The following is a 56,496-nucleotide window of genomic DNA, read 5'->3' on the forward strand; positions in this document are numbered from 1 at the left end:
TCACAGGTTCAAATCCTGTCCCCGCATCCCATAAACCCCCAGCACTCACCGTGTCTGGGGGTTTTTCGCGTCCGATGTAAAACTGCGGTTATCAGTCTGAGAGGACGGTTATCGCCTCTTCTGCACCAGCAGCGGCCTGCTCTTCCAACACGCGCCAGACACCGCCGACCAGCACCTCGCTCGGCCGGAAGCGGCTTTTGTACGACATCTTTTGGCTCTCAGGTACCCAGTAGCCCAAATAGACGAAGGGCAGGCTGAGCGCTTGCGCCCGTGTCACGAGCCAGAGGATAGCCCAGCTACCGAGTGAGCGACGGTTAGCCGCCGGGTCGTAAAAGGAATAGACGGCGGAGAGCCCGTCAGACAACCAATCGGTCAGGCAGGCACCAACCAGCCGGTCCTTCGAGTCGCGAAACTCCACCATCCCTGTCGTGATCGGCGTGTCCTCAACCATCGCGCGGTAGTCGTAGAAGCCCATTGCGGCCATGTCGCCCTCGCCATGGCGCGCTTGCTGGTAGCGTTGGAAAAGGGCGAATTGCTCCGCCGTGGCCCGTGCTGGCATCTCGAAGCCGGCAATGTCAGCGTTGATCTTTTGCAGCTTGCGCTGGGCTCGATTGGGTTCGAACTGCTCAGCGAGGATGCGGATCGGAACACAGGCCGAGCATCCTGGACAGACCGGCGAGTAGGCGATGTTGTGGCTGCGGCGGAAGCCGGCACGGGAAAGGCGGTCATGCAGCGCCTCTGCATCCGGACCGGTCAATTCGGTCACGATCTTCCGTTCCGTCCGGCCTGCCAGATAGGGGCAGGGAAGCGGCGCGGTCGTGTAGAAGAATTGCGGACGTCGGTTGGGGCGGTGCAGCATCGCTGCCGCCAGTGTCGGCGCGTGCAGCGCAGGAATCAACCGCAAGCCTTCGGGATTTCCAATACGATTTGTCAGGGTAACAGTCGAAGCCGCAACGGAGCCTCTGAAGCCGCCTTCCCAAGCGCGATCATACGGCCCTCACGCCAGTTCGGCAGAAGGTTGCTCCAATTCGGCGAAAGCGGATGGCCAGACTGCCCGGTAGCAGTGATGGCCAGCGTCGAATCGGGATCCGCCAAATCGGCGACGAGCCGAAGGCCGGCGCCATGGACGTGTTGCCAGGCTTCGATCCCACGTCCACCGCGCAGCCCGCCGCGGGACACCGTCCATTCGTCCCCGCCGCTCGTTGCTTCCAGTCTCACCAGCCGGCCGAGGCCTGGAATGGCACGAAGCAAGGGGTGTTCGAATATGGCTTGGTGGACAGTGCCCCAGCGCCAATGCGTTGGATTTTCGCCCAGACTGGTACGCAGTTCGGCGACCGAGACGGCAAGGGCTCGTGCAGCCAAGACCCGGCAATCGCCGCCGCACCAGGCCGCGCCTTGGCCGCCGGGGGAGAGAACGAAGCTCAGGAAGGCGGCAGGTGCTCCGGAAGCGCCTTCCGGCACTCCGCCCGCTGCCAGTGCCAAGCGCCCGACCTGTTTCAGCCAGGCATTGAAAATCAGCGGCTCCGGCCGACTGGCGGCAACATCGCCATCCCAATCGAGCAGCAGCGCCTGCGCCTGACCCACGGCGCCGTCGGCCATGGGTAGGCTGCGCAGCAGCGACTCGGGACCGGTCAATGAAAGGGCGAAAGGCGAAACCGTATCGCGCTGCATGCCGGCGAAACCCGCCGCGTCGTGCTGCGGCCGTGCCGCAAGCAGCATGCCGATCCGCCGGAAGCGCCAATCAGCGATCCATTCCGCGCCAAGGAAAACCGGATGCTCGGGTGGCGCCACACGGTTGTTGGCATTGGCCAGCATTCCGCTCGGTGGGTCCAGCACATGCGGCAGCGTGTCGAACGGCGCCCAGCCGAGCCAGTCATGTCCCCCATCCCAGCCGGGGATGGGCACTGTGCCATCCCCTGCCTTCCGCAGCGGCGTCCGCCCGGTGAGCAGCATGCCGATGCCACCGCCCGCATCCGCAGCCATCAGGTTCTGCGAGGGGCTCGTGATGACCGCCGCCGCTCCACGCGCCTCGGCGACCGAGCCGGCGCGGTTCAACGCATGTAGCCCGGTTGCCGCGGTATCACCGGAGGCAAGGTTGGCGGCAGCGAGGGCGAGGACCGTACCATCGCCGCGTGGCGTCTCGTCGAGGTCCGAGATGACCGGACCGTGCCGCGTCTCCCGCACCCGCAAAATCTCCGGCGCAGCGCCGCGCACGGCGATGCGCTCCTCGATGACGCTGAAGGGGAGGGGCCCGGCCGGCGTCTCATAGGCATCCGGACCGGCGAGGCGCTCGATGAAGAGGTCCTGGGTATCGGAATGGGTGGTAGTGAAGCCCCAGGCCAGCCGCGCATTGCGCCCGATCACCAGGAAGGGGACGCCTGGCGAGGTGGCACCGGCCAGCATCTGCCCATCTGCGAGGTCGATCCGCGCCAGATACCAGAGAATCGGCGCCTGGAAGCCGAGATGCGGGTCGGACGCCAGAAGCGGCGCGCCTGAGACTGAATGGCGGCCGGCGACCGTCCAGGCATTGCTGGCCGAGCTAGGGAGGGTGCCTGGCTCCGGGAAGCGAGGCAGGACGGTGGCAAGGCGACTGAGCCAGGTGGGATCGAGTGCGGCCCGCAGCTCATCCGGCCGCCCGGCGCTCGCCTCATCGGGGAAGAGCTCGCGCAGCCGCTCCGGCGGGAGAAGGCCAGCCAGCCGCGCCCGCTCCAGCTCGCTCCTCCAGTTGCCCGAGAGCCAAAGGCCCATCACCTTGCCCCACAGCAAGCTATGCTCCGGGCGCCAGGGCTCCGGCGCGCCGAGGGCGAGGAATTCCGGCGCGGCAAAGCGGCCGCGGGCGGCGATCCAAGCATTTACCCCGGCGGCATAGGCCTCCAGCACCACTCGCGTCTCGGGGGATTGGGCGGCGAGGTCGGCCTCGGCGCGACGGGCGAGGCCGAGGGTGCGGGTGAAGCGGTCGAGCCTGAGCGCCGGCGAGCCGAGCAACTCCGCGAGGCGACCGGCGGCTCCGCGGCGCATCAGCTCCATCTGGAACATCCGGTCGCGCGCGTGCAGCCAGCCAAGGGCCATCGCCGCATCCTGCTCGTCCGCTGCGACAATGCGGGGAATGCCGCGTGTATCGAGCGTCACCTCTACCGGGCCACCGAGGCCGGCCAGGCGCAAGTCGCCTTCCGTGGGCGGAAGGCTCCACCAAAGGGCGCCGGCAAGGCCCCCGAAGCTCGCCAGCACCAGGGCAAGCAGCAGGAAGCCCAGGCGGCGGAGCCAGCGGAAGCGGGGTAGGGGGCGGCGCAACATGGTCGGGGGTATCGCCCGAATGGCCATTGCTCGTCCATGCGGCGGGAATCCGAGCATCGAGCCTTGGAAAGCGCCATGGCCTGCGCTACACGCCCCAATCCGGCGCCGTCCTGGCTTCTCTCCGGCCTTGGGCGGGCGTGGTGGAATTGGCAGACACGCCGGATTTAGGTTCCGGTGGCGCAAGCCTTGGGGGTTCAAATCCCTCCGCCCGCACCATCGGCGCCGCTGACAGCGTTTTGGGAAGAAAGTGACGACGATGCAGGTGACCGAGGTCGCGAACGACGGGCTGAAGCGGGCCTATACGGTATCGGTCCCGGCGGCCGATATCGCGGCCGAGCGCACGCGCCGGCTCGATGAGCTGGGCCGCGAGCTGCGCCTGCCCGGCTTCCGCCCCGGCAAGATCCCGGCGAGCGTGGTGAAGGCCCGCTACGGCCAGGCGGTGATGAGCGAAGTGCTCGAGCAGTCGGTCAACAAGGCGACGCAGCAGGTCGTGACCGATCGCGGCCTCCGCCCGGCGCTGCAGCCGAAGATCGAGCTGGTGAACTTCGCCGATGGCGCCGATCTGGAATTCAAGGTCGAGCTGGAGCTGCTGCCGGAGATCCCGATGCCCGACTTCGCCGGGATCGAGGTCGAGCGGCTGAAGGCTGAGCCCTCCGACGAGCAGGTGAATACGACGATCGAGACGATCGCCGCCCGCAACCGCAAGCTTGAGGACCTGACCGAGGATCGCGGCGCGGCCAAGGGCGAGATCGCCGTCTGCGACTTCACCGGCACGCTGGACGGCGAGAGCGAGCCCTTCCCAGGCGGCAGCGCGACCGACATGCAGATCGAGGTGGCTGGTGCCGGCTTCATCCCCAGCTTCACCGAGCAGCTTGAGGGCATCAAGCCCGGCGAGACGCGGACCATTAATGTCAGCTTCCCCGAGGAGTACGGAGCCAAGGAGCTGGCCGGCAAGGCAGCCGCCTTCACCGTGACCTGCAAGGGCCTGAAAGTGCCGATGAACTCCCCGGTCGACGACGAGCTCGCCAAGAGCATGGGCTTCGAGGACCTGACCAAGCTGCAGGAGGCCGTCCGCGGCTCGCTTCAGCAGGAATACGATAACCTCTCGCGCCTCAAGGTGAAGCGCTCGCTGCTCGACGGCCTCGCCGAGCGGGCCAGCTTCCCCGTACCGGAGGGCATGGTAGAGGCCGAGTTCGCCCAGATCTGGCAGCGGGTCGAGGCCGACATGAAGGCTGACCGGCTGGATGAGGACGACAAGGGCAAGGACGAGGAGGTGCTGAAGTCCGACTACCGGGCCATTGCCGAGCGCCGCATCCGCCTCGGCCTGCTGCTGTCCGAGATCGGCCGGACCAACAACATCTCGGTCAGCGCCGACGAACTGTCCCGGGCGATGCGGCAGGAAGCCGCCCGCTACCCCGGCCAGGAGCAACAGGTGATGGAGTTTTTCCGCAAGAACCCGCAGGCGGCCGAGAACCTGCGCTCGCCGATCTTCGAGGAAAAGGTGGTCGACTTCATGCTGGAGCTGGCCAAGGTCAGCGAGCGGAATGTGGCGCCGGACGAGCTTTCCGCTGCCGCGGCCGCGTGAATCTGATATACGAGTTTCACGGGACCGGATCGTGACCGGGCCGGACCCCCGCCATTCGGCGGGGCCTTCCGGCGCGGCCCTGGTTGCACCACATTAAGGGTTGCGAGCTAGGCTGGGCTCGCCTGCTTCCTGTCTGAAAGGCGTCATCATGCGGGACCGTGATCCTGTCGAGATCTACAATAATACCTTGGTCCCAATGGTCGTTGAGCAATCGGCCCGCGGCGAGCGTGCCTGGGACATCTATTCGCGCCTGTTGAAGGAGCGGATCATCTTTCTCACCGGCCCGGTCTTCGATCAGGTCTCGTCCTCGATCTGCGCCCAGCTCCTTTTCCTTGAGAGCGAAAATCCGAACAAGGACATCGCCTTCTACATCAACAGCCCGGGTGGCGTCGTCTCCGCCGGCCTTGCGATGTATGACACCATGCAGTATATCCGCGCCCCGGTCAGTACGGTCTGCATCGGCCAAGCGGCCTCCATGGGTTCGCTGCTGCTGACGGCCGGCGCCAAGGACAAGCGCTTCGCCCTGCCGAACAGCCGCATCATGGTCCACCAGCCCTCCGGCGGCGCCCAGGGCCAGGCAACCGACATCGAGATCCAGGCGCGCGAGATCCTGAAGCTGCGCCAGCGGCTCAACGAGATCTATGTGAAGCACACCGGCCAGCCGATCGAGGCGATCGAGCGGAAGCTGGAGCGCGACACATACATGTCCGCCGAGGAAGCGCGTGATTTCGGCCTGGTCGACCAGGTGGTCGAGGTCCGGCCGGCAGCGCCTGGCGCCCCTGAGGCGCCCAAGAGCTGAGGCAGGCGCGTTCCAGCACGGGGCGGCAAGGATCGATCCGCCTGCGGCGATCGGTCCTGCCGCCGCCCAGTGTGACGCCACAAAGCTTTTCCCCCGATGACAGGGGGGCTACAATCCTATGGAAAGCCCCCGCTTCGGCCCGGGAGAGGGGGCGCGGCCAGCCGGTGGCCCGCGCAACGCGGGGGTTCCCCAGCCGGCCCTTTCAGGCGGAGTGCCCATGAGCAAGTCCGGCGACTCGAAGAATACACTCTACTGTTCGTTCTGCGGCAAGTCCCAGCACGAGGTCCGCAAGCTTATCGCCGGGCCCACTGTCTTCATCTGCGACGAATGCGTCGAACTCTGCATGGATATCATCCGTGAGGAGCACAAGACGCATCTGGTGAAGTCGCGGGACGGGGTGCCGACGCCCAAGGAGATCTGCAAGGTCCTCGATGATTACGTTATCGGTCAGGACCACGCGAAGAAGGTGCTCTCCGTTGCGGTGCACAACCACTACAAGCGGTTGGCGCATGGCGCGAAGAACAACGATGTCGAGATCGCCAAGTCGAACATCCTGCTGCTCGGCCCGACCGGTTCGGGCAAGACGCTGCTGGCCCAGACTCTCGCTCGGATCCTCGACGTCCCCTTCACCATGGCGGATGCGACGACCCTGACCGAGGCCGGCTATGTTGGCGAGGATGTCGAGAACATCATCCTCAAGCTGCTCCAGGCCGCCGACTACAACGTCGAGCGGGCGCAGCGCGGCATCGTCTATATCGACGAGGTCGACAAGATCAGCCGCAAGTCGGACAACCCTTCCATCACCCGGGACGTCTCGGGGGAGGGTGTCCAGCAAGCGCTCTTGAAGATCATGGAGGGTACGGTTGCCTCCGTGCCGCCGCAGGGCGGCAGGAAGCATCCGCAGCAGGAATTCCTCCAGGTCGACACCGCGAACATCCTCTTCATCTGCGGCGGCGCCTTCGCCGGGCTGGAGCGGATCATCGGGGCGAGGGGCAAGGGCTCGGGCATTGGCTTCGGTGCCGAGGTCCGCTCGCCGGATGACCGCCGTACCGGCGCCGTTCTGCGCGAGGTGGAGCCGGAGGACCTGTTGAAGTTCGGGTTGATCCCGGAGTTCATCGGTCGCCTGCCGGTGATCGCAACGCTTGAGGATCTCGACGAGAAGGCTCTGATCGAGATCCTGACCAAGCCGAAAAACGCAATCGTCAAGCAGTACCAGCGCCTGTTCGAGATGGAGGGGACCAAGCTCACCTTCACCGAGGATGCACTGCGTTCGGTGGCGACGCGGGCGATTCAGCGGAAAACAGGTGCGCGCGGTCTGCGCTCGATCATGGAGCAGATTCTGCTGACTACCATGTTCGACCTGCCCGGCCTCGACGATGTCGACGAGGTGGTAGTGAACCGGGAAGTCGCGGAGAGCCGTGCCAGCCCACTCTTCATCTATGGCGAGCGGGCCGCCGAGCAAAGCTCGGCCTGAGGCCCGGCGCCGGTCGGAGGCGGGAGCACATCCCCGCCATCCGGCCTATCGGGCTTGCGGTGGGGTGTCCGGCGGACCATTTGCATGACATCCCCGTGGCGCCGCGGGTCACGCCGCCAACCAGCCGATGCTGGGGGTGACCCGTGGGCCGACTGTCCTTCAGTGAGGTCCATAATGGCGGATAAGTCCCCAGAATTGTTGCGCGGCGAATTGCTGCCTGTCCTGCCTCTGCGGGACATCGTGGTGTTCCCACATATGATCGTGCCGCTGTTCGTCGGCCGCGAGAAATCCGTCCGCGCGCTGGAAGCAGTGATGCGGGAGGACAAGCAGATCCTTCTCGTTGCGCAGAAGAATGCTGCGCAGGACGATCCGGAGGCCGAAGATCTCTACAATGTTGGCACCGTCTCGACGGTGCTGCAGCTCCTGAAGCTGCCGGACGGCACGGTGAAGGTGCTGGTCGAGGGGGGCAAGCGCGCCCAGATCACCGGCTTCAAGGAAACAAAGACCCATTTCGAGGCTTATGCCGCGCCGCTTGCCGACTCTCCGGCTGAGCCGCCGGAGACCGAGGCGCTGGCCCGCACCGTGGTCGGGCAGTTCGAGCAGTACATCAAGCTCAACAAGAAGATTGCGCCCGAGGTCCTGGTCTCGATCAACCAGATCGACGATCCGGCGAAGCTTGCCGATACCGTCGCTAGCCATCTTTCGCTGAAGATCCCCGAGAAGCAGGAACTGCTCGAGACCGCCGGGACTTCCGCGCGGCTGGAGCGGGTCTTCGCCCATATGGAATCCGAGATCGGCGTCCTGCAGGTGGAAAAGCGCATCCGGAACCGCGTCAAGCGGCAGATGGAGAAGACTCAGCGCGAATACTATCTGAATGAGCAGCTGAAGGCGATCCAGAAGGAGCTGGGCGAGGGCGAGGACGGCAAGGACGAGGTCGCCGAGCTCGAGGCCCGCATCAAGGCCACTGCCTTCACCAAAGAAGCACGCGAGAAGGCGATGGCGGAGCTCAAGAAGCTCCGCACCATGTCGGCGATGAGCGCCGAGGCGACGGTGGTGCGCAACTACCTCGACTGGATGCTCTCGATCCCCTGGAAGAAGAAGTCCCGGGTGCGGCGCGACATCGTCGCAGCCGAGAAGGTGCTCGATGCCGATCACTACGGGCTCGAGAAGGTGAAGGAGCGGATCATCGAGTATCTGGCGGTGCAGTCGCGCTCGCCGAAGATTCGCGGTCCGATTCTATGCCTCGTCGGTCCGCCCGGCGTCGGCAAGACCTCGCTCGGCAAGTCGATCGCCAAGGCCACCGGCCGGAACTTCGTGCGCATGTCGCTCGGCGGCGTGCGGGACGAGGCGGAGGTGCGCGGTCACCGGCGGACTTATATCGGCTCCATGCCGGGCAAGGTTGTCCAGGGCATGAAGAAGGCGAAGACCTCCAACCCGCTCTTCCTGCTCGATGAGATCGACAAGCTCGGCGCCGACTGGCGTGGCGACCCGTCCTCGGCGCTGCTCGAGGTGCTGGACCCGGAGCAGAATTCGACCTTCGCCGACCATTACCTGGAGGTCGACTACGATCTGTCGGACGTGATGTTCGTGACGACTGCCAACAGCCTGCGTATGCCGCAGCCGTTGATGGACCGCATGGAGATCATCCGCATCCCTGGCTACACCGAGGATGAGAAGGTCGAGATCGCCCGTCGCCACCTGATCCCGAAGCAGTCCGAGGCGAATGGGCTGAAACCGGGCGAATGGTCCGTCTCCGACGAGGCACTGCGCGACCTCGTGCGCTATTACACGCGCGAGGCAGGCGTGCGGAACCTTGAACGCGAGGTGGGCGGGCTGGCCCGAAAGGCGGTGAAGGAGATTGTCTCGAAGAAGGCGAAGAAGGTCGCCGTTACTGCGAAGAACCTCGATAAATTCGCGGGCGTGCGGAAGTTCCGCTACGGCGAGGCCGAGTCCGAGGACATGGTGGGCGTTGTCACCGGCCTTGCCTGGACTGAGGTGGGTGGTGAGATCCTGACGATCGAGTCGGTCACTGTTCCAGGCAAGGGCAAGGTGCAGACCACCGGCAAGCTCGGCGACGTCATGCAGGAAAGCGTCTCAGCAGCCATGTCCTATGTCCGGTCGCGGGCGACCAGCTTCGGGCTGAAGCCGACGCTGTTCGACCGCCGCGACATCCACGTGCACGTGCCCGAGGGTGCGACGCCGAAGGATGGGCCGAGCGCAGGCATCGCCATGGCGACGAGCATTGTCTCCGTCCTAACCGGCATCCCCGTCCGCAAGGACGTGGCGATGACGGGGGAGATCACGCTGCGCGGCCGGGTGTTGCCGATCGGTGGTCTGAAGGAGAAACTGCTGGCGGCGCTGCGTGCCGGGATCACGCATGTCTTTATCCCGAAGGATAATGAGAAGGACCTTGCCGACATCCCTGACAATGTGAAGAAGGGCTTGACCATCAAAGCCGTCTCGCATGTCGACGAGGTAATCTCGACCGCGCTCGTGCGGAAGCCCGAGGCAATTTCTTGGGAAGAGCCGGCGGAGCCGCCGCCGCGCGGCTCGGAGACGGATGGCAGCGTTCCTGCGCTGCCGCATTGAGAATGGGACGGCGCGGAAGGAGGGGTGACTCGCCTTCCGCGCCATCCCCGCCACGAAGTGCAGAAAACGGCGGGCTTCGGCCCTGCGTCTTGCACGCTTTGATTGACGCGTCAGAATCGAGCCCCCTACAGTCCCGTCGAGTTGCGGTCGGAATCGTCCGGGCCAGCAAAGGCATGCCGCCTTGCAGGGGGGTTGGTGTATGAATAAGCAGGATCTCATCTCGATCGTAGCCGAGGTCGGTGATCTCCCCAAGGCCAAGGCGGGCGATGTCCTGGATGCGGTTTTCGAAGCCATCGCCGAATCCTTGACCAAGCAGACGGATGTGCGGCTGGTGGGCTTCGGGACCTTCTCCATTTCCAAGCGCAAGGCCGGCACGGGCCGCAACCCGCGCACCGGCGAAGAAATCAAGATCCCCGCCAGCACGACCGTGCGCTTCAAGGCTGGTAAGGGATTGAAGGACGCGTTGAACTGAGTCTCGGCTTCAGGCAGATCAGGCAGGCTTCGGTTGGAGCCTGCCTTAGGGGCGCTTAGCTCAGCGGTAGAGCGCCTGTCTTACACACAGGTGGCCGGCGGTTCGATCCCGTCAGCGCCCATTCTCCAACCGGGCGTGAGTTTTATTACATTCATCGCTCGTGTAGAATTCCGCGGTAAAAACGTCCAATCCAGGTTGGCGTCATCCCGGCGGAGGTTCGCTTGCGGCAGAGTGTTCTCACTATTGGTTTCGTGGCTTATGCGGCGATTGCGCTCGGCGGGTGCGTCCAACAGGGCGGCGCCAGTGGCCCGGTGACGGGTGGCGCCGGCGGCGGCACCAGCGTCGGCGCCGCCTCCAACCTGCAGCGTTGCGCGGAGCCGCTCGGCACCGTCGCCATCGATGATGGCCGCGAGCAAAGCTGGTGGGGGCCTTTCGCCGCCAGGACCCAGATCACCACGATCGAGCCGATGGTGCGCCTCGTCGTGCAGCAGTCCAATTGCTTCGTCATCACCGCCATGGGCAACAATCGGCTTGAGAGTCGGATGCGCGGCATGATCGGCGACATGCGGAACAGCGGCGAATTCCGTGCTGGGTCCAACATGCAGCGCGGTCAGCGCGTCGCGGCCGATCTCTTCATCGAGCCGGCGATTCTCTTCTCCAACCAGGATATCGGCGGTCTGGGTGGTGGCGTCGGCGGCTGGGGCGGCGTGGCGCTCGGCCTCGCGGGCGCCGCGATGTCGACCTCGGCGACCTCGGTCACGCTCTCCGTCTTCGACATGCGAAGCGGCGTGCAGGTCGCGGCTTCCGAAGGCTCCTCGACGGCGACGAATTTCGGGGCGCTGGTCGGTGGCTTCGGAGCGACGGCGGGCGGCGTGCTCGGCGGCTACCAGCGGACGCCAGCAGGTCAGGCAACGGTCGCTGCCTTCGTCGACGCCTATAACAAGCTGGTCGTCGCCGTGCGCAATTACCGTGCGCAGGATGTGCGCGGCGGGCTGGGGACCGGCGGCGGTGCGTTGCGCTCCCGCTAGCGCGGCAGGGCTTGCGGCCCTCGCGCTGCTGCTCGCCGGTTGCCAGCCGCGCATGGGCAGCCGCAGCGGCTTCGGCCCTGCTGTCCAGGTCTGCGACGAGGCCGGCTGCCGCGTGCAGCCGCGTGACGCACAAACTCTCGTTGTCGGTGAGGATGAGCGGCTGCAGCGCCAGACCGATCCGGACCTCTACCGTGGCGAGCCAATCACCGAACTGCGCTCCGCCGCGGCCGGTGGCGACCCTGGCGCGGCCTACCGGCTTGGCCAAGCCTATGAGTTCGGCGCGGGCGGCCTGCCGCGCAGCGCAGGACAAGCGGCGCGGCAATATGAGGTCGCGGCCAATGCCGGCATGCCCTTCGCCATGTTCCGCCTTGGGCGCCTGTTGGAGCAGGGGGCGACGTCAGGAGGCCGGGCGCGAGCCATCCAGTTCTACACCGGTGCGGCACAAGGCGGCGTGGCCCAGGCGGCGCACAATCTCGGTTTCCTCTCCCTCGAGGGGAGGGGTGTGCCGCGCGACATGCCAGAGGCGGCCCGCTGGTTTTCCCAGGCCGCCGAGCGGGGCGTCCCTGAGAGCCAATACAACCTCGGCCTGATGTATTTCCGCGGCGAGGGCGTCTCGCGCCGACCCTACGAGGCGTTGCAGTGGATGCGGCGCGCTGCGCAGAACGGCTTCCTGCCCGCGCAAAAGGCTGTCGGCCGGGTCTACATGACCGGGCTTGAGGAGATGGGCCAGGATCTCGGCGAGGCGAAGAGCTGGCTGGCGCTCGCGGCCAGCCGTGGCGATGCCGAATCGCGGCGCTGGCTGCAACTGGTCGACCAGGCGGAGCGCGCCGAACGCGACTACCAGCAGCGCCTGGCGATGCAGGCGCAGCAGACCCAGGCGCTCTGGGCCTCGGTTGCGCTGGCGGCCGCGCTGTCTCCGCCACCGGTCACGGTGGTCATGTACTGAGGGCGCTTGACACGGGAGGCGTGGGGCCATACACCCCGCCTCCTGTCGCGGGCGGGTGTAGCTCAGTTGGTTAGAGCGCCGGCCTGTCACGCCGGAGGTCGCGGGTTCGAGCCCCGTCACTCGCGCCATGCGACGGATTGCAACGACGGCGCCGCTCCTGATGGGGCGGCGCCGTTGCCGCATTTAGGCCCCTTTTCGTTCCGGGTCGCCGTCGCCAAATCTGCCGTAGAGAAGAGCGTTCCCCCTATGGCGGAGCGGGCGGGGCAGGGCTAATGTCCGGCCGCGCTGCGCTGCGGCAAGGCGGGACCGAGCCTCGATCCTGACCCTGAAAGGCTGCCCCGGCGCGTCTGTGGGCGGAGCAAACATGACCCAGCCGCTGCTGGCCGAATATTTTCCGATCCTGGTCTTCCTGGCCATCGCGGGGGCCATCGCCGTCGCCATGGTGGGCGGCAGCCTCCTCGTCGCGCGGCAGAAGCCGAACCCGGAGAAGCTCTCCGCCTATGAATGCGGCTTCGAGCCCTTCGACGACACGCGTCGTCGCTTCGATGTCCGCTTCTACTTGGTGGCCATCCTCTTCATCATCTTCGACCTGGAAGTGGCCTTCCTATTTCCTTGGGCGGTAGCGCTGGGTGGCATCGGCTGGTTCGGCTTCCTGTCAATGGTTGCCTTCCTTGGCGTCTTGACGGTCGGCTTTGTCTACGAATGGCGCAAGGGCGCGCTGGACTGGGAGTGACGGCATGCCGTCCCCACCGGAGACCCGCATGAACGAGAACACGGACACCATCGCCTGGAACCGCGATCACTTGGCGCCTGGCGCGGCGCAAGATGCCGTGGTGAAGGGCATCACCGGCGAGATCGAGGATAAGGGCTTCGTCGTCGCCAACCTCGACAAGGTGGTGAACTGGGCCCGCACCGGTAGCCTCTGGCCGATGACCTTCGGCCTGGCCTGCTGCGCGGTGCCGATGATCCACGCCTACATGGCCCGCTACGACCTCGACCGGCTCGGCATCATCCCGCGTGGCTCGCCGCGGCAGTCGGACGTGATGATCGTCGCTGGCACGCTGACCAATAAGATGGCCCCCGCGCTGCGCAAGGTCTACGACCAGATGAGCGAACCGCGCTGGGTCATCAGCATGGGCAGCTGTGCCAATGGCGGCGGCTACTACCATTACAGCTACAGCGTGGTGCGGGGCTGCGACCGAATCGTGCCGGTCGATGTCTATGTGCCCGGCTGCCCGCCGACGGCCGAGGGGCTGATCTACGGCATCCTGCAGCTGCAGAAGAAGATCAGGCGCTCGGGGACGATCCTTCGTGGTTGAGAACGCAATCCTGGCCGAGCTCGGCGAGACCGTGCAGGCCGCGCTGCCCGGCAGCCGCACCACCATCGAGCGCGGTGCCGAGCTGGTGCTGACCCTGCCGCGCGAAGGGCTGGTCGCGGCCATGCGCCGCCTGCGTGACGAATTCCATTTTGAGCAGCTCATGGATCTCTGCGGGACGGACTGGCCGAACCGGCCGCTCCGCTTCGAGGTCGTCTACAACCTGCTCAGCCTCACGCAGAACCGCCGCATCCGTGTCGTCGTCGCCACCGATGCGGCAACGCCGGTTCCGAGCATCGTCTCCGTCTGGCCCTGCGCTACCTGGTACGAGCGCGAGGCGTGGGACATGTACGGCGTTGTCTTCGAAGGGCAGACCGACCTGCGTCGCCTGCTGACCGACTACGGCTTCGAGGGCCATCCGCTGCGCAAGGATTTCCCGCTTACCGGGCATGTCGAGGTGCGCTGGGACGAGGAGCGCAAGCAGGTGGTCTACGAGCCGGTGAAGCTCCAGCAGGACTGGCGGAATTTCGACTTCTTGTCGCCTTGGGAAGGCATGACCACGCTGCCTGGCGACGAGAAGGTGCATCTCAACCGCATCGAGGGAGGCAAGGCATGAGCGGCAGTTCCGCCATGGCCTCGGAGGCGGGGCCGCTGACCTCCGCCGCTGATCCGGCAACCATGCCGTCCGCGACCGGCCTCTCCAACGAGGCGAGAACGGTCGAGGTCGACAGCCATACGATCAATTTCGGCCCGCAGCATCCGGCGGCGCATGGCGTGCTCCGCCTCATCCTCGAGATGAAGGGTGAGATGGTTGAGCGCGCCGACCCGCATATCGGCTTGCTGCATCGCGGCACCGAAAAGCTGATCGAATACAAGACCTATCTCCAGGCGATGCCCTATATGGACCGCCTGGATTACGTCAGCCCGATGTGCATGGAGCACAGCTGGGTGCTGGCGGTGGAGCGGCTGCTGCATATCGATAACGAGGTGCCGGAGCGCGCCCGCGTCATCCGCACCATGTTCGCCGAGCTGACGCGCATCCTGAACCACCTGCTGAACGTCACCACCTATGCGCTCGACTGCGGCGCCATCACGCCGGCACTCTGGGGCTTCGAGCAGCGCGAGCACCTGTTGGAATTCTACGAGGCGGCGGGCGGCAGCCACTATCACGTCAACTACTTCCGCCCAGGCGGCGTCTCGCGCGACCTGCCGGCGGGGCTGACGGAACGGATCGCCGGCTGGTGCGACCAGTTCCCGAAATTCCTCGACGATCTCGAGGGGCTGCTGACCAACAACCGCATCTTCAAGCAGCGCACCGTCGATATCGGCATCATGACGGCCGAGATGGCGATGGAATGGGGTTTCTCCGGTCCCTGTCTCCGCGCCTCCGGCGTGCCCTGGGACCTGCGTAAGTCGCAGCCCTACGAGATCTACGACCAACTCGATTTCGAGATCCCGGTCGGCCGCCAGGGCGACTGCTACGACCGCTACCTCGTTCGCATGATGGAGATGCGGCAGAGCCTCAGCATGGTGAAGCAGTGCCTCGGGCGGCTGAAGCCGGGGCCGATCAAGATCCTCGACAACAAGATCGTCCCGCCGAAACGCGGCGAGATGAAGCGGTCGATGGAATCGCTGATCCACCACTTCAAGCTCTACACCGAGGGCTTCCACGTGCCGGAAGGCGCGACCTACACCGTGACCGAGGCGCCCAAGGGCGAGTTCGGCATGTATCTCGTCGCCGACGGCACCAACAAGCCCTACCGCTGTAAGGTGCGCGCGCCGGGCTTCGCCCATCTGCAGGCCATGGAAGTGCTCTCCAAGGGGCACATGCTGGCCGATGCGGTGGCGATCATCGGCTCACTCGACATCGTCTTCGGGGAGATCGATCGCTGATGGACGCTGAACTCTCCACCGCCACCGAGATCCCGCAGCCTGAGAGCTTCTCCTTCGACGAGGAGAGCCTGAAGGCCATTGATGTCATTGTGAAGCGCTACCCGCCCGGCAGGCAGGCGAGTGCGGTCATCCCGCTGCTCTATGTCGTGCAGCGGCAGATGAGGCGCAGCACCGGCAGCGCCTGGGTGCCGAACAAGGGCATGGATGCGGTCGCGGAGCGGCTCGGTATGGCGCCCATACGCGTCTACGAGGTGGCCACCTTCTACTTCATGTTTAACATGAAGCCGATCGGGAGGCATCACCTCCAGGTCTGCGCCACGACGCCCTGCTGGCTGCGCGGCTCGGACGAGGTGTCCCGCGCCTGCCGCGATGCCGGCAAGCTTGGCGGCTGGGGCCAGACCAGCGAGGACGGCATGTTCACCTTGTCCGAGGTGGAATGCCTCGGCGGCTGCGTGAACGCGCCGATCCTCCAAGTCGACGACGACTACTACGAAGACATGGATTACGAGAGCACCGTCAAGCTGATCGAGGCGCTGCGGCGCGGCGAGCGGCCAGCGCCCGGCTCGGTCATCGGCCGCCAGACGAGCGCGCCGGAGGGCGGGCCGCAGACGCTGCTGGACGTGCCGGGGGAATGACGCCATGGCGCTGAGCGACAAGGACCGCATCTTCACCAACCTCTACGGGTTGCAGGACTGGCGCCTCCCGGCCGCGCGCAAACGTGGCCAGTGGGACGGCACCAAGGCGCTCATCGAGAAGGGGCGCGATTGGATCATCGAGGAGGTCAAGAATTCCGGCCTCCGCGGGCGAGGCGGGGCGGGATTCCCGACCGGCCTCAAATGGTCCTTCATGCCGAAGCAGCCGGGCGACCGGCCGCATTACCTCGTAGTGAATGCCGACGAATCCGAGCCCGGCACCTGCAAGGACCGGGACATCCTGCGGCATGACCCGCACACGCTGATCGAGGGTTGCCTGATCGCCGGCGTTGCCATGGGCGCGCATGCTGGCTACATCTATGTCCGCGGTGAGTACTACAACGAGCACCTCGTCCTGCAGGCGGCGATCGACGAGGCCTATGCGGCTGGGCTGCTCGGGCCGAATGCCTGCGGTGCGGGCTGGGACTTCGACCTTTACGTTCATCGCGGTGCCGGCGCCTATATCTGCGGCGAGGAGACGGCGCTTATCGAGAGTCTCGAGGGCAAGAAGGGAATGCCGCGGCTGAAGCCGCCCTTCCCGGCGGCCGTCGGGCTTTATGGCTGCCCCTCGACGGTGAACAATGTCGAGACCATCGCCGTGGTGCCGACGATCCTTCGCCGCGGGGCGCCGTGGTTCGCCGGGTTCGGCCGGCCGAAGAACAGCGGCACCAAGATCTTCTGCATCCAGGGCCATGTGAACAAGCCCTGCAACGTTGAGGAGGAGATGAGCATCCCGCTGCGGGAGCTCATCGAGAAGCATGCCGGCGGCGTGCGCGGCGGCTGGGACAACCTGCTCGCCGTCATCCCGGGCGGCAGCTCCACGCCGATGATCCCGAAGGCCGTCTGCGACGACGTGCTGATGGATTTCGACGCGCTGCGCGAGCACAAGACCGGCCTCGGCACGGCGGGCGTCATCGTGATGGACAAGTCCACCGACCTCATCAAGGCGATCGCCCGGCTCTCGACCTTCTACAAGCATGAGAGCTGCGGCCAGTGCACGCCCTGCCGCGAGGGCATGGGCTGGGTGAAGCGCATGATGGACCGCATGGTCGAGGGCCGCGCCGAGGTGACGGAGATCGACGTGCTGGAACAGGTGACGCGGCAGATCGAGGGGCACACGATCTGTGCGCTCGCCGATGGCGGCGTCTGGCCGGTGCAGGGGTTGATCCGGCACTTCCGGCCGATGATGGAAGAGCGTATTGCCGCCTACAAGGCGGGCAAGGCCGCGCCGATGGCGCTGGCGGCGGAGTAGGCACCCATGGCGAAGGTCACCGTCGACGGGATCGAGGTGGAGGTGCCGAACGGCGTCTCCGTCCTCCAGGCCTGCGAGGCAGCGGGCAAGGAAATCCCGCGCTTCTGCTACCATGAGCGGCTAAGCGTCGCCGGCAACTGCCGGATGTGCCTGGTCGAGGTCGAGAAGGCGCCGAAGCCCATCGCCTCCTGCGCCTATCCGGTCGCGGACGGGATGAAGGTCTTCACCGACAGCCCGATGGTCCGCAATGGCCGCCGCGGCGTCATGGAATTCCTGCTGATCAACCACCCGCTGGACTGCCCGATCTGCGACCAGGGCGGCGAGTGCGACCTGCAGGACCAGGCCGTCGCCTTTGGCGGCGATGCCAGCCGCTACCGCGAAGAGAAGCGCGCGGTGAAGGACAAGTATCTCGGTCCGCTGGTCAAGACGATCATGAACCGGTGCATCCAGTGCACCCGCTGCGTGCGCTTCGCCACCGAGGTCGCTGGCGTGCCGGAACTCGGTGCCACGAACCGCGGCGAGAACATGGAGATCGGCACCTATGTCGAGAAGGCGCTGACGACCGAGCTCAGCGGTAACCTGATCGATATCTGCCCGGTCGGCGCGCTCACCTCGCGTCCCTATGCCTATGTCAGCCGGCCCTGGGAGCTGCGGAAGACCGACAGCGTCGACGTGCTGGACGCGACCGGCACCAATATTCGCGTCGATGCCCGCGCCGGGGAGGTGCTGCGCATCCTGCCGCGCACCAATGACGACGTGAACGAGGAATGGATGGCCGATCGCGGCCGCTTCGCCTTCGACGGGCTGAAGCGCCGCCGACTGGACCGGCCCTGGGTGCGGCAGGGTGGCAAGCTGAAGCCGGCAGGCTGGGCCGAGGCCTTCACCGCCATCGCCGCCGGGATCAAGGGGCGGAAGATAGGCGCCGTGGCCGGTGAGCTGGCGGAGGCCGAGGCGACCGTCGCGCTGCGCGACCTGATGGCGGCGCTCGGCAGCAACCACCTCGAATGCCGGACCGACGGCGCGGCGATCGATGCCTCGCGGCGCGATTTCTACACCTTCAACACCGGCATCGCCGGGATCGAGGAGGCGGATGCGCTGCTGATCATCGGCAGCAACCCGCGGCTTGAGGCGCCGGTGATCAATGCGCGCATCCGCAAGCGCGTGGCGACAGGCGGCATCCCGGTCGGCTTCATCGGCCCGCGCGGACTGAACCTGACCTATGCGCAGGATTGGCTGGGGGAGGGGGGGGCGACCCTTTCTGCCCTGGTTGGCGGCCAGCATCGCTTCAACGAGGTGCTGCGGGCGGCGAAGCGGCCCATGCTGATCCTCGGCCGCGGCGCGCTGGCGCGGCCGGATGGCGCGGCGGTGCTGGCGGCGGCCTGGCAGGTGGCGGCGCAGAACGGTATGCTCCAGACCCACTGGCACGGCTTCAACCTGCTGCACCAGTTTGGTGGGCAGGTGGCGCCGCTCGACCTCGGCTTCACCACCGGCATTCCGGCGCATGTCGAGGCGCTGTGGCTGCTCGGCGCCGAGGTGCCGGCGGCGGTGCCGGAGGGTGCCTTCGTTGTCTATCAGGGCCATCACGGCGAGGCTGGCGCGGCGCGGGCGGATGTCATTCTCCCCGGCGCGGCCTATACCGAGAAGGACGCGACCTGGGTCAACACCGAGGGCCGGGTACAGCGCGGGCGGCTTGCGGTCTATCCGCCGGGCGAGGCTCGGGAGGATTGGAAGATCCTGCGCGCTGCCAGCGAGGTGCTTGGCCTGCGGCTGCCGTATGACTCGCTCGATGGCGTGCGGGCGCGGCTGGCCGAGGTGAACCCGGTCTTCGGCGGGCCCGGTTTCGCCGCGCACGGTTGCACCGACCTCGCCGGGCCGGCGGGCGATGCCGGCGGCGTTGCCGAGGCCGTCTTCGCCTCCTCCATCCACAATTATTGGCAGGCGGACGTGATCAGCCGCGCATCCGCCACCATGGCGGAATGCGCGCGCACCTACCTGCCCCAGGCGGCGGAGTAAGCGGGCATGGACGGCTTCCTCGCCTCGCCCATCGGCATCCTCGCCATCACCGTGGCGCAGACGCTGGCGCTGTTGGTGCCGGTGCTGATCGCTGTCGCCTACCTGACGCTCGCCGAGCGAAAGGTACTGGCGGCGATGCAGCTGCGCCGCGGGCCGAATGTGGTTGGCCCCTTCGGCCTGCTGCAGCCCTTCGCCGATGCGCTGAAGATGCTGATGAAGGAGACGATCATCCCCTCCGGGGCCAATCGCTTCCTCTTCATCCTGGCACCGATCCTGCTCTTCATGCTGGCGATGATCGCCTGGGCGGTGATCCCGGTGCAGGACGGTTGGGCGATCGCCGACATCAATGTCGGCATCCTCTACCTCTTCGCGGTCAGCTCGCTCGGCGTCTACGGCGTCATCATCGCGGGTTGGGCGAGTAACTCGAAATACGCCTTCCTCGGCGCGCTGCGCTCGGCGGCGCAGATGGTGAGTTACGAGGTCTCGATCGGCTTCGTCATCGTGACCGTGCTGCTCTGCGTCGGTTCGTTGAATCTGACCGATGTGGTGCGGGCGCAGGAGCGGGTGTGGTTCTTCATCCCGCTCTTCCCGATGTTCATCATCTTCTTCATCAGCGCGCTGGCCGAAACCAACCGTGCGCCCTTCGACCTGCCGGAGGGCGAGAGCGAGCTGGTGGCCGGCTTCTTCGTCGAATACAGCAGCATGTCCTTCGCGCTGTTCTTCCTCGGCGAATACGCGAACATGATCCTGATGTCGGCGCTCACCACCATCCTCTTCCTGGGTGGCTGGCATCCGCCGATGCACATGGTGCCGTTCACCTGGATCCCGGGCTTCGTTTGGTTCGCGCTGAAGATCGCGCTCCTGCTTTTCGTCTTCATCTGGGTGCGGGCGACCTTTCCGCGCTACCGCTATGACCAGCTGATGCGGCTGGGCTGGAAGGTCTTCCTGCCTTTCAGCCTGGTCTGGCTGGTGCTGACGGCGGCGGTGCTGAAGCTTGCCGGCTGGCTCCCGGCCTAAGGATACCCACATGGCAAGCCTCGACCGTGCCGCCCGCAGCCTGCTGCTCTCCGAGCTGGTCTCGGGCATGGCGCTGACCTTGAAGTACTTCTTCAAGCCTAAGGTCACCATCAACTACCCCTACGAGAAAGGCCCTCTCAGCCCTCGCTTCAAGGGCGAGCACGCGCTGCGCCGTTATCCGAATGGCGAGGAACGCTGCATCGCCTGCAAGCTCTGCGAGGCGGTCTGCCCGGCCCTCGCCATCACCATCGAAGCCGAGCCGCGTGAGGATGGCAGCCGCCGCACCACACGCTACGACATCGACATGACCAAGTGTATCTATTGCGGCATGTGCGAGGAAGCCTGCCCGGTGGATGCCATCGTCGAGGGGCCAAATTTCGAGTTCAGCGTCGAGACCCGCGAGGAGCTCATGTACGACAAGGCCCGGCTGCTGGCGAATGGCGACCGGTGGGAGCCGGAGCTAGCCAAGCGGCTCGAACTCGACGCCCCCTATCGCTGAAGCGGAAGCCCCGATGATCGCCGCGCTCGCCTTCTACCTCTTCGCGGCCATCCTGATCGCTTCCGCGGTCATGGTGGTCACGGCACGCAATCCAGTCCACAGCGTGCTCTTCCTGATCCTCGCCTTTTTCAACGCGGCAGCGCTGTTCCTCATCGCTGGGGCCGAGTTCCTGGCGATGATCCTCGTCATCGTCTATGTCGGCGCGGTCGCCGTGCTGTTCCTCTTTGTGGTGATGATGCTGGACATCGACTTCGCCCGCCTGCGCGAGGGCTTCCAGCGCTACGCGCCGATCGGCGCGATCATCGGCGGCATCCTCTTCCTTGAGCTGGTCTTCGTCGTCGGGAGCTGGGGCTTCTCTAGCCAGGCGAACGAGCTGCGCCTTGCGCCAAACCCGGGCGCCGGTGTCACCAACGCCGAGGCGATCGGGCGCATTCTCTATACGGACTATGTCTATCTCTTCCAGGCCTCGGGCCTCGTGCTGCTGGTGGCGATGATCGGTGCCATCGTGCTGACTCACCGCCAGCGCGAGGGCACGAGGCGGCAGAACATTGCCTCCCAGGTATATCGCAGCGGTTCCGTCCTGCTGGAGAAGGTGCCGAGCGGCGCCGGCATTGCGACGCTCGGCATCCGCCGCCCGCCGGAGCCTGAGCCCGAGGCGCCGAAGGTCACGCATGAGGCCGGGCATGGCCATGGGGGGCACCACTGAGATGACCATCGGCGTCGCCCACTACCTGACTGTCAGCGCCATCCTGCTGGTGCTCGGCATCTTCGGCATCTTCCTGAACCGGAAGAACGTCATCGTCATCCTGATGAGCGTGGAGCTGATCCTGCTCTCGGTGAACCTCAACTTCGTTGCCTTCTCCGCCTCGTTGCAGGACCTGAACGGGCAGATCTTCGCCATGTTCGTCCTCACCGTTGCGGCGGCGGAAGCAGCCATCGGGCTCGCCATCGTCGTCATCTACTTCCGCAACCGCGGCAGCATCGAGGTCGAGGGTATCTCGACGCTGAAGGGCTGAACCCATGTTCGTCGGCGCGATCTTCTTTCCCCTGCTGGGGTCCTGCCTCAGCGGTTTCCTCGGCCGCTGGCTCGGCGACAAGCCGGCGCAATGGGCGACGGTCATCTGCATGGCGCTCGCTGCCATCTGCGGCAGCCTTGCCTTCGGCCAGGTGGCATTCGACAGCCAGCCGGCCACCGTCCCGCTGCTGACCTGGATGGATGTCGGCGGGCTCGAGATCTCCTGGGCTCTGCGGTACGATACGCTGAGCGTGGTGATGGTGGCGATGGTCACCTTCATCTCGACGCTGATCCATCTCTACTCGGTCGGCTACATGTCGCACGATGCGACGCCGACGCGCTTCTTCGCCTATCTCAGCCTCTTTACCTTCATGATGCTGATGCTGGTGACGGCGGACAACCTGGCGCAGCTCTTCTTCGGTTGGGAGGGCGTGGGCCTCGCCTCCTATCTGCTGATCGGCTACTGGTACGACCGCGAAAGCGCGAACCGCGCAGCGATGAAGGCCTTCATCGTCAACCGGGTCGGCGACGTATTCTTCATGCTCGGCTTGGCGCTGACCTTCTATACCTTCGGCAGCATCGAGTTCGACACGATCTTCTCCTCGGTTGCGGCGCATGCGAATGACCGCTTCGGCGGCCTGCCTTCGATCGAGCTCATCGGCGTGCTGCTCTTCCTCGGCGCCTGCGGTAAGTCGGCGCAGCTCGGCCTGCACACCTGGCTGCCGGATGCGATGGAGGGGCCGACGCCCGTTTCTGCCCTCATCCATGCGGCCACCATGGTGACGGCCGGCGTCTTCCTCATGGCGCGCATGTCGCCGGTGATGGAATACGCTCCGACGGCCCTCGCCATCGTCACCGTGGTCGGAGCCTCGACCGCGCTCTTCGCCGCCACGATCGGCTGCGTGCAGAACGACATCAAGCGCATCATCGCCTATTCGACCTGCTCGCAGCTGGGCTACATGTTCTTCGCGGCCGGCGTGGGCGCCTATCAGGTGTCGGTCTTCCACCTTTTCACCCACGCCTTCTTCAAGGCCCTGCTCTTCCTCGGCGCCGGCAGCGTGATCCATGCCATGTCCGATGAGCAGGACATCCGCCGGATGGGCGGCATCTGGACCAAGATCCCTGTCACCTATGCGGTGATGTGGATCGGCAATCTGGCGCTGGCTGGCATCCCCTTCTTCGCCGGCTATTATTCGAAGGATGCCATCCTCGAGGCGGCCTACGCGGCTCATAGTGGAGTCGGCATCTATGCCTTCGTTTGTGGCATGCTGGCCGCCTTCCTCACCGCCTTCTACTCCTGGCGCCTGCTGATCCTGACCTTCCACGGCAAGCCGCGGGCGGATCGCCACACCATGGAGCATGTGCATGAGAGCCCGGCGGTGATGCTGATCCCACTGCTGGTGCTCGCGGCCGGTGCCGTGTTGACGGGCGCCATCTTCGCGCCGTTCTTCATCGGCGAGCACGAGCACGCCTTCTGGCACGGCGCGATTTTCAACGGCGAGCACAACCATATCCTGCACGCCATGCATGAGGTGCCGGAATGGGTGCCGCTCGCGCCGACCGTCATGGGCATCGGTGGCATCGCTCTGGCCTACCTGATGTACATGGCGATGCCGGGCCTCCCGACGCGGCTGGCGCAGATGTTCAGCGCCCGGCCGCAGCTCGTCCGCCGCCTGCCGCTCATCCCGCAGGAAGGCGCGGAGCAGCAGACCGAACCCAATCCGGGCGGCCTCTACGGCTTCCTGCTGAAAAAGTGGTACTTCGACGAGCTCTACGACTTCCTCTTCGTCCGTCCGGCGCGCAGCCTGGCGATGCGGCTTTGGAAGACCGGCGATGCCCAGATCATCGACGGCATGCCGAACGGAGCGGCGAGCCTCGCCCTCGCTGGGTCGCGCGGCGCGGTCCGCATTCAGACCGGGCGGGTGGCGAACTACGCCTTCGCCATGATCATCGGCCTCGTCCTCTTCGTCACCCTCTTCCTGATCGGGCGCTGAGAATGAACGCCGCCGGCTTTCCGCTGCTCTCGTTGCTGACCTTCCTGCCGCTGGCGGGTGCGGCCATCATCATGTCAGTGCGCGGCGATGACGAGGTCATCGCCCGCAACGCCCGCTGGACCGCGCTTTGGACCAGCCTGATCGTCTTCCTGCTTAGCCTGATACTTTGGGCCCGCTTCGATACCAGCTCCGCTGCCTTCCAGTTCGAGGAGAAGCTGGAATGGCTGCCCGAATTCGGCGTCGGCTATCATATGGGTGTCGACGGCATCTCGGTGCTATTCGTCCTGCTCTCGACGGCGCTGACGCCGCTCTGCATCCTGGCCTCCTGGGAGTCGGTGACGTCTCGCGTGCGCGAGTACATGGTCGCCTTCCTCGTCCTCGAGACGATGATGGTCGGCATGTTCTGCGCCCTCGACTTCATTGTCTTCTACGTCTTCTTCGAGGCCGTGCTGATCCCGATGTTCCTCATCATCGGCGTCTGGGGCGGGGCGCGGCGCGTCTATGCGGCCTTCAAGTTCTTCCTCTACACGCTGCTCGGCAGCGTGCTGATGCTGCTGGCCATCCTGTATCTCTGGTACAATGCCGGCACGACCGACATTCCGGCGCTGTTCCAGTACCAGGTGCCGCACGCGGCCCAGGCCTGGATCTTCTTCGCCTTCTTCGCCAGCTTCGCGGTGAAGGTGCCGATGTGGCCGGTGCACACCTGGCTGCCTGACGCGCATGTGGAGGCGCCGACCGCAGGTTCCGTCATCCTGGCTGGTGTGCTTCTGAAGATGGGTGCCTATGGCTTCCTCCGCTTCACCCTGCCACTGCTGCCGGAGGCGAGCGCGACGTTCGCACCATTGATCTTCGCCCTTTCCGTCATCGCCGTGGTCTACACCTCGCTCGTGGCGCTGGCGCAGGAGGACATGAAGAAGCTGATCGCCTATAGCTCTGTGGCCCATATGGGCATCGTCACGATCGGCATCTTCACCTTCAACCAGCAGGGGCTGTCCGGCGCGCTCTTCACCATGCTGGCGCATGGCGTCGTCTCCGGCGCGCTCTTCCTTTGCGTCGGCGTGCTCTACGACCGTGTCCATAGCCGCGAGATCCTGCGCTATGGGGGTGTCGCCAAGATCATGCCGGCCTATGCGCTGGTCTTTATGCTATTCACCATGGCCTCGATCGGCCTGCCAGGACTGGCCAATTTCGTCGGCGAGTTCCTGGTGATCGTCGGAGCTTGGCGGGTGAACCCTTGGGTCGCCTTCGGTGCGGCGCTCGGCATGATTCTTGGTGCTGGCTACATGCTCTACCTCTATCGCCGGGTCTCCTTCGGCAAGATCACGCGGGAGGATCTCAGGGCGCTGCTCGATCTCAGCCCGCGCGAATACGTGGTCTTCGCTCCGCTGATCGTGCTCACGCTCTGGATGGGCATTTATCCGCAGCCCTTCCTTTCCTTCTTCGAGGCCAGCGTCGCGGCGCTGGTTGCGCGGCATGAGGCCGCGCTGAACCTCAGCCGCCTGGCGGGAATGTAAGTCGATGTCCTGGATCCTTGCCCTGCCGGAACTCGCGCTCGGCTGCAGCGGCCTCGTGCTGCTGCTGGCTGGTGTGATCCCGAAGACCGAAACCTTCTTTCCCATCACCATGGGCGCCATCGGCGCGCTGCTTCTCACCGCCGTCCTGGTGCTCGGCCAGGGTGAGGGGACTGCGCTCGGTGGTCATTATGTTGCCGACAGCTTCAGCGGCTTTATGAAGATCCTCTCGCTCGGTGCCGCGGCCATCGCCCTCCTGGTGTCGTTGGATTTCAACGAGAAGGAAGGACTGGCCCGCTTCGAGTTTCCGGTGCTCGTCGTCTTCGCCAGCCTCGGCGCCATGCTGATGATTTCGGCGAATGACCTCATGTCGCTCTATCTGGGGCTCGAGCTGCTCTCGCTGCCGCTCTACGTCATCGCCGCCTTCAACCGCGACAATGCACGCTCGGCGGAGGCCGGCCTCAAATACTTCGTCCTCGGCGCGCTCGCCTCGGGCCTGCTGCTCTACGGCAGCTCGCTGGTCTACGGCTTTGCCGGCACCACGAATTTCGACCGGCTGGCGGATGCTTTCTCGACCTCGCAGGACGCCTCGCCCGGTGTCGTGGTCGGCGTGGTGTTCGTGATCGCCGGCCTGGCCTTCAAGGTCTCGGCCGTGCCCTTCCATATGTGGACGCCCGACGTCTATGAGGGCGCGCCGACGCCGGTGACGGCCTATTTCGCCTCCGCGCCCAAGGTCGCCGCCATCGCGCTGCTGGCCCGCGTGCTGCTCGGCCCCTTTGGCGACCTCGCGGCGCAGTGGCAGCAGGTGATCCTGCTGGTGTCCATAGGCTCGATGATCCTCGGCAGCTTCGCCGCCATCGGCCAGACCAACCTGAAGCGGCTCATGGCTTATTCCTCCATCGGCCACGTCGGCTATGCGCTGATGGGCCTCGCGGTCAGCAGTGATATCGGGCTGCGTGGGTTGCTGGTCTACATGGCCATTTATGTCTTCATGAACATGGGTAGCTTCGCTGTGCTCGTCGCCATGCGGCGGCAGGGCAGGGCGGTGGAGCGCATCGAGGATCTCGCCGGCCTCGGCCGGACCGACCCGACCATGGCGCTCTGGATGGCGGTCTTCATGTTCTCCATGGCCGGCATTCCGCCGCTCGCCGGCTTCTTCGGCAAGCTCTACGTCTTCCTTGCCGCCGTGCAGGGAGGGTACTGGACGCTTGCCGTCGTCGGTGTGCTGACCAGCGTGGTCTCGGCCTACTATTACCTCCGCATCGTGAAGGTGATGTATTTCGACCAGGCGGTGGGCGCACTGGATCGGGCGCCGGCCAGCCTCACCATCGTCATGGCAGGCACCGGCCTCTTCACCCTGTTCTTCTGCCTCTGGCCCGCACCGATGCTCGCTGCGGCTCAGGCTGCGGCCGCCGCGCTGCTGGGGTGACGCTGCCTCCTGGCTGGCGGCTTGAGCTGCATGAGGCAATGCCGAGCACCTCTGACCGCATCGCTGCGGCTGCAGAGGCAGGCGAACCGGCGGGCCTGGCAGTGCTGGCGCTGCAACAGACCGCCGGGCGGGGCCGGTCCGGCCGGGCCTGGGCCTCGCCGATCGGAAATCTCTACTGCTCGATGCTACTGCGGCCTGCCGGACCGGCGCGGGAGGCGGCGCAATGGTCGCTCCTCGCCGGTGTCGCGCTGGCGGAAGCGGCGGCAGAGATCGACCCGGAACCTGCCGCCCTTTGTCTCAAATGGCCGAACGATCTGTTGCGAAATGGTTCGAAATGTGCCGGCATTCTGGCCGAATCCGCGCTCGATCCTGATGGCCGCTTGGCTTGGCTCAGCCTCGGCATTGGGGTGAATCTGACCCATGCCCCGGTCCTGCCGGACCGCCCGACCACCTGCCTCGGTTCCGCTGAGCCGCCGGAAGCCTTCGCCGCCAGGCTGATCGCCCGGCTGGATCGCTGGGCCCGTCGGCATGCATCGGAGGGGTTCGCCCCGGTCCGTACCGCCTGGCTGGCATTCGGCCCGCCGCCTGGTATGCCCATTACCGTACGGGAAGGGCCGGTAGAGGGTGGGCTCTTCGCCGGTCTCGCCGAGGATGGCGCCCTGCTGCTGGAGCGGGCGGGGACGCTCCACGCCGTTCGCAGCGGTGAAATCCACCGGCTTGGCTGAATGCCCTGCGGCTCCCATCTCTCCCGCTCAGATCCGCATCCGTCCGGGATTGGCCAGGGGGTCGCCCACGGGGTCACGATGGCATGAAAGGTAGGGGCGCGCGTCGCAGGGCGCATTGCCCTAGAAGGTGGTGATGAACGATTTCAAGGCTTCGGCCCTTCCCGACGCAAACGACGACTTCGCCTTCATCCCGCTGGGTGGCACCGGCGAGATCGGTATGAACCTCAACGTCTATCGCTGCGACGGGCGGCTGCTGGCGATCGATTGCGGCATCGGCTTCGGCGGGCCGGAGATGCCGGAGGTGGAGGTCATGGTCCCCGACCCCGCCTGGCTGGCGGAACGGCGGGATCGCCTGGTCGGCCTCGTCATCACCCATGCGCATGAGGACCATATCGGGGCTGTCGCCCATCTTTGGCCGATGCTGCGCTGCCCGCTCTATGCCGGCCCCTTCGCTTCGGCCGTGCTGCGGCGAAAGCTGAACGAGGCCGGGCTCGGCAGCGAGGCGCGGGTCACTACCCTGCCGCTCAGCGGCCGCATCGAGCTGAAGCCCTTCGACCTCGAATTCCTACGCGTCGCCCATTCCGTACCCGAGTCCCAGGCTGTCGCCATTCGCACCCGGCATGGCCTCGTCCTCCATACCGGCGACTGGAAACTGGACCCGGAGCCGCTGCTCGGGCCGCCGACCGACGAGGCCGCCTTCGCCCGCATCGGCGAGGAGGGCGTGCTCGCCATGGTCTGCGATTCGACCAATGCCCTGGTCGAGGGGCATAGCGGGTCCGAGGCCGAAGTGCGGCGGACGATGAAGGCACTGATTCGCGGGCTGCGCGGCCGTGTCGCCGTCACCTGCTTCGCTACCAACCTGGCGCGCGTCGAGAGCATCGCACTCGCTGCCCAGGCGGCCGGACGGCAGGTCGCGCTGTTCGGCCGGTCGCTCCGCAATGCCGAGGCGGCGGCACGGGAATGCGGCTACCTGAAGACGGTCGAGCCCTTCGTGCCGGAGGACGAGGCCGGCTACATTCCGGACGACAACCTCCTCATTATCTGCACCGGCAGCCAGGGCGAGCCGCGCTCGGCCCTCGCCAAGATCGGCGCCGACACCCATCCATCGATTGCACTGGGGGAGGGGGATACGGTGATCTTCTCCTCCCGCATGATTCCCGGCAATGAGCGGGGGATCCTACAGATGCAGGACCAGCTGGCGCGCCGCGGCTGCCGCGTGATGACGGCAGACGACCACATGGTGCATGTCTCCGGCCATCCGGCGCGGGACGAGTTGCGGCGCCTCTACGGCCTGGTGAAGCCGAAATACGCCGTGCCGGTCCATGGCGAATGGCGCCACCTCTCAGAGCATGCCGCGCTGGCGCGGGACCTCGGCGCCGAGTCCATCCTGGTCGAGGACGGTGACGTCCTCCGCCTCGGCCCCGGCCGTCCGGATGTCGTGGAAGGTGTGCCGACCGGCCGCCTCGCCATCGACAATGGTCGCCTGTTGCCGCTCTCCGGCGGCGTGCTCGCGGCGCGGAAGCGGATGCTGTTCAACGGCGTCGTAGTCGCCTCGCTGGCCGTTGATGGCGGCGGGCGGGTGGTCGGTTCGCCACAGGTCTCCGCCCCGGGCCTTTTCGAGAGCGGTGAGCAGGAGGCGGTACAGATTGCCGCAGAGCTGGCCCGAGCGGTGACGGACCTGCCGTTTCAGCTCAAGCGCGAGGACGATGCCCTGCGCGAGGCCGCCCGTAGCGCGCTCCGCAAGGCGATAGGCCGGCGGGTGCGCAAGCGGCCGAACGTCGAGGTACACCTGTTGCGCGTGTAATGTCCCGCTCTCGAAGCCCGAAAGACTTCGAGAGCGCGGCGCCAACCACTGTTTTTTGGTAGCCTGCCAAAACTTGTGTCCGTGGGGAAAAACCCACGAACGCCAGAGGTGGGGTCTCATCTGTTGTTTCGCTGCGTGATTCACGCCCCGGCTGGTTCAGTCGCTGGCGATCACGCTCCAAGGGAGCCGAACCCATGAGCTGGGTCAGCGGGATCGCAGTCTATTTCCTTATCTGGTGGGTGGTGCTGTTTGCGATCCTTCCCATCGGAACCCAGCCGGTCGCGGAAGGTGACCCAGACAGTGGCTGGCGCGGTGCGCCATCGAATCCGCGGCTGTGGCGCAAGATGTTGATCACGACGCTGGTGGCGACCGTCCTCTGGTTCGGCGCCTATGCACTGATCACCAGCGACTATATGAGCTTTCGCAGCGGCTGGTGGGCGATGCCAGAAAAATAGGCGACTTTCGGCCGATTAGGCCGTTGTCGCTTCTTTTTTTTGCAATCCATGTCTAGGAGCCACTTTTTTCAGCTTTCACGGCATCGATTGGCATTGTGCCGCGTTGGTCCCCCGCGCCAACATACTGACAGGAAGAGGGTTGGTCCTCTTCCTGCCGTGTGACTGGCGTTTCCTCCCTAAACTCGGGCCGTACCCAATGGGTGCGGCCCTTTTTTTCGTCTACAGCAGCGCTAGCGGCTCCGCAAGATGAAACCAACTCTAGAACGTAAAAATCTTTATGGATTGTTCGTGTCGCACCGCAACATCGAAAGAAAATTGCTGCGCAATGGCATGAACCTGGAGCACTGGCGGAGCGGACCCCGCCCCACTAGTCTCCGCCGCCCGATCAGCCCCTGGAGCCCGCCTTGCGCCTCTCCCGCGCCTTCCTGCCGACCCTCAAGGAAACCCCCGCCGATGCCCAGATCGCCTCGCACCGGCTGATGCTGCGTGCAGGCATGGTCCGGCAGACCAGCGCCGGCATTTATGCCTGGCTGCCGCTCGGCTGGCGGGTACTGCAGAAGGTGGAGCAGATCGTCCGCGAGGAGCAGGACCGCGCCGGCGCACAGGAGATCCTGATGCCGACCATCCAGACCGCCGAGCTCTGGCGCCAGTCCGGCCGCTACGACGCCTATGGGCCGGAGATGCTGCGCCTCAAGGACCGGCACGACCGCGAGATGCTCTACGGCCCGACCAACGAGGAGATGGTGACGGACATCTTCCGCACCTATGCGAAGAGCTACCGCGACCTTCCGCGCAACCTTTACCACATCCAATGGAAGTTCCGGGACGAGGTGCGCCCCCGCTTTGGCGTCATGCGCGGCCGCGAGTTCCTGATGAAGGACGCCTACAGCTTCGACCTCGATTATACCGGGGCACAGAAGAGCTACCGGCAGATGTTCGTCGCTTATCTGCGGACCTTTGCCCGGATGGGGCTGAAGGCCATTCCGATGCAGGCCGATACCGGCCCGATCGGCGGCAACCTCAGCCATGAATTCCTGATCCTGGCCGAGACCGGGGAGAGCCAGGTCTATCTCCACCGCGACCTGCTGGATTTCGACGTGCTCGGCCAGGCACCGGACTACCATGGCGACCTCTCGCCCATCGTCGACTTCTGGACCAGCCGCTACGCCGCCACCGACGAGAAGCATGACGAGGCGGCCTGGAACGCCATCCCGGCCGGGCGCCAGGTCTCGGCGCGCGGCATCGAGATCGGTCACATTTTCTATTTCGGCACCAAGTACAGCGCCTCGATGGGCCTGCAGGTCCAGGGCCCGGACGGCAAGGCGGTGACGCCCGAGATGGGCAGCTACGGCATCGGCGTCTCACGCCTCGTCGGCGCCATCATCGAGGCGAGCCATGACGAGGCCGGCATCATCTGGCCTGATGCGGTGGCGCCTTTCCGCCTCGCCGTGCTGAATCTCAAGCAAGGCGATGCCGCGACGGATACCTTCTGCGACCAGCTCTACGCCGCCTTCGCCTCCGATGCCGTCTATGACGACCGGCCGGAGCGCGCCGGGGTGAAATTCGCCGATGCCGACCTCATGGGCTATCCCTGGCAGGCGATCGTTGGCCCACGCGGCGCCGCCGCCAGCAAGGTCGAGCTGAAGCGACGCGCAACCGGCGAGCGCCTCGAATTGTCGCTCGAGGATGCCATCGCTCGCATCAAGGGCGTCTGAGCCCCATCATGTTCGATGCCTTCGAGCGCGCCGTCGCCTTCCGCTACCTGCGCGCCCGGAAGGGCGAGCGCTTCGTCTCCGTCATCGCCATTTTCTCGCTCGTCGGCATCGCCCTCGGCGTCGCCACGCTGATCATCGTGATGAGCGTGATGAACGGCTTCCGCCAGGAACTGCTTGGCCGCATCCTCGGCCTCAACGGCCATATGGGCGTCTACGCGGCCGATGGCGGCAACCTGCGCAACTACGACCCGCTGGCGGAGGCCATCCGGCGTGTCCAGGGCGTCACCGCCGCGACGCCGATCATCGAGGGCCAGGTGCTGCTGACGAGCGAGCAGGGCGGCGCCTCGGGCGGGCTCGCGCGGGGCATCACGCCGGAGGACATGCAGGCGAAGGCGATCATCGCCAACAACATCCGCCGCGGATCGCTGGCGGAATTTGGTGGCGAGGACAGCATCGTCATCGGCACCGGCCTCGCCAGCAAACTCCGCGTCGGCCTCGGCGACCGGGTGACCCTGGTCTCGCCCCAGGGCCGCACCACCGTGCTCGGCACCCTGCCGCGGGTCCGCGCCTACCGGGTGGTGGCGCTCTTCAACATCGGCATGAACGAGTACGACACCAGCTTCGTCTACCTGCCGATGCAGGCTGCTCAGCTCTTCTTCCAGACAGGCGACGCGGCGACCCAGGTCGAGGTCTTCGTAAACGATCCGACGCGTGTCCGGGCCGTCAACCTCGAGATCCGCCGCGCGCTCGGTCAGGACCGGCCCGTCCGCATCGTCGACTGGCAGGATGCGAACAGCAGCTTCTTCAACGCGGTACAGGTCGAGCGGAACGTGATGTTCCTCATCCTGACGCTCATCATCATCGTCGCCGCCTTCAACATCGTCAGCTCGCTCATCATGCTGGTGAAGGACAAGGGGCGGGACATCGCCATCCTCCGCACCATGGGGGCGACGAGCGGGGCCATCCTCCGCATCTTCCTGCTCTGCGGCGCCTCGGTCGGCGTCATGGGCACGTTGATCGGCTTCGGCATCGGCCTCGTCTTCTGCCTCAACATCGAGAGCATCCGCGAGGCGCTGCAATCGCTGACGGGGACGGAGCTGTTCAGCCCGGAGGTCTACTTCCTCTCCCAGCTCCCGGCCGTGGTCGATCCGAACGAGGTTGTGCAGGTGGTGCTCATGGGCCTCGGCCTCTCGCTCCTGGCGACGGTCTATCCGAGCTGGCGCGCCGCGCGGCTCGACCCGGTGGAGGCGCTGCGCAATGAGTGACGCGCCGCTCCGACTCGAAGCCGTCGCCCGTCGCTTCCGCACCGAGGCGGGCGAGCTGCCGGTGCTGACCGGGGCCGAGCTGACGCTGGCAGCGGGCGAGATCGTCGCCCTCGTCGCGCCCTCCGGCACCGGCAAATCAACGCTGCTGCACCTGGCCGGGCTGCTGGAGCGGCCCGATGCCGGCGAGGTCTTCGTCGCCGGCCGTGCCGCCGGCACGCTCTCCGATGATGCCCGCACGGCGATCCGCCGCACCGAGATCGGCTTCGTCTACCAGTTCCACCATCTGCTGCCGGAGTTCACTGCCGAGGAGAATGTGGTGCTGCCGCAGATGGCGAACCGCACCCCGCGCGCGGCGGCGCAGGAGCGCGCCCGGCAGTTGCTGGCGAGCTTCGGCCTTGCCGGGCGGGAACATCACCGCCCCGGCCGCCTGTCCGGCGGCGAGCAGCAGCGCGTCGCCATCGCCCGGGCGCTGGCCAATGCGCCGAAGATCCTGCTGGCCGACGAGCCCACCGGCAACCTGGACACCGGCACCTCGGACCTGGTCTTCGGGGAGCTGCTCGCCGCCGTCCGCGGCCAGGGCGTTGCCGCGCTGATCGCCACCCACAACCCGGCGCTGGCGGCGCGGATGGATCGGGTGGTGACGCTCCGCGACGGGTGTATCGTCCCGGGCTGATCAGCGGCGCCGCCACAGCGCGCCGCAGAGCATCCCGGCGATGACGGTCGCCATGCCCGCGACCTGCATCGGCGTGACATGCTCGCCGAGTAGCAGCCAGGCCCAGAGCACGCCGAGCGCCGGGACGAGGGGCGGCAGCAGCGCCGCCCGCGCCGGCCCCATCGCCACCACCGCCCGGCTGTAGAACACGATGGCGAGGCCGCCGGCGATCAGCCCCTGATAGCCCGCCTGCCACAACGCCTCCGCCGGATGCGCGGCGATGCCCTCGATGCCGAAGACCGCGAGGTGCACCGGCACCCAGGCCAGCGAGACGGCGCCGATGATGGCGGCGGCCCGCAGCCCGCTCACCTCCCACCGCCGCATCAACACGCCATAGAGTGCCCAGTTGAAGCCGCTCGCCAGCACCATCAGGTCGCCGATCCAGACCCGGCCGACGCCCTCGCCGAGCCCTGCGCCGCCGATCAGCAGCAAGCCAAGGGCGATCACGGGCAGCCCGACCCGCACGCCTATCTCGGGCGGCATCCGCAGCAGCCACCAGGCGAGCAGCGGGGCGAAGACCATGGTCCCCCCCGGGTTGAGGATGGAGGCATGCACCGCGGGCGCGAAGCGCAGCGCCATCGCCGTCAGCAGGAAATAGGGCGCCCCAGCGAGCGCCGCCAGCACCACGGCCCGCCACCAGGCGAGCCCTCCGAGCCCGACCCGCAGCAGGAGCAGGAGGAAGAGCGGCCCCGCCGTGCCGTAGCGGAGGAACACGAGGTCCGGCACCGACAGCCCCTCCGCCAGCGCATGGCCGGTGGCGGCAAAATTGGCGCTGAACATGAACATGGCGAGGACGCCGGCGGCGACCACGGCGCGGCTGGGCTGTTCCGGCATCGCGTGGATCATGCCGGGGAGGGTGCCGATGTGCTAGTCTCCCCGCCATGCGCGACGACTCGACGGCCGGCTTCGTCCATCTTCACGTCCATTCGAGCTATTCGCTCTCGGAAGGCGCCATCAAGGCGGAGAAGCTTGCAAGCCTCGCCAAGGACGCGGGGATGCCCGCCGTGGCGCTGACGGATACGGCGAACCTCTTCGGCGCGCTGGAATTCGCCCAAGGGTGCCAGGGCAAGGGCATCCAGCCGATCATGGGATGCCAGCTCTGGCTCTCCCGCGCCGCCTCCGACCCGCGGCCCGAGGCGGAGCGACTGCCGCCCGACCCGATCGTCGCCCTGGCGATGAATGCCCAGGGCTACGACAACCTCCAGCGCCTGTCCTCGCGCTCCTTTCTCGGCTCCGACGCTTCCGGCAAGCCCTGCCTCAGCTACACGACGCTGGAGGAGCATGCTGAGGGCATCTTCCTGCTGACCGGCGGCACGCTCGGCCCGGTCAGCCGGTTGCTCGCGGAAGGCCGGCGCGAGATGGCGGAAGCGCTGCTCCGCCGCTTCGCCGCCACCTTCCCCGACCGGCTGGCGGTCGAGCTGCACCGGCACGGCCTCGAGGTCGAGAAGGCGATCGAGCCCGCCCTGCTGGCGCTGGCCGATGAACTTGCGCTGCCCATCGTCGCCGCCAACGACGTCTATTTTGCCACGCGCACGATGCATGAGGCGCATGACGCGCTGCTCTGCATCGCCGAGAGCCGGACGCTGGCCGAGAAGGACCGCCGCCGCGTCACGCCGGAGCACTGGTTCAAGCCGGCTGCCGCCATGCGCACCCTCTTCGCCGACCTGCCGGATGCCTGCGACAACACCCTGGCCATCGCCCGTCGCTGCGCGGTGATGGCGGAGACGAAGAAGCCAGAGCTGCCGGTCTGCCCCAAGGTCCAGCCCGGCATGACCGAGGCGGAGACGGTGCGCGACATGGCTCGCCGCGGCCTGGTCGCCCGCCTCGACGCGGCAGGCATCGAGGCCGACCGCCGCGAGGTCTACACGACGCGCCTGGACTACGAGCTCGGCGTCATCGAGAGCATGGGCTTCGCCGGCTACTTCCTCATCGTCGCCGACTTCATCCAGTGGGCGAAGGCACAGGTGCCGCCCATCCCGGTAGGCCCCGGCCGCGGCTCGGGCGCCGGCTCGGTTGCCGCCTGGGCGCTGCAGATCACCGATCTCGACCCGCTGCGCTTCGGCCTGCTCTTCGAGCGCTTCCTCAACCCCGAGCGCGTCTCGATGCCGGATTTCGACATCGACTTCTGCCAGGACCGGCGCGACGAGGTCATCGCCTATGTCCGCCGCGAGTATGGCGAGGACCGGGTCGCGCAGATCATCACCTTCGGCAAGCTGCAGGCCAAGGCAGCAGTGCGCGACGTAGGCCGCGTGCTCGGCATGCCCTACGGGCAGGTCGACCGCATCGCCTCCCTCATCCCCTTCAACCCCGCGAAGCCGGTGACGCTCGCCCAGGCGATCGAGGGCGAGCCCCGCCTGCAGCAGATGCGCGACGCAGACGAGCAGGTCGCTCGTTTGCTCGAGATCGCCAACCAGCTGGAGGGCCTCTACCGCAACGCCTCGACGCATGCGGCCGGCGTCGTCATCGGCCGCAAGCCGCTGATCGACATCGTGCCACTCTACCGCGACCCGCGGAGCGATATGCTCATTACCCAGTACTCGATGAAGTATGTCGAGCAGGCAAGCCTGGTGAAGTTCGACTTCCTCGGCCTGAAGACGCTGACCGTCATCGAGCAGGCGCTCGAGATCCTGAAGGGGCAGGGGATCGAGGTCGACATCAACGCCATCCCGCTCGACGATGCCAAGACCTTCGAGATGCTGCGCAAGGGCGACGCCGCCGGGGTGTTCCAGTTCGAAGGCCAGGGCATGCGGGACTGCCTGCGGCAGATGCGTGTGGACCGCTTCGAGGACCTGGTTGCTGCCGTCTCGCTCTATCGCCCGGGCCCGATGGCCAACATCCCCGCCTATTGCCAGCGCAAGGCCGGCGAGCCCTGGGAGAGCCCGCACCCGAAGATCCACCCCATCCTGGAGGAGACCTTCGGCATCATGGTCTACCAGGAGCAGGTGATGCAGATCAGCCAGGAGCTGGCGGGCTACTCGCTCGGCGGCGCCGACCTGCTGCGCCGCGCCATGGGCAAGAAGATCGCCAAGGAGATGGAGCAGCAGCGCGCCATCTTCACGGAAGGCGCCGTGAAGAACGGCATCGAGCCGGCCAAGGCCACCGAGATCTTCGACATGATGGCGAAGTTCGCGGAATACGGCTTCAACAAGTCCCACGCGGCCGCCTACGCGCTGGTCAGCTACCAGACCGCCTGGCTCAAGGCGAACCACACCGTCGCCTTTCTCGCGGCCTCCATGACGCTCGACCTCGACAAGACCGAGAAGCTGGCGGGCCACATGCAGGAGTGCTCGCGCCTCGGCATCCCGGTGCTGCCACCCGACATCAACCGCTCCGGCGCCTTCTTCCTCGTCGAGCAGCAGGAGGACGGCAAGCCGGCCATCCGCTTCGCGCTCGCTGCGGTGAAGCGCGTCGGCGCGGCGGCGATGCAGGTGCTGGTCGCGGCGCGCGATGCGGGCCGGCCCTTTGCCTCGGTCGCCGACTTCGCCCACCGCGTCGACCCCAAGCTGCTCAACAAGATGCAGATCGAGAACCTGGCCAAGGCCGGCGCCTTTGACGCCATGGAGGGCAACCGCGCCAGGCTCGTCGCCGGCGCCGAGGTGGTGCTGCGCGCCGCGCAGGAAGCCGCCGAGCGGCGCGAGGACCCGACGGCCGACATGTTCGGCAGCGCTGGCGGCCCGGTGCCGCTGCGCCTCAAGGACATCCCCGACTGGCCGCAGCTCGAGAAGCTGGCCTATGAGGCGGAAGCGGTGGGCTTCCACCTCTCCGCCCATCCGCTCGACACCTATGGGGAGGTGCTGCGGCGCCTCGGCGCCACACCTTTCGTGGCGGTCGCCGACCGTGCCAAGGGCGGCTCCGCCAAGCTGACTCTGGCCGGTACCGTCGTCGCCACCAAGGAGCGGCCGACCCGCACCGGCAGCCGCATGTGCTGGCTGACACTTTCCGACCAGACCGGCAGCTTCGAGGTGACGCTGTTCAGCGAGGTGCTCAACCGCGTCCGCGACCTGCTGACCGAGGGCAATGCGCTGCTGGTCAAGGCCGAGGCGCGGCTCGACAACGACGCGCTCCGCCTGACCGCAAGCGAGGTGGAGAGCCTGGAGAAGGCCAGCCAGGGCGTCGGCCAGGGCATCCGCCTCTGGCTGGAGGGCCCGGCCGCAGTCGACCCGATCCGCACCCTGCTGGAGCGCGAGGGCAGGGGCCGCGGCCGCGTCGTCGTCGTCGCCCGCACCAGCGAGGGGCAGGAGGTGGAGTTGGCCCTGCCCGGCAAGTTCAACGTCTCGCCCCGGCTGATGCAGGCAATGAAGGTTCTGCCGGGCGTGGCGGAGGTGGAGGCGGTCTAGCCTTTCGCTCCCGCCCGCTCCTTCGCCAGCAGCGCCCGCTTCCGCGGCACGCCCCAGCGATAGCCGGTGAGGTCGCCATCGGCGCCCACCACGCGATGGCAGGGCACCGCCAGCGAGACGTGGTTCTGCGCGCAGGCCCGCGCGACGGCACGGATCGCCCGCGGCGCGCCAATGGCGATGGCCATCTGCCCATAGGTCCGCGTCTCGCCGAAGGGGATGGCCTGCAATGCCTCCCAGACGCGCCGCTGGAAGGCGGTGCCGCGCAGGTCGAGCGGCAGGGCGAGGGCCGCCTTCGGCTCATCCAGGAATTCCACGACCTGCCGCACCGTTTCCGCCAGCGCCTCCGGTGCAGGCTCGATCCGCGCCTTGGGGAAGCGCTGCCGCACATCGCCCTCCAGCGCGTCGAAATCCTCCGCAAAGCCGATGAAGCAGACACCGCTCTCCGTCGCCCCGACCATCAGCGGCCCGAGCACGCTGGTCGCCGTGGCGATGCGGATCGTCTCGCCCTCGCCGCCACGCCGTGCGGCGCCCGGGGTCATCCCCAGCACCCGCCCCGGCGCCCCATAGACCCGGCTCTCGCTGCCATAGCCGGCGCCGGCGACGGCCTCCGCCACCCGGTCGCCTGCCGCCAGCGAGGCCTGCAACCGCCGCGCCCGGACCGAAGCTGCATAGGAATGCGGCGTGACGCCCGTGATCTCCTTGAACAGCCGCAGGAAGTGGTGCCGCGCATAGCCGGCGTGCGCGGCCAGCGTCGCCAGCGAGGGCGCCGCCTCGCTCGCCTCGATCAGGTCGCAGGCGGCGCGGATGGCGGCGGCGTGGATGGCGGCCCGCTCGCCCTTCGGGTCGCAGCGCTTGCAGGCGCGGAAGCCCTCCGCCTCCGCCGCCGGCGCATCGGCGTAGAAACGGACATTCTGCCGGAGCGGCTGGCGCGAGGGACAGCCGGTCCGGCAATAGACCCCCTGGGTGGTGACGGCATAGAGGAAGGCGCCGCAATCGGGCGTCGGGTCGCGGGCCAGCAGGGCTTCCCAGCGCAGGGCATCTTGGTCGAGCATCGGTCGGTCCTCCTCGTCGCTGCTGGTGTCAGGATGGCGATGCGGGCCTTCGGCAGCCATCCGGGCATTGCCCCGGCATGAAGGGAAGGAAGCGATGACCGAGGCGATCACCGGCTGGCATGCCCATGTCTACTACGATCCGGTCTCCACCCGCAGCACCGCCGCGGCGCTGCGCGAGGCGATCGCCGCCCGCTTCCCGGTGGCGGTGCTCGGCCGCTGGCACGATTCCCCGGTCGGCCCGCATCCCTCCGCCATGTACCAGGTCGCCTTCGGTCCCGAATTGCTGCCCGGCCTTCTGCCCTTCCTCGCCCTGAACCGCGCCGGCCTCGCCATCCTCGTACATCCGGAGACAGGCCGCGCCCGAGCCGACCATTCCGCCCATGCGCTGTGGATGGGCGCAATGCTGCCGCTCAGGCTGGACGTCCTGCCAGCGTAGCCGGTACCGCCTCCATCGCCCGGCGCAGTCGGTCCTGCGCTCCGGGTACGGTCCGTGGCATGCGACGTGCCGAGACGCATATTCTGTGCGAGCCCAAAGGTTGCCGAAGGCGGAGAACAGTTTCTCGCGATTTCTATCGAACTCTTAGGCAATTCGTATACGAATTTGGCCCGGACGCCGCCGTATTCCCGGCGGCGCACCGAGAGGACATCTCAATGTCTCGCAAACTCGTCGCGGAATTCCTCGGCACGCTCTGGCTCGTGCTTGGGGGATGCGGAAGCGCCTTGCTCGCTGCGGCCTTTCCGGATGTTGGCATCGGATTGCTCGGGGTCTCGCTCGCCTTTGGGCTGACCGTGCTGACCATGGCCTTCGCAATCGGCCATATCTCCGGCTGCCACCTGAACCCCGCCGTCACCTGCGGCCTGGTCGCCGCCGGCCGCTTCCAGGCCTCGGAGGCGCTGCCCTATATCGGCGCGCAGGTGATCGGCGGCGTGGCAGGCGCCTTCCTGCTCTATGCCATCGCCTCCGGCCAGCCGGGCTTCGACCTTGCGATGAAGGGGCTGGCGGCGAACGGCTTCGGCGAGGCTTCGCCCGGGAAGTTCGACATGGTCTCGGGCTTCGTCACCGAGGCAGTGATGACCTTCTTCTTCCTCGTCGTCATCCTCGGCGCCACCTCGATGCGTGCGCCGCCAGGCTTCGCTCCCATCGCCATCGGCCTCTGCCTGACGCTGATCCACCTGATCAGCATCCCGGTCACCAACACCAGCGTGAACCCGGCCCGCAGCACCGGCCCCGCTTTCGTGCTCGGCGGCCTCGCCTTGCAGCAGCTCTGGCTGTTCTGGGTGGCGCCCATCCTCGGCGGGGTCGCCGGTGGTCTGCTGCATCGCTGGCTGAGCACGGAGGAAACCGCCGATGCCATCGACCGCGCCGTGGCGGCAGCCGAGGCGCTGACCGCCGAGCCGGAAGCCCTCGCCCCCATGCCGGCGCGCCAGCCGCGCTGACCCGGGCTCAGCCCCGCGCCGTCACCAGCCAGATGGCCGCCGCGGGCATCACCACCCCGCCGGGCCCTTCCATGGCCTGGTAGAAGGCGAGGAGGCGGTGCCGCACAGCCTCCCGCACCTCCTCAGGCGCCCCTTGCAGCGCCCGACTGACCTGGCCGAGCGTCATGGCGAAATCCGCCGCCTCGGCTGCATCGGCACCGAGCCGCATCGGCACGTCCTCCGGCGCCAGCGCCACCTCGCCGAAGCCCGCGTCGCGCAGGATGCGCTCCACCCGCGCCGGATCGGCAAAGGCGAACTGCCCCGGCTCCTCCGGACCGGAGGGCGGCGGGAGCGGGATCAGGTCCCGCACCGCCGCCGCGGCGCCGGTCGTCCAGCGATTCTCGGCGGCGGCGCGGAAGGCCGCCAGCACCAGCCGCGCCTCCGGCTTCAGCGCCGCCCGCAGATGGGCGAAGGCCGCCACCGGCTCTGGAAGAACATCACCCCGAAGCGCGAGGCCAGCAGGTCGAAGCCGCCGGACGGGAAGGGATGCGCCGCAGCATCGGCCAGAAGCGCCTCGGCCTGGGCGAGCCCCGCCGCTGCGATCCGCCGCCGCGCGGCCTCCACCGATTCCGCCGCGATATCGACGCCCAGCACCCGCCCGTCGGGGCCGACCCGTTCCGCCAGGGCGATGGTCGAGGTGCCGCTGCCGCAGCCGATATCGAGCACATGCTCGCCAGGGCGCGGAGCCGCCCGCGCCAGGAGCAGGTCGAGTACCGGCGCGAAACGGGCGTCGATCCGCTCATGCTCCCGCGCCCAGGCCCGCGTCGCTGGCCCGTTCCAGTAGGCGGCTTGCGCCGCGTTCGGCCCTTCCTGCGTCATGCCCGCTCTCCGCTACTTGGTGAGCGCCTGGATCTCCGTCGCATGGCGCTCCAGCACGGCCCGGCGCTTCACCTTCATGGTCGGCGTCAGCAGCCCGTTCTCCACCGAGAAGGCGGCCGGCGCCATGCCCCAGCGGCGGATGCGCTCGATGTTGGAGAGCCGCGCATTCACCCGCGCCACCGCCTGGGCGAGCCCCGCCTCATGACCCTCGGCCGGCACGAGCAGGGCGACGACGCCTGGCTGCCCCTCGCCGGCGACGACGGCCTGGGCGACCTCCGGCTCCGCCATCAGCAGCGATTCCAGCTTGGCTGGGCTCACCATGTCGCCGCCGAGCGTCTTGATGAAGTCCCGCTTGCGGTCGGTGATGGTGATCCGCCTGTCCTCGATCCGCGCCACGTCGCCGGTATGCAACCAGGGCGCCTCGCCGGGCTCGACGGTACGGATCGCCGCCGCCGTCGCCGTCGGGTTGCCCCAATAGCCGTCCATCACCAGCGGGCCGCGCACCAGCAGCTCGCCATCCTCGGCGAGCCGCGCCTCCACCCCAGGCAGTGGGTAGCCGACCGTCTGCCGCACGTTGTCCCAAGGCGGGTTGACCGCGATCACCGGCCCCGCCTCCGTCTGCCCATAGCCCTGGATCAGCGGCAGGCCAAAGCCGATGAAAAAGCCGGAGAGGTCCGGATCGAGCCGCGCCCCGCCGCAGACCATCGCCTGGAGGTGGCCGCCGAAGCGTGCCCGCACCTTCCCCCGCACCAGCCGCTCCAGCACCGCATCCTGCACCTGCTCCAGCAGGGAGAGCCGCCCGCCATCCGCCCGCTTCAGCCCGAGCGCCAGCGCCCGGTGAAAAAGCCGCTGGCGGAAGGGTGTTTCCTTCTCCAGCTGCGCCAGCATCCGGCCGCGCAGCACCTCGAAGAGCCGCGGCACGGCGGTGATGATGCTCGGGCGGAACTCCTGGAACTCGGCCGAGAGCCGGTCGGCGCCGCGCGAATAGACCACCTCCACCCCGAGCGAGGGCAGCAGGAAGACGCCGACCGTGTGCTCGTAGCTGTGCGAGAGCGGCAGGAAGGAAAGATAGACCGTGCCGTCCAGCCGGAGGCGCTTGGCCAGCGCCGCAACGCCGTCGCGGTTGGCCAGCATCGCCCGGTGCGGCAGCATCACCCCGCGCGGCGTGCCCCCGGTACCGGAGGTGTAGATCAGGCAGGCGAGGCGGCCGGAGGGAATCTGCTCCGCCTCCGCCATCAGCAACGGCAAGTCGCCCGGCTCCGCCAGCAACTCAGGCCAATGGGCAAAGCGCGCGGCCGCACCCTCAGGCGGCATCGCATCGAGGCCGATCAGCAGGTCGAGCCCCGCCGGCGCCGCCTTCGCCACCCGCGCCGCCAGGGCGGGCGAGGAGACAATCGCGATGCGTGCCCCGGAGTCGCGCAGGATATGCGCATGGTCCGCCTCGGTGTTGGTGGTGTAGGTCGGCACGGTGACAGCACCGATCGCCATCAGCGCCACATCGGCGATGTTGAATTCCGGGCGGCTCTCGCTGACCAGCAGCACCCGGTCGCCCGGCATGACACCGGCGCCGCGCAGCCAGGCAGCGGCGCTGGCGACGCCGAGGGCAAATTGTCCCCAGCTCAGCCGCTGCCAGCCGCCCTGGCGCCAGTAGCGGACCATGGGCCGGTCCGGCCGCTGGCGGGCGATGTCGAGCAGCATCCAGGGCAGGCTGCCCCAAGGAGTTTCGCCCGGGCTGCCGGTGAAGGCATCCGCCTGGCTGGGACCGATATCCGGCATTCCGCGTGCTTCCCCCTGCTTCGTGGCTTGGCCCTGCCTGCCTGCGCCATATATGCAATGCCGTGACCCGAGCCGAGCCCCAATCGCCCCCGCCCCAGGCCGCCGCGGATGCCGCCGCCGCCGGGGCCACCCGCCCGGCCCCTCTCTCCGGGGCCGTCCTCTCACCCCTCGATGCCGGCGGCGAGGCGGGCCCGCCCCTGCCGGTCTGGGATCTTTCCGACCTCTATGCCTCGCCAGAGGATCCGCGCCTCGCCGCCGATCTCGACCGGGCGGAGGAGGAGGGCAAGGCCTTCGCCGCCCGCCTGTCCGGCAAGCTCGGCGGCCTCTCGGGCGACGCCCTCGCCGAGGCGATCGGCCAGTACGAGCGGATCGAGGAGATGCTTGGCCGTGCTATGAGCTTCGGGCAGCTCATCTTCGCCGGCGATGCCACCGACCCGGCCAATGGCCGCTTCTACCAGACCCTGCAGGAGCGGGTGACGGCGATCAGCAGCCACCTGCTGTTCCTAACGCTCGAGCTGAACCGGCTGGACGACGCCGAGATCGAGCGCAAGCTCGCCGGCAGCCCGGCACTCGCCCGCTGGCAGCCCTGGCTGCGCGACCTGCGCGTCTTCCGCCCGCACCAGCTCTCCGACGAGATCGAGAAGCTGCTGCACGAGAAGGAGGTCACCGGCCGCTCCGCCTGGAACCGCCTCTTCGACGAGACCATCGCCAACATGCAGGTGCGGATCGGTGATGAGGAGCTAACGGTCTCGGCTGCCCTCAACCGCCTCTCCGACCGTGACCGCTCGGTGCGCGCCGCTGCGGCCGAGAGCATCTCGGCGGCCTTTGGCAGCCAGGTGCGGCTGTTCTCGCTGATCACCAACACCCTCGCCAAGGACAAGGAGATCATCGACAACTGGCGGCGCTACCCGCGTCCCGGATCCTCCCGCAACCGGGCCAACATGGTCGAAGACGAGGTGGTGGACGCGCTAGTGACGGCGGTGCGCGACAGCTTCCCACGCCTCTCCCACCGCTATTACTCCATGAAGGCCAAGTGGCTTGGCCTGCCGAAGCTGCAGCACTGGGACCGCAACGCCCCCTTGCCCGAGGAGCAGGACCGCGCCATTGCCTGGCCCGACGCGGTGCGGACGGTGCTCGACAGCTACCGCGCCTTCAGCCCGGAACTCGCCGAGATCGGCGGCCGCTTCTTCGACAAGCCCTGGATCGATGCCGCGCTCCGTCCCGGCAAGGCGAGCGGCGCCTTCGCGCACCCGACCGTGCCGAGTGCGCATCCCTATCTGTTGCTCAACTACCACGGCAAGTCGCGCGACGTGATGACGCTCGCCCATGAGCTCGGCCATGGTGTGCATCAGGTGCTGGCGGGCGACCAGGGCTACCTGCTCTCTGGCACCCCGCTGACCTTGGCCGAGACCGCCTCGGTCTTCGGCGAGATGCTGACCTTCCGTGGCCTGCTCGATGCCGAGCAGGACCCGAAGCGCCGCCGGCTGATGCTGGCCGGCAAGGTTGAGGACATGCTGAATACGGTGGTGCGGCAGATCGCCTTCTACCGTTTCGAGACCCTGCTGCATGACGAGCGCCGCCGCGGCGAGCTTTCTGCCGAGCGCATCGCCGAGCTCTGGATGCAGGTGCAGCGCGAGAGCCTCGGCCCCGCCTTCGACTTCACCGAGGATTACGGCGTCTACTGGGCCTACATCCCGCACTTCATCCACTCGCCCTTCTATGTCTATGCCTATGCCTTCGGCGATTGCTTGGTGAATGCCCTCTACGGCGTCTACCGCGAGGGCCGCGTCCCCGACTTCGAGCGGAAATACCTCGACCTGCTGCGCGCCGGCGGCACGTTGCGGCACAAGGAGCTACTGGCGCCCTTCGGCCTCGACGCCTCGGACCCGGCCTTCTGGCAGCGCGGCCTCGACGTCATCGCCAGCTTCATCGATGAATTGGAACAGGATGTCTGAGCGCAGCCCCGAAAGCACCATCTTCGGCGAACTGCGCCGGATGGCGCGCACCTCCGGCGCCGTCGGCGGCATCGCCGCCCGCGTCGCCGGGGAACGCATCTTTGGCGTGAAGACCGACAAGACGGCGCATGCGGAGGACCTGAAGGCGATCCTCGGCGGCCTCAAGGGCCCGTTGATGAAGGTCGCCCAGTTCCTCTCGACCGTTCCCGACGCCCTGCCGGAGGAGTATGCGCAGGAGCTGGCGACCCTCCAGTCCAACGCCCCGCCGATGGGCTGGCCTTTCGTCCGCCGCCGCATGGGCTCTGAGCTCGGCCCGGCCTGGGAGAGCCGCTTCAAGAGCTTCGGCCGCGAGGCCGCCGCGGCCGCCAGCCTTGGCCAGGTCCATCGCGCGACACTGCCGGACGGGCGGGAAGTTGCCTGCAAGTTGCAATACCCGGACATGCCCAGCGTGGTGGAGGCCGACCTTCGCCAGCTCAAGCTCGCGGTCAGCCTCTACCGCCGGATGGACAGCGCCCTCGACAATGGTGAAGTCTACCAGGAGATGTGCGACCGGCTGCGCGAGGAGCTGGACTACCTCCGCGAGGCCTCGCAGATGCGCCTCTACGGCATCATGATGCGCGACACGCCGGACGTCTCGATCCCGACGCCGGTCGAAGAGCTCTGCACCAAGCGGCTACTGACGATGAGCTGGCTTGACGGCCGCGCCATCATCAAGCGGCTCGAGGAGGATCCGCCGCTCGAGGAGCGCAATGCCTATGCGAAGGCGCTGTTCCGCGCGTGGTACAAGCCTTTTTACCAGTACGGCGTCATCCATGGAGACCCGCATCTCGGCAACTACCAGGTGCGGCCGGACCGGGCGGGCATCAACCTCCTCGACTTCGGCACCATCCGGGTCTTCCCGCCGAGCTTCGTCGGCGGCGTCATCCTGCTCTACGAGGCGGTGCGCGACGGCGACGACGACAAGGCGGCCGAGGCCTACCGCATCTGGGGCTTCCGCAACCTCTCGAAGGAGACGATGGAGGTGCTGAGCCTTTGGGCCAAGTTCCTCTACGAACCCCTGGTGCAGGACCGCGTCCGCCCGATCCAGGAGGTCGATGACATGTCCTATGGCCGCAAGATGGCGGCCAAGGTGCATGAGGGGCTGAAGCGCACCGGCGGAGTCCGCATCCCGCGCGAATTCCCGCTGATGGACCGCGCCGCGATCGGCCTCGGCAGCGTCTTCTTGCGGTTGCGCGCGCAGATGAACTGGCATCAGATGTTCATGGAACTGGCCGAGGACTTCTCCGAGGCGGAACTGACCGAACGGCAGGTGTCTGGACTGCGTGAAGCCGGGGTGCCGGCCGCGACGGCGGGTGCCGCTGCCAAATAGGCAGGCCGCCTATTCCACGGGCTTGGGCATGGGTTTGCCCAAATCCGTGGCCACGCCTCGGACATTCCATCTTGCCTCCCCGCGATCACATGCGCATGTTCCGCGCCCGAAGGGGGAGACCCGCATGCGACTTGCAGTGCTCAAGGAACGCCGCCCGGCCGAGACCCGGGTCGCCGCCACGCCCGAGACGGTGAAGAAATTTACCGCCCTCGGCCTTTCGGTCGCCATCGAGGCCGGGGCCGGCCTCAGCGCCGGCATCCCCGATGCCGAATACACCGCCGCTGGTGCGGAACTTGCCCCGGATGCCGCCGCCGCCCTCCAGGGCGCCGCCGTCGTGCTGAAGGTGCGTGCCCCGCTCGCCGCCGGCGAGGGCGAGGCCGACGAACTCTCCCTCATCCCCCGCGGCGCCCTGATGCTCGGCCAGCTCCAGGCGACGCCGGAGATGGCCTCCGCCTATGCCAAGGCCGGCATCGATGCCGGGGCGATGGAGCTGCTGCCGCGCATTACCCGCGCACAGAGCATGGACATCCTCTCCTCGCAGGCGAACCTCGCCGGCTACCGCGCCGTCATCGAGGCTGCCTCCGCTTTCGATCGTGGCTTTCCGATGCTGATGACGGCCGCCGGCACCATTCCGGCCGCCAATGTCTTCATTATGGGCGCCGGCGTCGCCGGGCTGCAGGCGATCGCGACCGCCCGCCGCCTCGGCGGCCGCGTCTCGGCAACCGATGTGCGCCCGGCCGCGAAGGAGGAGATCAAGTCCCTCGGCGCCAGCTTCGTCGGCTACGAGGACGAGGAAAGCAAGGCCGCCCAGACTGCAGGCGGCTACGCGAAGCAGCTCTCGGCCAATTTCTACGCCAAGCAGGCCGAGGTGGTGGCGACCCATATCGCCAAGCAGGACATCGTCATCACCACCGCGCTGGTGCAGGGCCGCAAGGCGCCGACGCTGGTGACGGCGGAGATGGTCCGCAGCATGAAGCCCGGCAGCGTCATCGTCGACATCGCCTCCGATGCCGGCGGCAACGTGGCGCTGACCAAGCCGGGCGAGGTCGTGACGACAGACAACGGCGTGACGATCCTTGGCCATTCCAACTGGCCCGGTCGCATCCCGGCCGCCGCCTCCGCCCTCTATGCGCGCAACCTCCTGACTTTCCTCATCACCTTCTGGGACAAGGAGGCCAAGGCGCCGAAGCTGCCGGAGAGCGACGAGATCGTGAAGGGCGTGCTGCTGACCCGAGGCGGCGCCGTGATCCACCCGAGCCTCGCCCCCGCCCAGGCCGCCTGAGGAGACCAGAGCGATGAATCCCACCGACCTGGCCAACCAGGCCAGCGCCACGGCGCAGCGCGCGCTGGAGCTGGCCGCGCAGGCACGCATGCTGGCCGAGGCGCATGTCGCCCCGGTCGCCGCCGCGGCCGATCCCTTCCTCTATCTGCTGACGATCTTCCTGCTCGCCTGCTTCGTCGGCTACTACGTGGTCTGGAACGTGACGCCGGCGCTGCACAGCCCGCTGATGGGCGTGACCAACGCCATCTCCTCGGTCATCGTCGTCGGCGCCATTCTGGCGACGGGTCTCGGCGAGAGCCTCGCGGCGCAGGTCTTCGGCTTCCTCGCCGCGGCGCTGGCTGCGGTGAACATCTTCGGTGGCTTCATCGTGACGCGCCGGATGCTGGCCATGTTCCAGTCGAAGAAGAAGGGCTGAGACCGTGGCCGCAACCCTCTCGACGCTCGCCTATCTCGTCGCCGCTGTCCTCTTCATCCTGGCGCTGCGCGGCCTTTCCCATCCGACCACCTCGCGGCGGGGCAACCTGTACGGCATGGTCGGCATGGGCATCGCCATCGTCGCCACCCTGCTCCGCCCTGGAATGGGTGGCGGCGGCATCGGGCTGATCATCCTGGCGCTCGCCATCGGCGGCGGGGCAGGGGCTTATATAGCCTCGCGCATCCAGATGACGGCGCTCCCGCAGCTTGTCGCCGCCTTCCACTCGCTGGTCGGCCTCTCGGCGGTCTTCGTCGCGGCCGCGGCCTTCTACGCGCCGGAGAGCTTCGGCATCGGCCATGCCGGGGAAATCCATGGCGGCTCGCTCGTCGAGATGTCGCTCGGCCTCGCCATCGGCGCGATCACCTTCTCCGGCTCGGTGATCGCCTTCGCCAAGCTGCAGGCGCTGATGTCCGGCGCGCCGATCACCTTCAAGGGTCAGCATTGGCTGAACCTCGGCCTCGGCATCCTGCTGCTGGTGCTGGTCATCGCCTTCGTCGCCTCGGGCAGCGCGGCGCTGTTCTGGCTGATCGCCATCCTCGCCTTCGCTCTCGGCTTCCTGCTCATCATCCCGATCGGCGGCGCCGACATGCCGGTCGTCGTTTCCATGTTGAACAGCTACTCCGGCTGGGCGGCGGCGGGTATCGGCTTCACCCTCAGCAACCTGCTGCTGATCGTAACCGGCGCGCTGGTCGGCGCCTCGGGTGCCATCCTCTCCTACATCATGTGTAAGGGCATGAACCGCAGCATCATCAACGTGCTGCTGGGCGGCTTCGGCACGGATGCTGGTGGGGCCGCGGCCGCTGGCGGCGGCGGCGGCGGAGAGCGGGCCCCGGTGAAGGCCGGCAGTCCGGAGGACGCCGCCTACATCATGAAGAACGCCCAGAAGATCATCGTCGTGCCCGGCTACGGCATGGCGGTGGCGCAGGCCCAGCAGGTGCTGCGCGAGATGGGCGACCTGCTGAAGAAGGAAGGCGCGCAGGTGGAATACGCCATTCACCCCGTCGCCGGCCGTATGCCCGGGCATATGAACGTGCTGCTGGCGGAGGCGAATGTCCCGTATGAGGACGTGAAGGAGTTGGAGGAGATCAACCCGGAATTCGCCGAGGCCGACGTGGCCTTCGTCATTGGCGCCAATGACGTGACGAACCCGGCGGCGAAGACCGACAAGTCCAGTCCGATCTACGGCATGCCGATCCTTGACGTGGAGCGGGCGAAGACCGTGTTCTTCATCAAGCGTGGCATGGCGAGCGGCTATGCCGGCGTCGACAACGAGCTCTTCTTCCGTCCCAACACGATGATGCTCTTCGGCGATGCCAAAAAAGTCACGCAGGAGATCGTGCAAGCTCTCCAACGTGACTGAAAAAGCCAAAGAATTGGATGAGGAGGCCGGGGAGAATACCTTCTCCCCGGCCTTTTTTATTGGTTGTTGAGCAAGGCGGCCCGCAACTCGGCCCCCGTGGTCAGCCATCCGAAGAACTTCTCGACGTTGAACTCGGTGGCCTCCTGCGCCCCCGGCCCGGCGGCCATGGTCGCGTCGGTCACCATCACCGGGAAGAACTCCCTGTGGTACGCATCCCGGATCGTGCTCTCCACGCAGACATTGGTGGCAACGCCCGCGACCAGCACCGTCCTGATCCGCCGCGAGGCGAGGATCTGCTCCAGGCCCGTTCCCGCGAAGCCGCTGTAGCGCGACTTCGGCACGACGATATCCCCAGGCTGTGGCGCCAACGGATTGACGATCGCGTGGTCCCAGGTGCCGTGGGTGATGAGCGTGCCGGCATAAGCCTCGTTGGCGCGCATGAATTTCAGCGCATTCGACTTGTGCCAGACCGGTGCCGAAGGGCCGCCGGCCTCGCGCTGGTCGGCTGAAAAGCCGTTCTGGAGGTAGATGACCGGAATACCCGCGCCACGGCAGGCGGCGATCGCCCGCGCCGCTTCCTCGATCACGGGCGGGGAGCCGCCGACATCGAACCCCACTAGGTCGATATAGCCGCCTGGCGAGAGATAGGCGTTCTGCATATCGACGACGATCAGTGCCGTCTCTTCCGGGACTACGGCGATCGGTTCCGGCCGGGCGGCAAGCAGGACGGTGCGGGGCATGGCAGACCCTCGTTGGGATGTACGCCGACTTGCAAGCACGTGACATGCCATTTAACGATCATCACGTTCCTGTTCATCAACAATCTGATAAATGACTCCCGGCGATTGCGGAGTTACCCGGGAGATCCAACTACCCGAAGCGCAACGACAATGCCCGATGGTATGCAACAACAGAGCCTGTCAGCGGTTCCGTTGCCGTTGACGTCAGGAGGCGCACCCAGCGCCGAGACGACCCCGCCCTGGGCGATCGGCCTCGCCGCCATTCTGCTGGTCTGGCCGGCGGTCTGGAACGGCTATCCGCTGGTCTTCGCCGATACTGGCACCTATCTCGGCCAGGCGCTGATGGGCTATGTCGGCTGGGACCGGCCACCCTTCTACAGCCTTTTCATCCATGCGCTGCATTGGCGGGTCTCGCTCTGGCCGGTGGTCATCGGTCAGGGGCTCATGGTGGCGCATCTGCTGCACTTGGTGCTGCGGGTACAGCGCCAGCCGGGGCCGGTGCCACTGGTGGTCGCCGCTGCGGCGCTGGCGATGCTGACCGGCCTGCCCTTCGTGGTTGCGCAGATCATGCCGGATTTCTTTACCGGCGTCGTGATGCTCTGCATCTGGCTGGTCGGCTTCCACTGGCGGGCGCTCGGGCGTGGCGAGCGGTTTTACCTGCTCGGCCTCACCACCCTCGCCGTGGTGGTGCATCAAAGCCATGTTCCCTTTGCCATCGGCCTGGCCGTGGTCTCGGCGCTGCTGCTCGGCGTCGGTCGCGGGGCGGTGGCGGCGATGCGCGGCCTGGGCCGCATGCTGGCGCCGACCGCGCTCGCCGTGGTCGCGCTGCTGGCCGTGAATTTCATTGCCCATCGGGTAGTTTCGGTTTCGCCCTTCGGCTCGGTCTTCCTGGCAACGCGGCTGATCTTCGATGGCGCCGGCCGCGATTACCTCGAGCGACGTTGCCCGGAGATCGGCTTCCGCATCTGCGGCGCGCTCGACAGGATCGGGACGGAGCACAACCTTTTCCTCTGGACGCTCGATGGGCCGCTCTACACCGATCTCGGTGGGCCCAAGGTCTGGACGCAGGAGGCGCGGGCCATCATCCGTGGCGTCATTGCGGAGGACCCCATCGGCGTGCTGACCGATGCCGCGCGCAACACGCTGCATCAGCTCGTCACCACCGCCAGCGGCGACGGGCTGGGCCCCTGGCGCAACCTGCCCGGGCCGGAACCGCTGATCGCGCGCTACTTCCCGCGGGAGCACGGCGCCTATGTCGACTCCCGACAGCAGCTGGGCGAGCTCCATCCCTTCGTCCAAGGGCTGACGCCGCTGCATGTCGGCGCCTTCTGCCTCGGCCTGGCCGGATTGCTGGTGCTGGCTTTCCGCCGTCGTTGGTCGCTGCCGGAACTGGCCCTGGCCGTGCTGATGGTCGCTGCGGTGATCGGCAATGCGGCCATCACCGGCGGCCTCTCCGGCCTGGCGGACCGTTACCAGGCGCGGCTGATTTGGCTCAGTCTCTTCGTCGCCCTGGTCGTGCTGCGGCCGAAGCTGCGGGCACCGGCAGGACAGAAGGACGGCGGATTGGCCGGGGCCGGCGGCGCCGGCTGATCAGAGATGCACCCCGCCATCCACCAGGATGGCGGTGCCGGTGCTGAGGCGCAGATGGGTGATGGCGCCCATGATGGCGAGCGCCACGTCATCCGCCTCCGTCACCCGCCGCAGCGGCGAGGCGGCCGCCTGCTTCTCCACTGCCGCCCGGCTGCGTCCCGGCACGAAATCGGTGGCAACCGCGGCGGGAGAGATGGTGAGCACCCGGACCTCCGGCCCTAGGACCCGCGCCAGGGCCATCCCCATCGTATCGAGCGCCGCCTTGGAAGCGCCGTAGATGATGCTGCTGCCGGAGCCCCTCTGCGCCGCGAGGGAGGAGATGTTGATGATCACCCCATCCCCGCTCCGCCGCAGCAATGGGGCGAAGGCGCGAATGGTGGCGAAGGGGCCTCGCACGTTCGTCACCAGCACGCGGTCGATCAGCGCATCGTCCAGCCCGTCGAGATCGGCATGCGGGACGGCGCGGGTGGCACCGGCGGAGTTCACCAGCACGTCGCAGCGGCCAAGCTTCGCCTCCACCGCGGCGGCGGCGGCGCGCAGGGAGGCGCTGTCCTCCATCGGCATCGGCAGGGCGATATGGCCCGCGCCCGGCAGGCCGGCGATCAGGCTTGCGGCGCGCTCCGCCCCGGCATGGTAGCCGACGGTCAGGGTCGCACCCGCCGCGGCGAGCCGCCGGACAGTGGCGGCGCCGATGCCGTTGCTGCCACCGGTGACGACGGCAACTTTCCCCGCCAGCCCATACTCGCCCAGATTGCCCGGTGCTGCCTCGGCCATCCTATCCTCCTACTTCGGGGAGGATCCTAGGCCCGACTCTGCCACTGGCGTAAGGCTTGTCCCCCTACTGCTTATGGAACTGCAGCAGAGCCGGCGCCGCCTGCCGGCGCAGGGCCGCCATGTCGATGGCGAAGCCGAGCGCGAGGATCAGGCCGAGCGCCAGCACCACCGGCACGGGCACCAGCAGCGCCAGGACGGCTGCCACCAGAATCAGGACCGGCATGGGCGGGAAGGGGTGGGTCATCCGTTCAGCTTTCCTCAAGGCGGTGTCTCGCGCGTTGATAGAACTAGCAGGACAAAGTTAACCGCCCGTTGGCGCCATCCGATCCCGGTCGTTGACCATCCTTCCGGCCAGGGTGCAGCATCCCGCCAACGGGAGAGGAAACGGGGCATGGATGGCGCCATCGATGTCGACCTGCACCCGGCCCTGCCCGGCTGCCAGGCCCTGCTGCCGCATCTTGAGCCCTATTGGCGCGAGGTGATCGCCAGCCGCGGCATCGGCGACCTCGACCTGGCTCTCTACCCCCGCGGCGCCCCGCTCACCGCCCGCGCCGACTGGCGCGGCGCCGATGGCCTCGCCGGCGCCACGCTGGACGCGATGCGGCGCGAGGCGCTCGACCCCTTCGGCACTGCGATCGGCATCTGCAATCCGCTCTTCGGCGCGCCCGCGCTGCACAATGCCGACCTTGCCGCCGCCCTCTGCCGTGCCGCCAACGATTGGGTGGCCGCCCACTGGCTCGACGCCGAGCCGCGCCTACGCGCCGGTATCCTCATCCCCGCCGAGGACCCGGTGCTGGCGGTGGAGGAGATCGAGCGCCGCGCAGACGATCCGCGCTTCGTCCATGTGCTGCTGTTCGGCAGCGCCGAGACGCTGGTCGGCCGCCGGGTCAACTGGCCGATCCTCGCCGCCGCTGAGCGCCATGGCCTGCCCATTGCGCTGCATGCCGGCAGCGCCACGCGTCATGCCCCGACCGCGAATGGCTGGCCGACCTACCTGATCGAGGACCACACCGTCTTCGCCCAGACCTTTCAGAGCCAGCTGCTCAGCCTGATCGGGGAGGGGGCCTTCACCAAATACCCGGCGCTGAAGGTGGTGCTGCTCGAGAGCGGCTTCGGCTGGGTGCCGAATTTCCTCTGGCGCGGGGTGAAGATGTGGCGCGCCATGCGCCAGGAAATCCCTTGGGTCGACCGCTCCCCCGCCGAGATCCTGCGCGAGAGCATCCGCATCTCCATCCAGCCCGCCGATGCGCCGGAGGATCCGGCCGCGATGGAGGCGCTCCTCGGGATGATCGATTGCGACGAGATGCTGCTCTTCGCCACCGACTACCCGCATGCGCGTTTCGACGGTGGGGCGGCGCTGCCCCCCGGCCTGCCCGCCCGGCTGCATCGCAAGGTGCTGCGCGAGAATGCCCTGGCGATCTATCCCCGGCTGAAGGAGTGCGTCGCATGAGCACCAGCACGCTTCCCCGCCCCGAGGCGCCCGCCGCCTCCCGCCTCCGCCTGATCGATTGTGACATCCACCCGGCGCCGCGCGACCTCGCAGTGCTCGACCGTTGGCTGCCGGAGCGCTGGCGCCGCCACCGGCAGGAATACGGCCTCCGCCTGCGCCAGCCCTTCGCCACGGGTCACCCCTATCCGAAGGCGACGCCCGCCCTCTCGCGCTACGACTCCTGGCCGCCCGGCGGCCCGCCCGGCTCCGACCTCGATTTCATGCGGCAGCAGCATCTCGACCTGCTCGACATCGAATACGGCATGCTCCAGCCGCTCGCCGCCCGCGGCATGGACGAGCGCAACCCGGGCTTCGCGGCCGCGCTGAGCAGCGCCGTCAACGACTGGATGCACGAGGACTGGACGGCCCGCGAGCCTCGCCTCAAGGCCACCATCGCCATCCCCGGCGAGGACCCTGCCGCCTCGGTCCGCGAGATCGAGCGCTGGGCCGGCCAGCCGGATTTCGTCCAGATCGCCATGGTCAGCCGCGCGCTGGAGCCGCTCGGCCGCCAGCGCTACTGGCCGATCTACGAGGCCGCCGAGCATCACGGACTGCCGCTCGGCCTGCACAGTCTCGGCACCAGCGGCCATCCGGTGAGCGGCGGCGGCTGGCCGAGCTTCTATTTCGAGGAGCACCAGGCCGTCGCCATGAGCATGGCCGCGCTCTGCGCCAGCTTCATCCTGGAAGGCGTCTTCGACCGCTTCCCCCGGTTGAAGGTCGTCATCATCGAGGGCGGCTTCGGCTGGGTGCCCTCGCTCGGCTGGCGCATGGACGGGCTGTGGCGGAGCCTGCGCTCGGAGGTGCCGCACCTGCAGCGCAAGCCCTCCGACTACCTGAAGTCGCATCTCTGGTTCACCACCCAGCCGGTCGAGGAGCCGGAGCGCCCCGAGCATCTCCGCACGCTGATCGACTGGATCGGCCGCGATCGCCTGCTCTTCGCCACCGACTACCCGCATTGGGACAGCGACGACCCTCGCTACGCCTTCAAGCTGCCCTTGAGCGAGGCGGAGCGCCGGGCGATCCTGGCCGATAACGCCCGCGCCGTGTACGGCCTGGGCTAACCATATCGGAGGAACCGGCCGCATGCCCGGACCACTCGCGGGCATCCGCGTGCTCGACCTGACGACCGTCCTCGTCGGCCCCTACTGCACCCAGCTTCTCGCCGAGATGGGCGCCGAGGTCACCAAGGTGGAGGCGCCGGAAGGCGACATGGTCCGCCTCATCGGCCCCGGCCGCAGCCCGGGCATGGGCGGCATGTTCCTCACCATCAACCGCGGCAAGCGCAGCATCGCCCTCGACCTGAAGCGGCCCGAAGCGCGCCAGGTGCTGCTGCGCTTGGCCCGCACCGCCGACGTTCTCGTGACCAACATCCGCCCGGCGGCCATGGCCCGCCTCGGCCTCGACTACCCCGCCCTGCGCGCGGTCAACCCGCGCCTCGTCTATGCGGCAGTGCTCGGCTACGCCCAGTCCGGCCCCTACGCCCCACGCCCGGCCTATGATGACCTCATGCAGGGCGCCGCCGGCATCGCCCACCTGCAATCCCGCACCGGCGACCGCACGCCCCGCTACGCACCCCTCGCCATGGCAGACCGCATCACCGGCCTCGCCGCCCTCGGTGCCATCAACGCGGCGCTGGTCCACCGCGAGCGGGACGGGGAGGGGCAGCTGGTCGAGGTGCCGATGTTCGAGACCATGCTGAACTTCGTCCTCGGCGACCATCTCGGCGGCAAAACCTTCGATCCGCCGCTCGATGCTGGCGGCTATGGCCGCCTGCTCTCGCCCGACCGCCGCCCCTACCGCACGCGGGACGGCCATGTCTGCACCATGATCTACAATGACCGGCAGTGGCGCAGCTTCTGCGCCGCCGTCGGTTGGCCCGACCTGGTGGCGACCGACCCGCGCTTCGCCAGCCATGCCACCCGCACCCGCCATATCGACGAGGTGCTGGCGATGCTCGCCGAGGAATTCCTGACTCGTACCACCGCCGAATGGATGGAGCTGCTCGCCGCCGCCGACCTGCCGGTGACGCCCGTCCACACGCTGGAGAGCGTCTTCGAGGACCCGCACCTCCAGGCCACCGGCTTCTTCAGCCGCGAAGAGCACCCGACCGAGGGCCCGCTCACCCGCATGGCCATACCCTTCACCTTCTCCGCCAACCCGGCCGATGAGCGCGCCCCTGCCCCCAGGCTCGGCGAGCACAGCGCCGCGATCCTGCACGAGGCCGGCTATGCCGAGCCGGAGATCGCCGAACTGCTGGCAAGCGGCGCCGTCCGTGCCGCCGAACCGGTAACCGCACCGGACGTTACCGCCGCATGCGCATCCCGTTGATCCTCGCCTTGTCCCTGCTCGCCGCCTGCACGCCGCACAAGGACCGCCCCGGCGGCCTCATCCGCAACGAGGCGGCCCCGGCCAATACCGGCCTGCTCCGTCCCGAGGCCGGCGTCGACCCCGGCATCCGCGCACCGCTGCCCAATCGCAGCCCGACGACGACACCCGTCATCCCGCCCA

Annotated in this window: 50 protein-coding genes and 3 tRNA genes (1 of these 53 only partly in view); 43 read left to right on the top strand and 10 right to left on the bottom strand. The window is 67.5% G+C overall.

Features of this window, described 5'->3' with window-relative positions; all coding sequences use genetic code 11:
- Window positions 1–91: 91 nt before the first annotated feature.
- Entirely contained in the window at window positions 92–859 is a 768-nt protein-coding gene (locus JMJ56_RS22670) for an arginyltransferase (protein ID WP_202834134.1), read from the bottom strand.
- Window positions 860–930: 71 nt separating this feature from the next.
- Window positions 931–3,294: a penicillin acylase family protein gene (locus tag JMJ56_RS22675; RefSeq protein ID WP_202834057.1), complete on the bottom strand. Its 2,364-nt coding sequence runs from the start codon at window positions 3,292–3,294 to the stop codon at window positions 931–933.
- A gap of 131 nt (window positions 3,295–3,425) precedes the next feature.
- Between JMJ56_RS22675 and JMJ56_RS22680 the strand changes: the two genes are divergently transcribed.
- From JMJ56_RS22680 to JMJ56_RS22825, 30 genes are all read left to right on the top strand, one after another.
- Window positions 3,426–3,510 (top strand) — tRNA-Leu (locus JMJ56_RS22680).
- Between the two features lie 40 nt (window positions 3,511–3,550).
- Complete coding sequence (tig, locus tag JMJ56_RS22685; RefSeq protein ID WP_202834058.1) at window positions 3,551–4,879, top strand: trigger factor; 1,329 nt, start codon at window positions 3,551–3,553, stop codon at window positions 4,877–4,879.
- A 148-nt stretch (window positions 4,880–5,027) separates the two neighbouring features.
- Window positions 5,028–5,678, top strand: coding sequence for an ATP-dependent Clp endopeptidase proteolytic subunit ClpP (clpP, locus tag JMJ56_RS22690; protein WP_236038295.1), 651 nt, complete (start codon window positions 5,028–5,030; stop codon window positions 5,676–5,678).
- 217 nt (window positions 5,679–5,895) lie between these two features.
- Window positions 5,896–7,152, top strand: coding sequence for an ATP-dependent Clp protease ATP-binding subunit ClpX (clpX, locus tag JMJ56_RS22695; RefSeq protein WP_043336206.1), 1,257 nt, complete (start codon window positions 5,896–5,898; stop codon window positions 7,150–7,152).
- A gap of 174 nt (window positions 7,153–7,326) precedes the next feature.
- On the top strand, window positions 7,327–9,741 hold the full coding sequence (lon, locus tag JMJ56_RS22700) for an endopeptidase La (protein ID WP_236038300.1): 2,415 nt from the start codon (window positions 7,327–7,329) through the stop codon (window positions 9,739–9,741).
- A 199-nt stretch (window positions 9,742–9,940) separates the two neighbouring features.
- Entirely contained in the window at window positions 9,941–10,213 is a 273-nt protein-coding gene (locus JMJ56_RS22705) for an HU family DNA-binding protein (RefSeq protein ID WP_202834060.1), read from the top strand.
- Window positions 10,214–10,262: 49 nt separating this feature from the next.
- Window positions 10,263–10,334: transfer RNA gene (locus JMJ56_RS22710), tRNA-Val, on the top strand.
- A gap of 100 nt (window positions 10,335–10,434) precedes the next feature.
- The gene (locus tag JMJ56_RS22715) at window positions 10,435–11,241 is read left to right on the top strand and encodes a hypothetical protein (RefSeq protein WP_202834061.1); all 807 of its coding nucleotides are present in this window, start codon (window positions 10,435–10,437) and stop codon (window positions 11,239–11,241) included.
- 52 nt (window positions 11,242–11,293) lie between these two features.
- Window positions 11,294–12,187 (top strand): tetratricopeptide repeat protein, encoded by an 894-nt coding sequence (locus JMJ56_RS22720; RefSeq protein ID WP_202834062.1) that lies wholly within the window; start codon window positions 11,294–11,296, stop codon window positions 12,185–12,187.
- Window positions 12,188–12,238: 51 nt separating this feature from the next.
- Window positions 12,239–12,315: transfer RNA gene (locus JMJ56_RS22725), tRNA-Asp, on the top strand.
- Between the two features lie 236 nt (window positions 12,316–12,551).
- Window positions 12,552–12,920 carry an NADH-quinone oxidoreductase subunit A gene (locus JMJ56_RS22730; RefSeq protein ID WP_202834063.1) on the top strand — a complete coding sequence of 123 codons (369 nt, stop codon included), beginning with the start codon at window positions 12,552–12,554 and terminating at the stop codon, window positions 12,918–12,920.
- 28 nt (window positions 12,921–12,948) lie between these two features.
- On the top strand, window positions 12,949–13,506 hold the full coding sequence (locus tag JMJ56_RS22735; protein WP_043336216.1) for a NuoB/complex I 20 kDa subunit family protein: 558 nt from the start codon (window positions 12,949–12,951) through the stop codon (window positions 13,504–13,506).
- Entirely contained in the window at window positions 13,499–14,119 is a 621-nt protein-coding gene (locus JMJ56_RS22740; RefSeq protein ID WP_202834064.1) for an NADH-quinone oxidoreductase subunit C, read from the top strand. Before JMJ56_RS22735 ends, JMJ56_RS22740 begins: the two co-directional genes overlap by 8 nt.
- Before the next feature lie 62 nt (window positions 14,120–14,181).
- Window positions 14,182–15,396 carry an NADH-quinone oxidoreductase subunit D gene (locus tag JMJ56_RS22745; protein WP_236038314.1) on the top strand — a complete coding sequence of 405 codons (1,215 nt, stop codon included), beginning with the start codon at window positions 14,182–14,184 and terminating at the stop codon, window positions 15,394–15,396.
- On the top strand, window positions 15,396–16,031 hold the full coding sequence (locus tag JMJ56_RS22750; protein ID WP_202834066.1) for a complex I 24 kDa subunit family protein: 636 nt from the start codon (window positions 15,396–15,398) through the stop codon (window positions 16,029–16,031). The genes JMJ56_RS22745 and JMJ56_RS22750 overlap by 1 nt, the downstream gene beginning before the upstream one ends.
- A 4-nt stretch (window positions 16,032–16,035) precedes the next feature.
- Window positions 16,036–17,340: an NADH-quinone oxidoreductase subunit NuoF gene (nuoF, locus tag JMJ56_RS22755; protein ID WP_202834067.1), complete on the top strand. Its 1,305-nt coding sequence runs from the start codon at window positions 16,036–16,038 to the stop codon at window positions 17,338–17,340.
- A gap of 6 nt (window positions 17,341–17,346) precedes the next feature.
- Window positions 17,347–19,353 carry an NADH-quinone oxidoreductase subunit NuoG gene (gene nuoG / locus JMJ56_RS22760; protein WP_202834068.1) on the top strand — a complete coding sequence of 669 codons (2,007 nt, stop codon included), beginning with the start codon at window positions 17,347–17,349 and terminating at the stop codon, window positions 19,351–19,353.
- Window positions 19,354–19,359: 6 nt separating this feature from the next.
- A complete protein-coding gene (gene nuoH, locus JMJ56_RS22765) occupies window positions 19,360–20,370 on the top strand; it encodes an NADH-quinone oxidoreductase subunit NuoH (protein WP_202834069.1) in 1,011 nt (336 codons plus the stop codon).
- A gap of 10 nt (window positions 20,371–20,380) precedes the next feature.
- The gene (nuoI, locus tag JMJ56_RS22770) at window positions 20,381–20,869 is read left to right on the top strand and encodes an NADH-quinone oxidoreductase subunit NuoI (protein WP_043336231.1); all 489 of its coding nucleotides are present in this window, start codon (window positions 20,381–20,383) and stop codon (window positions 20,867–20,869) included.
- A gap of 13 nt (window positions 20,870–20,882) precedes the next feature.
- The gene (locus tag JMJ56_RS22775; RefSeq protein ID WP_202834070.1) at window positions 20,883–21,575 is read left to right on the top strand and encodes an NADH-quinone oxidoreductase subunit J; all 693 of its coding nucleotides are present in this window, start codon (window positions 20,883–20,885) and stop codon (window positions 21,573–21,575) included.
- The gene (gene nuoK / locus JMJ56_RS22780) at window positions 21,559–21,885 is read left to right on the top strand and encodes an NADH-quinone oxidoreductase subunit NuoK (RefSeq protein WP_328702453.1); all 327 of its coding nucleotides are present in this window, start codon (window positions 21,559–21,561) and stop codon (window positions 21,883–21,885) included. The genes JMJ56_RS22775 and nuoK overlap by 17 nt, the downstream gene beginning before the upstream one ends.
- 4 nt (window positions 21,886–21,889) lie before the next feature.
- Window positions 21,890–23,878, top strand: a complete 1,989-nt coding sequence (gene nuoL / locus JMJ56_RS22785; RefSeq protein WP_202834071.1) for an NADH-quinone oxidoreductase subunit L — start codon at window positions 21,890–21,892, stop codon at window positions 23,876–23,878.
- A 2-nt stretch (window positions 23,879–23,880) separates the two neighbouring features.
- Window positions 23,881–25,392 carry an NADH-quinone oxidoreductase subunit M gene (locus JMJ56_RS22790; RefSeq protein WP_202834072.1) on the top strand — a complete coding sequence of 504 codons (1,512 nt, stop codon included), beginning with the start codon at window positions 23,881–23,883 and terminating at the stop codon, window positions 25,390–25,392.
- Between the two features lie 4 nt (window positions 25,393–25,396).
- Window positions 25,397–26,818, top strand: coding sequence for an NADH-quinone oxidoreductase subunit NuoN (gene nuoN, locus JMJ56_RS22795; RefSeq protein WP_202834073.1), 1,422 nt, complete (start codon window positions 25,397–25,399; stop codon window positions 26,816–26,818).
- Between the two features lie 38 nt (window positions 26,819–26,856).
- A complete protein-coding gene (locus JMJ56_RS22800) occupies window positions 26,857–27,543 on the top strand; it encodes a biotin--[acetyl-CoA-carboxylase] ligase (protein ID WP_202834074.1) in 687 nt (228 codons plus the stop codon).
- A gap of 133 nt (window positions 27,544–27,676) precedes the next feature.
- The gene (locus tag JMJ56_RS22805) at window positions 27,677–29,347 is read left to right on the top strand and encodes a ribonuclease J (RefSeq protein ID WP_202834075.1); all 1,671 of its coding nucleotides are present in this window, start codon (window positions 27,677–27,679) and stop codon (window positions 29,345–29,347) included.
- Window positions 29,348–29,541: 194 nt separating this feature from the next.
- Entirely contained in the window at window positions 29,542–29,802 is a 261-nt protein-coding gene (locus JMJ56_RS22810) for a DUF1467 family protein (protein WP_202834076.1), read from the top strand.
- A gap of 404 nt (window positions 29,803–30,206) precedes the next feature.
- Window positions 30,207–31,517, top strand: a complete 1,311-nt coding sequence (proS, locus tag JMJ56_RS22815; RefSeq protein WP_202834077.1) for a proline--tRNA ligase — start codon at window positions 30,207–30,209, stop codon at window positions 31,515–31,517.
- Window positions 31,518–31,525: 8 nt separating this feature from the next.
- Window positions 31,526–32,782, top strand: coding sequence for a lipoprotein-releasing ABC transporter permease subunit (locus JMJ56_RS22820; protein ID WP_202834078.1), 1,257 nt, complete (start codon window positions 31,526–31,528; stop codon window positions 32,780–32,782).
- Window positions 32,775–33,455, top strand: a complete 681-nt coding sequence (locus tag JMJ56_RS22825) for an ABC transporter ATP-binding protein (RefSeq protein WP_202834079.1) — start codon at window positions 32,775–32,777, stop codon at window positions 33,453–33,455. The genes JMJ56_RS22820 and JMJ56_RS22825 overlap by 8 nt, the downstream gene beginning before the upstream one ends.
- Here JMJ56_RS22825 and JMJ56_RS22830 read toward each other — a convergent pair whose 3' ends face one another.
- Window positions 33,456–34,328, bottom strand: coding sequence for a DMT family transporter (locus JMJ56_RS22830; RefSeq protein WP_202834080.1), 873 nt, complete (start codon window positions 34,326–34,328; stop codon window positions 33,456–33,458).
- A 47-nt stretch (window positions 34,329–34,375) separates the two neighbouring features.
- Between JMJ56_RS22830 and dnaE the strand changes: the two genes are divergently transcribed.
- Window positions 34,376–37,831 carry a DNA polymerase III subunit alpha gene (dnaE, locus tag JMJ56_RS22835; RefSeq protein WP_202834081.1) on the top strand — a complete coding sequence of 1,152 codons (3,456 nt, stop codon included), beginning with the start codon at window positions 34,376–34,378 and terminating at the stop codon, window positions 37,829–37,831.
- Here dnaE and ada read toward each other — a convergent pair.
- Window positions 37,828–38,883, bottom strand: a complete 1,056-nt coding sequence (gene ada / locus JMJ56_RS22840; protein WP_202834082.1) for a bifunctional DNA-binding transcriptional regulator/O6-methylguanine-DNA methyltransferase Ada — start codon at window positions 38,881–38,883, stop codon at window positions 37,828–37,830. The two genes, dnaE and ada, sit on opposite strands and share 4 nt — an antisense overlap.
- Window positions 38,884–38,977: 94 nt before the next feature.
- Between ada and JMJ56_RS22845 the strand changes: the two genes are divergently transcribed.
- Both JMJ56_RS22845 and aqpZ read left to right on the top strand, forming a co-directional pair.
- Window positions 38,978–39,319 (top strand): DOPA 4,5-dioxygenase family protein, encoded by a 342-nt coding sequence (locus JMJ56_RS22845; protein WP_202834083.1) that lies wholly within the window; start codon window positions 38,978–38,980, stop codon window positions 39,317–39,319.
- Window positions 39,320–39,534: 215 nt separating this feature from the next.
- Entirely contained in the window at window positions 39,535–40,320 is a 786-nt protein-coding gene (gene aqpZ / locus JMJ56_RS22850) for an aquaporin Z (protein WP_236038307.1), read from the top strand.
- A gap of 7 nt (window positions 40,321–40,327) precedes the next feature.
- Here aqpZ and JMJ56_RS22855 read toward each other — a convergent pair whose 3' ends face one another.
- From JMJ56_RS22855 to JMJ56_RS22865, 3 genes are read right to left on the bottom strand one after another with little or no spacing between them, the layout of a single operon-like run.
- Window positions 40,328–40,780 (bottom strand): hypothetical protein, encoded by a 453-nt coding sequence (locus JMJ56_RS22855; protein ID WP_202834084.1) that lies wholly within the window; start codon window positions 40,778–40,780, stop codon window positions 40,328–40,330.
- Entirely contained in the window at window positions 40,747–41,178 is a 432-nt protein-coding gene (locus JMJ56_RS22860; RefSeq protein WP_202834085.1) for a class I SAM-dependent methyltransferase, read from the bottom strand. The genes JMJ56_RS22855 and JMJ56_RS22860 overlap by 34 nt, the downstream gene beginning before the upstream one ends.
- Window positions 41,179–41,190: 12 nt before the next feature.
- Window positions 41,191–42,954 carry an AMP-dependent synthetase/ligase gene (locus JMJ56_RS22865; RefSeq protein ID WP_202834086.1) on the bottom strand — a complete coding sequence of 588 codons (1,764 nt, stop codon included), beginning with the start codon at window positions 42,952–42,954 and terminating at the stop codon, window positions 41,191–41,193.
- Between the two features lie 197 nt (window positions 42,955–43,151).
- Here JMJ56_RS22865 and JMJ56_RS22870 point away from each other — a divergent pair, with 197 nt between their 5' ends.
- From JMJ56_RS22870 to JMJ56_RS22890, 5 genes are all read left to right on the top strand, one after another.
- Window positions 43,152–44,909 carry a M3 family oligoendopeptidase gene (locus tag JMJ56_RS22870; protein ID WP_236038316.1) on the top strand — a complete coding sequence of 586 codons (1,758 nt, stop codon included), beginning with the start codon at window positions 43,152–43,154 and terminating at the stop codon, window positions 44,907–44,909.
- Window positions 44,902–46,278, top strand: coding sequence for an ABC1 kinase family protein (locus tag JMJ56_RS22875; RefSeq protein ID WP_202834088.1), 1,377 nt, complete (start codon window positions 44,902–44,904; stop codon window positions 46,276–46,278). The genes JMJ56_RS22870 and JMJ56_RS22875 overlap by 8 nt, the downstream gene beginning before the upstream one ends.
- Before the next feature lie 124 nt (window positions 46,279–46,402).
- Window positions 46,403–47,560: a Re/Si-specific NAD(P)(+) transhydrogenase subunit alpha gene (locus JMJ56_RS22880; protein WP_202834089.1), complete on the top strand. Its 1,158-nt coding sequence runs from the start codon at window positions 46,403–46,405 to the stop codon at window positions 47,558–47,560.
- A 13-nt stretch (window positions 47,561–47,573) separates the two neighbouring features.
- A complete protein-coding gene (locus JMJ56_RS22885; protein WP_202834090.1) occupies window positions 47,574–47,975 on the top strand; it encodes an NAD(P) transhydrogenase subunit alpha in 402 nt (133 codons plus the stop codon).
- Between the two features lie 4 nt (window positions 47,976–47,979).
- Window positions 47,980–49,395, top strand: a complete 1,416-nt coding sequence (locus JMJ56_RS22890; RefSeq protein ID WP_202834091.1) for an NAD(P)(+) transhydrogenase (Re/Si-specific) subunit beta — start codon at window positions 47,980–47,982, stop codon at window positions 49,393–49,395.
- A gap of 56 nt (window positions 49,396–49,451) precedes the next feature.
- Here JMJ56_RS22890 and JMJ56_RS22895 read toward each other — a convergent pair whose 3' ends face one another.
- On the bottom strand, window positions 49,452–50,135 hold the full coding sequence (locus tag JMJ56_RS22895) for an isochorismatase family protein (protein ID WP_202834092.1): 684 nt from the start codon (window positions 50,133–50,135) through the stop codon (window positions 49,452–49,454).
- Window positions 50,136–50,333: 198 nt separating this feature from the next.
- Here JMJ56_RS22895 and JMJ56_RS22900 point away from each other — a divergent pair, with 198 nt between their 5' ends.
- Window positions 50,334–51,725: a hypothetical protein gene (locus JMJ56_RS22900; RefSeq protein ID WP_202834093.1), complete on the top strand. Its 1,392-nt coding sequence runs from the start codon at window positions 50,334–50,336 to the stop codon at window positions 51,723–51,725.
- On the opposite strand, the gene JMJ56_RS22905 is transcribed toward JMJ56_RS22900, so the two are convergent.
- On the bottom strand, window positions 51,726–52,499 hold the full coding sequence (locus JMJ56_RS22905) for an SDR family NAD(P)-dependent oxidoreductase (RefSeq protein ID WP_202834094.1): 774 nt from the start codon (window positions 52,497–52,499) through the stop codon (window positions 51,726–51,728). It abuts the gene before it with no gap.
- 64 nt (window positions 52,500–52,563) lie between these two features.
- Window positions 52,564–52,743: a hypothetical protein gene (locus JMJ56_RS22910; protein ID WP_202834095.1), complete on the bottom strand. Its 180-nt coding sequence runs from the start codon at window positions 52,741–52,743 to the stop codon at window positions 52,564–52,566.
- A gap of 147 nt (window positions 52,744–52,890) precedes the next feature.
- Between JMJ56_RS22910 and JMJ56_RS22915 the strand changes: the two genes are divergently transcribed.
- The 4 genes in view from JMJ56_RS22915 to JMJ56_RS22930 are tightly spaced (at most 22 nt apart) and all read left to right on the top strand, a layout consistent with a single transcriptional unit that may run on beyond the window.
- The gene (locus JMJ56_RS22915; protein WP_202834096.1) at window positions 52,891–53,949 is read left to right on the top strand and encodes an amidohydrolase family protein; all 1,059 of its coding nucleotides are present in this window, start codon (window positions 52,891–52,893) and stop codon (window positions 53,947–53,949) included.
- Complete coding sequence (locus JMJ56_RS22920) at window positions 53,946–55,049, top strand: amidohydrolase family protein (protein ID WP_202834097.1); 1,104 nt, start codon at window positions 53,946–53,948, stop codon at window positions 55,047–55,049. The genes JMJ56_RS22915 and JMJ56_RS22920 overlap by 4 nt, the downstream gene beginning before the upstream one ends.
- Window positions 55,050–55,071: 22 nt before the next feature.
- A complete protein-coding gene (locus JMJ56_RS22925; protein ID WP_202834098.1) occupies window positions 55,072–56,316 on the top strand; it encodes a CaiB/BaiF CoA transferase family protein in 1,245 nt (414 codons plus the stop codon).
- Window positions 56,301–56,496, top strand: partial view of a hypothetical protein gene (locus JMJ56_RS22930; RefSeq protein ID WP_202834099.1) — the 5' portion only. Its footprint extends 23 nt past the window's final position; only the first 196 of its 219 coding nucleotides appear in the window; the start codon lies at window positions 56,301–56,303; its stop codon lies beyond the right edge, outside the window. The genes JMJ56_RS22925 and JMJ56_RS22930 overlap by 16 nt, the downstream gene beginning before the upstream one ends.

Origin of the sequence: Belnapia arida (assembly GCF_016773205.1) — a bacterium.
Lineage (GTDB): Bacteria > Pseudomonadota > Alphaproteobacteria > Acetobacterales > Acetobacteraceae > Belnapia > Belnapia arida.

Coding starts and splice junctions, on each gene's coding strand:
- JMJ56_RS22670 (WP_202834134.1), bottom strand. CDS start 859: ATGCTGCACCGCCCCAACCGACGTCCGCAATTCTTCTACACGACCGCG.
- JMJ56_RS22675 (WP_202834057.1), bottom strand. CDS start 3,294: ATGTTGCGCCGCCCCCTACCCCGCTTCCGCTGGCTCCGCCGCCTGGGC.
- tig (WP_202834058.1), top strand. CDS start 3,551: ATGCAGGTGACCGAGGTCGCGAACGACGGGCTGAAGCGGGCCTATACG.
- clpP (WP_236038295.1), top strand. CDS start 5,028: ATGCGGGACCGTGATCCTGTCGAGATCTACAATAATACCTTGGTCCCA.
- clpX (WP_043336206.1), top strand. CDS start 5,896: ATGAGCAAGTCCGGCGACTCGAAGAATACACTCTACTGTTCGTTCTGC.
- lon (WP_236038300.1), top strand. CDS start 7,327: ATGGCGGATAAGTCCCCAGAATTGTTGCGCGGCGAATTGCTGCCTGTC.
- JMJ56_RS22705 (WP_202834060.1), top strand. CDS start 9,941: ATGAATAAGCAGGATCTCATCTCGATCGTAGCCGAGGTCGGTGATCTC.
- JMJ56_RS22720 (WP_202834062.1), top strand. CDS start 11,294: ATGGGCAGCCGCAGCGGCTTCGGCCCTGCTGTCCAGGTCTGCGACGAG.
- JMJ56_RS22730 (WP_202834063.1), top strand. CDS start 12,552: ATGACCCAGCCGCTGCTGGCCGAATATTTTCCGATCCTGGTCTTCCTG.
- JMJ56_RS22735 (WP_043336216.1), top strand. CDS start 12,949: ATGAACGAGAACACGGACACCATCGCCTGGAACCGCGATCACTTGGCG.
- JMJ56_RS22745 (WP_236038314.1), top strand. CDS start 14,182: ATGCCGTCCGCGACCGGCCTCTCCAACGAGGCGAGAACGGTCGAGGTC.
- JMJ56_RS22750 (WP_202834066.1), top strand. CDS start 15,396: ATGGACGCTGAACTCTCCACCGCCACCGAGATCCCGCAGCCTGAGAGC.
- nuoF (WP_202834067.1), top strand. CDS start 16,036: ATGGCGCTGAGCGACAAGGACCGCATCTTCACCAACCTCTACGGGTTG.
- nuoG (WP_202834068.1), top strand. CDS start 17,347: ATGGCGAAGGTCACCGTCGACGGGATCGAGGTGGAGGTGCCGAACGGC.
- nuoH (WP_202834069.1), top strand. CDS start 19,360: ATGGACGGCTTCCTCGCCTCGCCCATCGGCATCCTCGCCATCACCGTG.
- nuoI (WP_043336231.1), top strand. CDS start 20,381: ATGGCAAGCCTCGACCGTGCCGCCCGCAGCCTGCTGCTCTCCGAGCTG.
- JMJ56_RS22775 (WP_202834070.1), top strand. CDS start 20,883: ATGATCGCCGCGCTCGCCTTCTACCTCTTCGCGGCCATCCTGATCGCT.
- nuoK (WP_328702453.1), top strand. CDS start 21,559: ATGGGGGGCACCACTGAGATGACCATCGGCGTCGCCCACTACCTGACT.
- nuoL (WP_202834071.1), top strand. CDS start 21,890: ATGTTCGTCGGCGCGATCTTCTTTCCCCTGCTGGGGTCCTGCCTCAGC.
- JMJ56_RS22790 (WP_202834072.1), top strand. CDS start 23,881: ATGAACGCCGCCGGCTTTCCGCTGCTCTCGTTGCTGACCTTCCTGCCG.
- nuoN (WP_202834073.1), top strand. CDS start 25,397: ATGTCCTGGATCCTTGCCCTGCCGGAACTCGCGCTCGGCTGCAGCGGC.
- JMJ56_RS22800 (WP_202834074.1), top strand. CDS start 26,857: ATGCCGAGCACCTCTGACCGCATCGCTGCGGCTGCAGAGGCAGGCGAA.
- JMJ56_RS22805 (WP_202834075.1), top strand. CDS start 27,677: ATGAACGATTTCAAGGCTTCGGCCCTTCCCGACGCAAACGACGACTTC.
- JMJ56_RS22810 (WP_202834076.1), top strand. CDS start 29,542: ATGAGCTGGGTCAGCGGGATCGCAGTCTATTTCCTTATCTGGTGGGTG.
- JMJ56_RS22820 (WP_202834078.1), top strand. CDS start 31,526: ATGTTCGATGCCTTCGAGCGCGCCGTCGCCTTCCGCTACCTGCGCGCC.
- JMJ56_RS22825 (WP_202834079.1), top strand. CDS start 32,775: ATGAGTGACGCGCCGCTCCGACTCGAAGCCGTCGCCCGTCGCTTCCGC.
- JMJ56_RS22830 (WP_202834080.1), bottom strand. CDS start 34,328: ATGCCGGAACAGCCCAGCCGCGCCGTGGTCGCCGCCGGCGTCCTCGCC.
- dnaE (WP_202834081.1), top strand. CDS start 34,376: ATGCGCGACGACTCGACGGCCGGCTTCGTCCATCTTCACGTCCATTCG.
- ada (WP_202834082.1), bottom strand. CDS start 38,883: ATGCTCGACCAAGATGCCCTGCGCTGGGAAGCCCTGCTGGCCCGCGAC.
- JMJ56_RS22845 (WP_202834083.1), top strand. CDS start 38,978: ATGACCGAGGCGATCACCGGCTGGCATGCCCATGTCTACTACGATCCG.
- aqpZ (WP_236038307.1), top strand. CDS start 39,535: ATGTCTCGCAAACTCGTCGCGGAATTCCTCGGCACGCTCTGGCTCGTG.
- JMJ56_RS22860 (WP_202834085.1), bottom strand. CDS start 41,178: ATGACGCAGGAAGGGCCGAACGCGGCGCAAGCCGCCTACTGGAACGGG.
- JMJ56_RS22865 (WP_202834086.1), bottom strand. CDS start 42,954: ATGCCGGATATCGGTCCCAGCCAGGCGGATGCCTTCACCGGCAGCCCG.
- JMJ56_RS22875 (WP_202834088.1), top strand. CDS start 44,902: ATGTCTGAGCGCAGCCCCGAAAGCACCATCTTCGGCGAACTGCGCCGG.
- JMJ56_RS22880 (WP_202834089.1), top strand. CDS start 46,403: ATGCGACTTGCAGTGCTCAAGGAACGCCGCCCGGCCGAGACCCGGGTC.
- JMJ56_RS22885 (WP_202834090.1), top strand. CDS start 47,574: ATGAATCCCACCGACCTGGCCAACCAGGCCAGCGCCACGGCGCAGCGC.
- JMJ56_RS22895 (WP_202834092.1), bottom strand. CDS start 50,135: ATGCCCCGCACCGTCCTGCTTGCCGCCCGGCCGGAACCGATCGCCGTA.
- JMJ56_RS22905 (WP_202834094.1), bottom strand. CDS start 52,499: ATGGCCGAGGCAGCACCGGGCAATCTGGGCGAGTATGGGCTGGCGGGG.
- JMJ56_RS22910 (WP_202834095.1), bottom strand. CDS start 52,743: ATGACCCACCCCTTCCCGCCCATGCCGGTCCTGATTCTGGTGGCAGCC.
- JMJ56_RS22915 (WP_202834096.1), top strand. CDS start 52,891: ATGGATGGCGCCATCGATGTCGACCTGCACCCGGCCCTGCCCGGCTGC.
- JMJ56_RS22920 (WP_202834097.1), top strand. CDS start 53,946: ATGAGCACCAGCACGCTTCCCCGCCCCGAGGCGCCCGCCGCCTCCCGC.
- JMJ56_RS22925 (WP_202834098.1), top strand. CDS start 55,072: ATGCCCGGACCACTCGCGGGCATCCGCGTGCTCGACCTGACGACCGTC.